Below are 57671 nucleotides of genomic sequence, written 5' to 3'. Positions count from 1 at the left end.
CAAGGCCAGGCGTTCCTGCAGCATGGCCTTGATCGCCGCTTCGATCGCGTCCTCCCTGTAGCCAGCCAGCGCCTCGGCCTCCAGCGCGATATGGAACGGCACGTAGCTTGGGGCCCGCACCTGCAGGCGGCGCCCCAGCGGCAGGCGTGGCGCCAGCGCGCGCTGTACCGCGCGCAGCCAGCGTGCGGTTTCCGGCGCTTCGTCCGGTTCCACGCCGCCTATGCGCAGGCGCATCGCCACCAGATTGTCCATGCCCCTATCCGCAGGCGAGGTCGCCGGCGCGGCAGGAACCAGTGCGCGCGCGAGCTCCAGCGCCGGCAAGGCCAGGGCCGCCGCCTCCAGGTCGGACGCCGTTACCAACGCGTGCTCCTCGCGCACGCGGCGGCGCGCTTCGCGCCGCTGGTCGGCGCGGTCGAAACCATTGCGGCCGCCGAGCATCGGCTCCGGATTGAGGCCGTAGCTGCCGTCAAAGCCCTCTACCTTCCAGCGCTGGTTGGGCATGGCGTTGCCTTCGAGGCCGTCGCAGACGGCATAGCCCAGCAATATCTGCGCGGCAGGCGGCGGCAGGGCGCCGTTGATGCCGTTGCCGAATGTGACGGTGGCCTGCAACGGGTCGAGCAGATATACCCTGTCGCGCGGGCCGCTGTCGTCGAGCCGGCTGCGCTGCGACCAGGTGTGCAGTACACCGTCTTGTTCTATCTGGACCTTGACCGCTTCGACGCCGGCCGCGAATTCAAGGCCATCCTGCTCAAGCTTGAGCACCTGGTCCGGCAGTCCGGTGGCGATGTGCAGTTCCTGCTCGACCAGGCTGCCCTGGCGCACGGGCATGACGTTCAGCGCGATCCGGCTCAGGCGTGGGGCGCGCGGGAAACCGCACGGCGCATGGCACTCCAGCGTGAATGCGGCGGGCGAGCCGACGACGGCGGAGACGTCGAGCACCAGCACGCCGCTGCTGGTGAAACCGGCGCTGGTGTCTTCGACCAGGCGCAGGGTATGGCGCGCGGCGCCGTCCTTGAGCGTGATTTCCAGCGGCACCGGCGCCGCGTTCGCGCCATCCTCGCCCGAGGTGGCGTCGGCGCGCACGCCGACGATCAGGAAGGCGCCCACGGCATCCTTGCGCCGCTCGGGGAACAGTCCACCTCCAGGCGGACAGGCGATGTCGATCGCCAGCACGTCGCGCGGCCCCGCGTTTTCGCCGAATGGGAGGAATACCGTGTTGGCCCGTTCGTTGGTGGCGGTATGGTCGCGCACCTTGCCGTCGGCGCCGATGGTGCGTACCGCGCGGATGGCCGCCGCCAGCCACAGTTGCCTGTGGACGGAGCGAAAGGCTGGATGGGCCGACAGCTGCGGAACAGTCACGGCGCCCGCGTCTATCACCAGGCTGCGCGTGTAGCGCGCGGGACCGGCTTCCGGCCAGATGTCGCCATGCGCCGGCAGCGGCCCGCGCGGCCCGAGGCCCAGCAGCGCCGCGTAAGCCGTGCGTTCATCGCGCCGCATGCGCGACAAAGCGTAGAGCTGCGCCTCCGTGACCCAGGCCGTCAGCTCCAGCAGCGTGATGCCGGGGTCGTGCAGGTTGTAGTCGGTCCAGCCGGGGGCCAGGCCCGGCAGGCGTGAGCGGCCGATCTCCACCAGATCGTCGAAGCGGCGGTCGAAATAGTCGGGTGCCAGCGTGCTCATAGCTCGGTCTCCATGATGATGAAGTCGATCCGAACACCATCTGCGTCCAGCGTCACCAGTTCGTTTCTGCGCACCGTGTGCGGCCAGGCGACGGTGCTGCCGTCGTCCCGCAGTTCCTCGAAGGCGATGCGATCCAAACCTTCCATTCCCGGAGCGTCGAGCAGCGCCAGTGCGATATCGTCTTCGGCCGGATCCGCGCCCAGCGGCCAGCCTTGCCGGACCAGGCCACCGACCGCCGGATCGAAGAACGCCGACAATGCGGCCTTGACGTAGTCGGCCAATTGGCCGCTGCCCGCCAGCGTACCCACCGTCAGCGCGACGGAGATTCTTAACCGCCGCAACACCGGTCCATCGATGCGCAAGGCCTGTCCGACAGCCAGATGGGGCGGCGCCGCCGCGAGCAGTGCGCGCCGCAGCGCGCGTTTCACCGCCTGGCTGGGCAGCACGTCCTTGCCGCGCATGGCAATCACCAACCGCACGCCGCCGCAGGACCAGGCGCGCGCCTGGGCGATGTCCGGGAACGATTGCAGTGCGTAGGCTTCGAAGTCCGGCAGCGTCAGTACGCGTCCCCGGTGGCGCAGCCGCGCCGACGCGAAGCGCCGCACCCGGTCGGTGGACTCGGGCGGCGAACCGCCCGCCGACTGGTCGGCCGCGAACACCGCCTCCACGCCTTCGAGCGGCGTCACCAGATTCAGGCTGGTGCGAGCGGCGATGCCGTTCGCGGGCACGGCGTCCGGCTGCGCGCCGGCTTCGGTGCGCCGATAGGAGAAGGCCACGATGGCGTCGCGGCCGATCGGCGGTATCGCGCCGTGCACGGCGTCGCCGAAGCGCACTTCGCCGCTGTTTTCGTCCAGCGCGTAGACGCGTTCGAGCGGGCCGGCGTCGTCGACATCGGCGACCTGGCGCCAGAGTACCCAATGGCCGGGCAGGTCGGAGGCGACGTCGCTGACCACGCTGGCCTGGTCGGCGCGCAGCAGCGCTTGCCGTTCCTCGACGCTGAGCGGCTCGCGCACGCGCAGTTCCAGCGTCGCCTGCAGCAGCGGCGGACGGGCCAGCAGGAAGGCCTGGCCCGGGGCGCCGGTCGAGCTGCCGAGCCGTTCGCGCGTCATGGTTTCGCTCGCGCGCGCCCAGGCGGCGTTGAGATACAGCCCGCGCAACGCCGGCATCCATCCTTCGGCCGCAGCCTGCTGCGACGGCGACAGTCGCAGCCAGCACAGGGGTTCGCCGAACAGGGCGGCGGAGACGGTTGGCAGCGCGAGGCTGAGCGACAGCAGGCCGCTTTCACCCAGGGCGCGTGTGCTGTCTTCCGCCGCCACCGGGATGAAGTGCTCGCCGCTGAGCGCTTCGATGCGCATCGGCGCGAAGGCGCCCAGCTGTTGCTCGCGTTCGACCAGTGCCAGCAGGTTGACCTGCTGGCCGGACAGTTCACCGCTGAAGCCCAGATATAGCGCCCGCACCGGCTCTGCGCCGGCGTTGGCGCCGGTGGCGGTGGGCAGCGCGTCGGCCAGCGGCGTGAAGATCGTCACCTGCGCGCCCTCGGTGCGATTGGCGTCGCTCTGGTCGCGCAGCGCGCCGCCGTCGGCGGTGAGGACGTAGGTCGGCGCCACCGCCGTATTGACGGCGTACTGCACGCGCAGGCGCAAGACCTGCGGCGCATTGACTTCGTCCGGGAAGCGCTGGACGGTTTGTTCGACCGTGCCGTTCGGGCCTGGGACCGTTTTGACCACCGTGCGCGGCTGGCCATAGTCGCCGCCGATCAGGCGGGCGCGTATCCAGTGGCTGCTCGTGCCTGCCCAGTCGGTCGCCTGCATGTCGGCCGGTATGCTGAAGTGGATCGCGCCGCTGCGCTTCAGGTTTCCGGTGCCGTCGGTCAGGCCCTTGAGCTTCCACCATGCGCTGCCGTTCCAGTATTCCCAGGACAGTTCCGGATTGGTGCCGATGTCTTCCGGTTGGCGGCTCCACTTGTCGATGGAACCGTCGATGATGAACTTGGCCGGCGTCGGCACCGTGATGAATTCCTGCTCCAGCGTCACCAACGTCGGGCGGCCGCCATCCGTGGCAAAGGCGGTGCCGCGTTGTAGCAAGGGATCCGCGTCGGGGAAGGTCAGCAAGGTCCGATTGAGCAGCGAGGCATCCCAGTTGCCGGTGGTGGAGGGATGCAGTTTCATGAGCGGCCGCACCTTGCCGGTGCCGGGTTCGGGGCGCCAGTACTCGACGCCGTCGCCGACCGACGCGCCCAGGTCATGGTCCAGCGTCGCCACGCCCGCAGTGACGTCGGTGACGGTGTACAGCTCGACGCTTACCAGGTCGTCGATCAGCAGGATGTTGCCGGCGACGGTTTGCATATCGGTAGTCGCGAGGTCCATCTTGCGTATCGCCGACATCGTTCCAGTCAGTCCGGTTGTCGATGTGCGAAATGCCAGCAGATCTTCGCCGACCTGCGGTGCGCCGAAGCCGCTGCTCATTTCATACATCATTTCACGGTCGTTGTTCACGCCATCGGCGGCGATTCTGCGCAGCGCAGGCATGGCCGCGCCCAGCGATACCGCGATGCGGTCGTCCTTCGCCAGTCTTTGGTCGGACAGCGGCGTGACAATCGCGCATTCCAGATTCGTGAAGAAGGTGCGCTGGAGGGCCAGGTCGAACTGGGCGACCAGCACCTGGCCGGACCTGCCCGGCACAACGATGTGTTGGGCCAGCAGCGTAGGCGACCCCGCTGCGGCGCCCATGCCGCCGGGGACGGTGGTGACCAGCAGGCCTTCCGCCAGCGGCCCATTGTCCGACGACCACCAGCCGATAGCCGAGGCGCCGTCGGCCAGCTGCAGCGTGGCGGCGAATCCCAGCTGGCCGGAGCTTCGATTGATATCGATCGCGCAGGGCACCACCGTGGCGCCGTCTTCAAGGCTGGCATCGATGACGACGCCCTGCAGCGACGCCCGCAGCAGCTGGTGGCGCGGCGCCGTTTGGCAGGCCGCCACCACCAGCAGCTTGCCGTCGTCCCGGCGCAGGCCCGCTGGCGCCACCGCGGTCAAGGCCTCGCCGAACAGGAGTGTGGCGTGACCGGCCAGGCCGGCCGGGCCGGCAACGAAGGCAATCTTGTAAACATTGCGGTCGACGCCCACGGCCAGCAGGCCTTCCGCCATGGTGCCGACCCCGAGGTCGCCGTCATGGGTGATGACAGGTGCGATCTGCGCCAGATTCACGGGCGTGCCTGCGCTGTCCACCGCTACCCACGCCCATGACGAACCGCTGCCATCGGGGTCGCGCACATACAGCGCGCCGCCCAGCAGCGCAAACAGATTGCCGGCGGCCAGATAGACCAGTCCCTGCATGGCGCCGATACCCGGCGTGGCGTCGACCGTACCCAGCGAAACCCAGCCGCTGAACGCGGGAATGAAGTCGATCTCGCGCCAGGTCCATACCGAGGCGCCGGCGCTGACGGCGATGGTGACGTCCCGCCCGAACGGAGGGTTGGACTGCGACCACAGGGCCGGCCGGAATGTCGCCGGCTTGTCGAGCGCAACCGGCAGGCCTCCGGTGTCCTGTCCAAAGAGTGCGGGCGAGGGCGGGAGCAAGGGCTGGCGGTAAGGCAGCAGCCGGCCGTTCGACGGGGTGAAGCTGAGCAAATGCAGATGGCCGTCCTGTGCCACGCCCGCCAGCAGCTGGTTGGCTTTGTCGCCTGCCCGCAGCGCGGCAAAGCAGGTGAACGAGGCATCGGCCATATCGACGCAGACGCGTATCGACGCGCCGTGCTTGGAGAACGCCTCGTCCGAGCCAAGGTAGAAGGCGTCGAACTGGCGCGGCTCGCGGCCCAGCGGGAAGCTGGTGGTGCTCAGTTCCAGCGGCGTGGTGTTGGCCATGGCGACCACGCCCTCGACATTGATTACGTCCGCGGCCTCCGTGCACAGCCCTTTCAAGTCGGCCGGGTTGACGAGCAGCTCGATGGTTTCGTAGCTCAGCGCGTGGGCCGGCGGCAGCACCTTGGCGATGCTGGCGCGTATCCAGCGTGACGTCAGGGTTCCGATCTGGAGCTCCTCCATCGGCCCCCTGGGCTTGCGCAGTGCGTCCGCGCTGGACCCCGGCGCGAACGGCAGCCACGCCGGCGCCGCGGCGGACGGCGCCATGCCCCAGTAATGCCACTGGACGTCGCTGCCCAGTGCCGCCAGGGCGGCGATCTGGATGACGGCCTCGGAACCGATGTTGAGCAGGTCGGAATGGCCGAGGTAGAGCGCGTGGTTTTGCCGGTTGCGCGTACGCTGGTTGAACGGATCGAAGGCGTCGACCTTGCGCACCCGCGTGGTGGCCGGTTCGAACTGCGCCGATGCCGGGACCGGCGGATCGATGCCGACCAGATCCTCGTTGACGCTGACGATGCGGAACTCCTGGCCGTCCAGTTCCAGCACCATGTCGACCTTCAGTCCCAGCGGCGGATCGAGCTGCAAGGTGGTGCTGCCGGGCGCCGCAAAGCTGCGCAGCTTCCATTCGGTCGGCAGCGGCTCCAGCGGATCGAGGCTGGACAGGCCGGGCGGCGGCAAATAGTATTCGTCCTTCGCGCTGTCGGCGGCCACCACCATTTGCAGGCTGGCCGGCAGCAGCCTGACGTCGCTCTCGGTTTCGAACACCACCTGCGTGCCGTCCGCGTCCACGGTCAGCTGGACCGGCGCAGGCGCGTTGATGGCGGCCGCCTTCTCGGCCAGCTTGAACACCACCGGCATGCGCGCCGGCGCGGCCGCTAGTCCGCGCACGGCCAGCCAGTCCAGGAAACCCAACGCCATCTTGTCGCCGCCCTTGTCGAGCCGCTCGGCGACTTCGCCCTGGAAGCGCGCCGCCACCGCCAGCAGCGCCTGCGCGAAGTCGGGATGGTTGTCGTCGATGGCCCATGCGGGGATCCACTTCCGCGCGCGTTCCAGCAGCTGGCGCCGGAACTCGCTTTCGCGGCGCGAGTCCAGTCCTGGCGGGCGCCGCGCGCTCATGCCCGGCCTCCTTCGCGGAAATAGAAGGGGAACACCAGGTTGCCGCTCTGGTTGGTCTTGCGCACCCGGTATTCGATTTCCACGGTCAGCAGGCCGTCGACGCCGCCGTCGACATCGGCGACGACGGACAGCACGTCGATCCGCGCCTCGAACTGGCGCAGCGCTTCCTCCACCACCGAGCGTACCCGCTGCAACGCCGTGGCATCGACGGAGCTGAACACCAGCTCGTGGATGCCGCAGCCGAAATCGGGATGCATCAGCCGCTCGCCCGGCGCGGTTTCCAGGATGATCAGGATGGACTGGCGGATATCGTCCTCGAACTCCGCCACCGCCAGGCGGCCGGTGTGCGGGTCCAATGCCACCGGCATCGCCCATCCGCGCCCCAGGAAATCCTTGTGTTCGTCCATGGCTGTCTCCTGTCGTCGTCTAGCCGATCAGTACCGTCGGCGCGCCGGCGGCGATCGAATTGGGGGCGCCAACTTCGACGATGGCATCGCCCTTGCGCGCCGCCGGCAGGCCGCCGATCAGCACCGTGACGCTGCCCGCCGCTACCACGCCGCCGACGTGCAGTTTGGGGCCGTCCGACAGCGGGCACACGTGGGTGTCGGAACCGGCCCGCCACGCCGGCAGGCCGCCGATCAGCACTGTCGGGCATCCCGGGCCGGGGCCCAGGGGCGTGCCGTGGCTGGTTTTGTCGCCTACGCGTGCCGCCGCCTGTCCCATCGCCGTCTCCCTAGTTAAGCTTGATGGTCGAGCCGTTCAGGCTCATGATCGCGCCGGCCTTGAGATCGAGACCGCCGCTGGCCTGTATCACCACCGACGCCGCCTTGATCGTCAGCTTGCCGGTCGCCTCGATGGTCAACGCGCCGCCGTTGCTATCCACCGTAAAGCGGTTGCCCTTGCCGTCGTCCACGCGCATGCCGTCGTCGTCCAGGCGCAGCTTCTTGCCGTCGTTGAGCGACAGCTCGACCACGCCCTTGGCGCCGTCGTCGAACAACAGCCGGTGGCCCTTGCGCGACTTGAACAGGCGCTGATCGTTCTTGCCGTCGCCGTTGGCGACCGGTGGCTGGTCCTTGCCGTTCCACAGCCCGCCCAGCACGAAAGGGAAGCGCAGATCGTCGCGTTCGAAGGCCAGCAGCACTTCGTCGCCGATCTCGGGGATCAGCACCAGGCCGCGCTGCTTGCCCGCCATCGGCGAGGACAGTCGCGCCCAGTAGCTTTCGCGCGGCTGCTCGTGCCACGGATAGCTGACTTTCACGCGGCACAGTCCTTCCGGATCGTCGTTCTGCGTGACGATGCCGATCGCCACACCCTTGACGTTGCCGCCGGATTCGCCTTCCGCTTCGCGCGGCACTTCCATGAGGTTCATAAGCCGGTCTCCTTGACCTTGAAGCGCGTGCGATAGCCGCCGGAATCGATTTTGTGCGTGGCCTGCTGGATGTAGTAGGTCTTCGAGAACGGATCGCCCAACCGGTCGAGGAAGACATTGCGGTCGGGGCGCAGTTCCGGCAGGCCGATCGCCTCCGCCTCGCCGGTCAGGAACTCCTTGGCGCGTTCGTCGAGGGTGGCCTTGGCCAGCTGGTTGGCCTCCGCCTGGCTGAACACCGGTTGGCGCATGCGCAGTGCCGGCTGCTTGGCGCCGTCTCGCACGAAGGATTTCAGCTGCTGGCCGCCGCTGCGGCCCTTGGCTTCCAGGCCCGATTCCTGGCCTGCCTGCGCCACGCCGACGATCTTTTCCTTGCGCTTGGGGTCCCAGCCGAAAATCTCGACCTTGGCGACCTGGCGCGCCAGGTTGGCCTCCGGCTTGAAGCTGATCAGCCCTTCGCCCCATGCCAGCCGCACCACGGCGTCGGCCTTGTCGTGCGGCGGATGGAAGTGCAGCACCTTTTGCGCGTCGACGAACAGTTCGTAGTGATTGGCGTCGGCCAGTTTCTTCAGGAACTCGAAATCGCTTTCCTGGTTTTGCTCGATTTGCGGCCGCCGCTCCCTGGTCGGCGCCAGCTCGGTCTTCAGGTTGTGGTAGCTGGCGATATCCAGCACGGCGTCGCTGTCCCGCGCCTTCGACCAGGTGCGCGAGTTCTTGCCGGTGGTGAGCGGGAAGGCGTGGTCGTAGCCCGACACCACCAGCTCCGGCGTGCCGGCGTCCGGGAAGTTGGTGGAGATCTCGGTGATCACGCCGCTCAGCACCAGCGGCGTCGCCCGGGCGTCGCCGTAGCCCATGCAGACATCGACGTCGGCGCCGAAGGTGAGTATCTCGAGCAGCTTGCGGTTGCGGCCCGTGACGAAGGCACGCATCTCGATGCTGTAGGCGTTGACCACGGTGAAACTGAAGTGGGCTGCGCCGCCCAGCATCATGTCCACCTCGACCTGGCTGACGGCGACCAGCGTATCGCGCACCAGGTCGTCGCGCGCCACGCGGACGGCGAACGCCGGCACATAGAAGTCGCCGTAGCGCTTAGACAGTGTTGCGAGATCCATTGGGATTCTCCATCGGTGGCAGTTCCAGCCAGTCGCCTGGGGCGATTTCGCGCGGGTCGTCGAGATCGTTCGCCTGGGCGATCCGCAGCCATTCGTTCGGGTCCTTGTATTCGCGCGCTGCCAGCAGCCACAGGCTGTCGCGCCCGACAACCACGCGCCGCTTGCTCTTGTCGGCCGATTCGCGGCGCGGCGCCTCCACCTGCTGCTTGAGGGTGCGGTATTCCTTGAACGTGACGGACAGCGTTGCGCGGGCCGGTGTGCCGTCCGGCTGGAACATGGTGACTTTGCGGCTCAGTTTTTCGATGATGGCGGTGAATTCCATCGGCCCCCAGTTGAAGCGCACCGGGGGCGGCGCATGGATTTTGCTGTCGACCAGCAGCAGCTTGCCCATGTCGCGCAGGCGCGACATGACCGGATTCTGCTCCTTGCGCTCGCGCGAGGTCGGGCCTTCGGGGTCGGTGTAGTCGTCCAGGAACAGCTCCATCGACAGCTGATCCGCTTCGCCGTTGACGAATTGGAGAATGGGCGAGCTCAAACCGGGCACCGGTGTCGCCTTGTAGCTGTTCGACCGTTCGAAACTGTATTCGGCAGGGTTGAACAGGACGCTGATCACCTTGTCCTTGTCGTCGCCATCGAGCACCGTGATGGTCGCTTTTTTGAGTTGTGCCTGTGCCATGGTGTGGTCCTTCAGTAGCCGCGCCGTTCGCGCGCGATGCGCAAGCTGCGCTCAACCCGGCGTATTACTTCGGTTGCCAGGCGGTCGGTCAGTACGGGGTCCAGCTGGGCGGCGCGCAGTTGCGCCGCGATCGCGCCGGCGGTCGGAGCGACGGGAACGGCTGGCGGCGCGGTCTTCCGCGCCGCTGCGGCCTGGCGCTGGCCGCCGTCGGCGTCCGCCCCGGGTTCGGTCGCCCAGCCGTCGCCGCCACCATCGGACTGCGTGGCCGACTGCCTGCGCCAGACCAGCACGGGCGATGGCTGCTGCCATAGCGCCGCTGCCGACGCCGGCCCGGCCTGTTCGCCCGCATAGGCGGCGCCGCCATGCCGCGTCGCGGTGTCGAGCCGCGCCGCGCCACGCCGCCAGGCCATCGGCGTGGCGCTTGCTGGTTGGACGATGCCGGCCTGCCGTGTGACCCGCAACGCCGGACGCCGCGCGGCAAAGACCGTATGCACGGCGACGGCACGCGGTAGCGCCGTCGCTGCCGATGCGACACCTGCCAGGCCAACGGAGCCACCGGCGCCACTGGGGCGAAGGGCCGACGGCACGGTCGGCGCGACGGCGCCGCCACGCGGAGAGACCGCCGCGGAAAGCGCCGTGATCCGGGCCGCATTGAAGTGTTCCCACGGTTGGGGCGCAAATACATGGCGCGCCGGTAGGTTGTGTGTTGCGCCTGTGCCGGAAATTCGAGCCGCGGCGGAGGTGCAACCAAGCTCTCTACTGCAAGCGGTGTTCAATCGCGCCGCCAAGTGCTGCGTGGCGAAGTGCAGATGAATATGGCTCAGCCAGGGCTGCACGGCGCCGGCATTGGGGGGCAGGGCAGCCGCAGCGGAGGGGGCCAGCGCCATCGGCAACTGCGCGCCGCGCCGCCATTGCAGCCGCAGCGCGCCCCACCTGCCGGCCGCCGGAACGCCACGCCGGCGCTGGAAGCCGCGCACAGGGAAGGGCGCGCGCGCCTTCCTCCAGCCGCAGCGTTTCAAGGCCTGCGCCAGTGTGCGTGCCGAGTCGCGGATACCCAGTTTCATCAGCTTCCCTTCCTCAGCCCATGATGGGCGAACTCCACACTCTCCATCAGCACCTGCGACGAGTTGGCGTCCAGGTCGGCGCTCGACCATTTGACCGGGAAGGCGCTGTCCACATGCCAGGTCCACCCCTTGCCGCCGCGCTCATCGAGCAGGCGCACCGAGATCGTCTTGCGCACGATGCGGCCCTCGGATACTTCGTAGGCCCAGTTCCACAGCTGGTCCAGGGCCAGGCCGCGCTCCAGCACCACCGCCGGATGCGTGACCTGGGTGAACAGCTTGTGTTCATAGTGATTCACGCCGCCCTCGCGCTGCGACTCGTACTTGACCTCGCGCACCAGGCCCTTGGCCCGCAGGAAGCCGCCCACCGCTATGCCGTCGATTTCGACCAGAAAGCGGAAGCCGCGCAGAGGATCGGTTCGGGTAGCCATGTCGCTCAGACGTCAAATGGATTGGCCGGCCGGCCCGACTGGGCGCGGTTGATGGCCGAAATCTGGCGGCACCAGCGGCGCCGCTCCCGGTGCTCAAGCTGCATCAAATCGCTGTGTGACCAATGAAAGTGCATCGCGATGAAGGCCATCTCCTCGTACAGCGATTTGACGGGGTAGGCCTTCATGCTCCCCCCGATGCGCTCATCCCCTGTATGGAACGTCCGGCCGGCGCGGCCTCGTCGTCGTCGAGTTCCGCCGGCGCGTTGAGCCGCTCGTACAGGCGCTGCAGGTAGGCCAGGTCGGAGGCGTACAGCCCTTCGATGGTGCTGGTGTCGATATCGGTCAGGGTGCCGAGCCGCACCAGCACCCGCGCCAGCACGATGACGATCAGGTAGGCCTCGTTCTGCTGCACGCGCGGATCGCGCAGCGGCAGGATCTCGTCTGCCGCCGTGGCCAGGCGCATCACGCCGTGGCGGTGCAGGGTGCCGCCGGCGTCGACATACCCTTTGGGCAGGTGGAATTCCACTTCGGTCGCGAAACCGGGTCGGACATGGTCGTTCATGGCGCTCTCCCTTCGGACTATTTGACGCGCTCGATGCCTTCGTTGCACAGCTCAAGCACTTCGATGAAGACCTCATTGCCCTTGGCGCTGAGGTCGCTCGGGTCGTACTTGACCGGCCACGCTTCGCTAATGACAAAGCGCGCGCGGTCGGCGCCCGATTCGTCCTTGACGACGATGACCACCTTCTTGCGGCGTTCCGCCACCAGGCCGTTGGAAACGTCGTTGTGCCACTTGAACAGGTCGAGCGCGTTGGTGCCGAATGTGACGCCCGACTTGAGCGTGATGTTGCCGAACTTGGTCAGGCCCGACAGCTTGCGCATGTGGGGCGGGTCCGTGCCTTCGCGGTAGTCGACCGCTTCGACCATGGTCTCGGCGATTGCCACTTCGTTGAAGCCCGCCTGGGTGATGTTGTCGATCTCCAGGCGGAAGCGGAAGTTGCGTAGCGGGTCATTACGATCCATGATGGGCTCCTGTTAGCGCTGTGCTTCTGCGGTGTTCTGGAAGATGCGGAACACCACGAACTCCGCCGGCCGCACCGGCGCGATGCCGACTTCGCAGATCAGGCGGCCGTTCAGGATGTCGTCCTGGGTCATGGTGCTTTCATTGCAGGTCACGAAAAATGCCTGCTCCTCGGTCCTGCCGAACAGCGCACCCTGGCGCCACTGGCTGCGCAGGAACAGGCGCAGGGTATCGGTGACGCGGTCCCACAGCTGGATGTCGTTCGGTTCGAACACCACCCACTGCGTGCCTTCGTAGATCGAACGCTCCAGGAAGATGAACAGCCGCCGCACGCTCACATACTTCCACAGAGGGTTGGAGCTCAGGGTGCGCGCGCCCCAGATGCGGATGCCGCGCCCCGGGAACTGGCGCACCACATTGACGCCACGCGGGTTGAGTACTTCCTGGGTCTTGTCGTTGATGTCGAACTCCAGTTCCAGCGCACCGCGCACGGTCTCGTTGGCCGGCGCCTTGAAGACGCCCCGTTCGACGTCGGTGCGGGCGTACACGCCCAGCACATGGCCACCGGGAGGCACGCTTTTGCGCGCCCCGGTCTGCGGATCCGACATGGAAATCCATGGATAGTAGAACGCCGCGTACTGGCTGTCCTTGACGTTGGTGCGCGGGTCCAGGCCGCCGGCGTTGCTGGCGCCCTTGCCGACATCGACCGCGGCGAAGCGGAAACGCATTCTCTCGCAATGGTCGATGACGGCCACCGAGGTGTCGGTATCGGCCGCCGGCGCGTAAACCAGCGACACCTCGCGGAAGGGATCGAGTTCCAGCGCCGCCAGGCCTTGCAGCTCGGCGCGCGGAGCGCCCGGCACCAGCTCGCCCTTGTAGTCGGCGACGTCGAGCGGAGCGGGATCGTCGGCGCCCGCCTGCGACAGCGCCGACGAGCCGTTGGCGGGCCTGGCGTCCGGCGCCGCCGGCGGAATCGGCACCAGCTCGGCCAGCGCCGAACTGTCACGCATGCGTTTCTGCCAGTAGTCGGGCGACGTGGCCTCGGTGGACAGGTCGTTGAAGTCCTCGCTCAGCGTCGGCCGGGGAAGCCGCAAGGGCTCGGCGATCGGGTCGAAGGGCTGGAAACTGGGCGGCGGATTGGCCCAGAAAGCGAAGCGCAGGCGGAATCCCACGGGAACCGGGGTGCCGTTGACGTCGGGGCGCATGGTGGTGCTGTCGTCGACGCGCGCCCATACCCGTTTGCCCCAGGAGCCGGCGCCGGCCGCGCGCACCAGGAACTGGCCGAAGGTCGCTTCCGCCGGCGTGGCGTTCTCGCCGACGATGCGGCACACATACAGGCGCTTGCCGCCGTTCTCGAAGAATCCGCTGACCGTGTAGGGCATGAATTTGCTGTCGCCAAAGGTGCCGCCATACCAGCGCTGGTACTCCTTGTAGCTGGTGACAAGGCGCGGCTTGATGGAGCCTCGTTCGGTCTCGCCGAGGAAGGCGGCGGTGCTGGTCGGTACGCCTTCGATGGGACGCGGGCCGCGTTCGATTTCTTCGATGTAGACGCCGGGAGTCAGGTATTCAGGCATGATCATTCTCCAGTATCGGTGGGCCTGCAGTTGCTGCAGTCGAAGGGTTTGGCCAGTTCCACCCTGGCGGTTTTTTCCAGGCTTTCGATGCGCGACTTGATCTCGTCGCTGACGCGCTTGATGTCGGCCACGGTGCCGGCCAGCAGGCCCTCGGCCTTGGCCAGTTCGTCCTTGGCCGGCAGATAGCGGCTCTTGACCAGGCAGCAGATGATGGTGAAGTACTGCGCCGGCTCCACCAGATAGGCGTGCCGCCCCTGCAGGCGCAGGCGCACCGTCTGTTGGCCGACGTCGGGACCGCAGCAATCGTCGGCTGCGGCTTCGTCGCAGCAGCACAGCTGCGTGTACTTCCTGTCGATGCCGGTGGCGGCGGTTGTCGCCGGCGGCGCGATGGCCAGGTGGTTGGGAATCAGCTTGATGAACAGGTCGTACAGGGCCTGCGCGTTGTCGGCGGACTTGATGGCGGCGATCAGTTTCTCGTTGTCGTTGAGGACCGCCTCGATGTCGGCGACCGGTTTCTCCCACGCCGTCAGCACCGCCTTGACGCGATCGAAGGTGGCCTGCTTCAGCGCCAGGTCGCGTTCCAACCAGTAGCGCTGGTCGTACAGCGAGTAGGCCGTGGTATAGCGGTGTTCGTGCTTGCCGTCGCCATTGAGTTGCAGCTCAAGATCGCGCACCTTGTTGAACAAAGTGCAGACCTGGCACTCCAGCTGGCAGAACCAGCATGGCATGGCGCACACCACGCAGTGGATCCGTTCGACGATGTCGCGGTCCTGTTGCTTCCAGCGCTCCAGCAGCTGCTTGTACTTGTCGTTGGTGTAGTCCGTCTGCGCGGCCTTGGCCTTTTGCAGCAAGGCCTCCAGATCCGCCTTGAAGGTCTTGGCGCGTTCCGCCTCGCTGATCACGCGCGCCTGGTCGTTAATCAGATCGTCGAAGCAGTCCGGCTTTCCCGAGCCCGTCGTCGGGCAATTGCATGCGACCTTGCAGGCGGTGGCGCCTTCGATCGGCGGCAGCGTCGGCTCGTCCGTGGTGCAGGGCGGAGGACAGCTGTCGTGCGGCGGGTTGCCCTCTTGCGGCGGTTTCGGCGGCTTGGGCTGGTCGGCCGGCCCGTCTCCCCCGGGGCAGCAATGGCCGCCTTGCTTGGGCTGTCTGGCCGGGTTGGCGGCCTGCTGGTTGGTGTCGTTGATCATGGCGCTTATCCTCTCGATCGCAACTCACGGTAAGAACTTGTTCAGGGCAAAAGCGGTTGGCTGGTCGGTGACGCGGCCTTCGACCAGGACGAATTCATCGGACATCGTGACGTTGCCCCCGCGCCGCGCGCACAGGCGCACGCGCAAGGCGCCGGCGCTGTCCTTGGCCGGTTCGTCGCTGCGCCGGAAGCGCAGCGCCAGGCTGGCGTCGCCATGCGCATCGGTGCGGGAGCGGATCGGCGAGTCGGTCCACGGCTGGGGCGCGCCGGCGTCGTGCCAGCGCAGGAACACTTCGACCCCGGCCGCCGCAACCGGCGGGCCGATGTCGCTGACGATCAGCGAGAACCGCAGCGCCGTCACGCCGGCCTGGAAGCTGTAGCCCCGGCCCGGCGCCAGTTCGATCTGCACCAGCCGCTGCGGCGGCAACGGCGAGGCCACGCTGGCGCCCAGATACGGCAACTGCCCGGGATCGACGTTGAGCTGCTGCGGCGCCAGCGGCACGCCGTCGTCAAGCCAGACAAACATGCCGCTGGCGTTGACCACCGGCGGGGCAGGGATCGCGCTGGCGCTGACCGTGACGCCGCGCGAGATGCGCGCCAGCGTCACGCCGTCGATCACTTCGGCGGCGAACAGCACTTTGCGCTGGTAGGCGTTTTCGGCGGGGGCGATCAGGCGGCTCATGGCTGCTGCTCCCGTTCCCGCTGGCCGGCGTTCAGGCTGTCGCGCACCACCGGCGCGCCCGCCGCATCCGGCGTGCGCGGATCGATCCACACCGGCGACGCCAGGTAGGCCACCGAGGTGCGATAGTTCACGGTCGGGAACAGCGCCCACAGGCGGCCCATGTCTTCATTGCCCAACGGGTCCAGTGTCAGCTTGACCGCTTCGTGGCTGACGCCTATGCCGGACAGCACCGGCTCGTGGTGCAGCACCTGCATGGCCGAGCCGAGGAACTTGAGCTGCTCCAGGTCCGCGCTTTCGCCGGAGGCGTCGCCCACCGTCAGCAGGTAGTACAGGTCGAGCGGCAGCGAATCGCGATAGATGACCGTGGCCGGCGGAACCACCGGCGAGGGCGCCGTGTGGGCGGCGTTGCGCATGCTGGGATTGGGCGCGATACGGTAAAGGAACAGGATCAGCTTCGCGCCGGCGGCGTCCGGATCGTCGAGCGGGCCGACATAGACGCCGTTGCCGGCGCCGCCGGCCGCCTTGTAGCCTTGTTGCACGCGCTCCCTGAAGGCGGTGCTGACCTTGTAGATGGCTTCGTAGTCCATGGCGTGTCCTCAGGCCGCGAGCCGGTCGCCCGGCAGCGCCAGATCGATGGCGGCCATCCCCAGCTTGGTCAGCTCTGCGCTGGTGGCCTGGGCGATATGCGTCAGGTCGATGGTCGTTCCCGCCGCTGCGGCCAGGAAGGCGGCGCGCAGCGTGATCTGGCGGATGTTGCCGCCGGTGAGATCGACCCTGCGCGCCAGGTGGCGGAACACCGGCTCGCTCAGCTGGTGCGCGCCGGATGGCAGGCAACGGCGCCAGATCTGTTCGCGCGCGTCGGCGTCCGGGCGCGGGAAATCGATGACGAAGCGCAGCCGGCGCAGGAAGGCGGGATCGAGGTTCTGGCGCAGATTGGTGGTGAGGATGGCCAGGCCCTCGTAGGTTTCCATGCGCTGCAGCAGATAGGCCACTTCGATGTTGGCGTAGCGGTCGTGGGCATCCTTGACTTCGCTGCGCTTGCCCAGCAGCGCCTCGGCCTCGTCGATGAGGATCGCCGCGCCGGAGCGGCTGGCGTCGAGGAAGATGCGGTCGATATTCTTTTCGGTTTCGCCGATGTATTTGCTGACCACGCGCGACAGATCGATGCGCAGGATACGGATGTTCAGGCGCTGGGCGATGCCCACCGCCGCCATGGTCTTGCCGGTGCCGCTGGCGCCGTGGAACAGCGCCGTCACGCCGCGGCCGAACGGCAGCTGCTCGCCGAAGCGCCAGCCGTCCAGCACCTGCGCGGCCAGCCGCACGCTGTCGACGATCTCGTCGAGCTGGCGGGCGCGGTCGGGCGGCAGTATCACTTCGCCCAGCCGCTGCGATGGCTCGATGCACTCGGCCATGCGCGACACGCCTTCGGCCGCCACGTGCTGGCAGGCGCTGACGAAGCGCGCCATGCCGGCGTCGGCGGCCTCGCCGGGGACGGCCCGGGCGCGCGCCAGGCGCAGCGCGTGTTCGAAGCCGTCCACTTCCAGCGGGTACTGGCGCGCCAGCATCTGCAGGGCCGCGTCGTCGGCGCTCAAATCCAGCAAACCGACGGCGGCGCGCACGTTGGCCAGCCGGGTCGAGGCGCTGAGCGCGTGCTCGTCGGCCAGCGTGAACGGTTCTGAGCCGATCAGGCGCACGATGCGGGTCGGCTCGGCGCACAGCACGCCGGTGCGGACACCGGCGGCGCCGATCGCGGCCAGCAGCAGGCGCAGGCCGTCGTCGGCCTGCGGCGCGGGTTCGGCCGTGCCGGCATCGAGCAGCAACGGACGGCGCGCCAGGCGCGCAAGACGGCCCAGCCGCGCGCCCGATTCTTCGATGGCCGCCGGATCGAGGCCGACCAGGCGGGCGGCGTCGATGCGCAGCGGCGCGGCGCCCGCCGCATGCGCGCCCACTTCGAGCAGCGCGCACCAGGCGCTGGCGTCGCCGCTGTACAGCACGAAGCGGGCGGCGTCGCCGTCGCCGGGCGGCGACAGCAGGTGGCGGATGCGCGCCAGAGCGAATTCGCGCTCCGGTGCCTGCCGATACAGGCTGGCGCCAGGCCAGTCGGCCAGGCGCAGCGCGCGGCGCACGGCGGGATCGTGATCGAGCGCGCCGGTTTCCCCCAGCAGCCAGGCCAGCAGCGGCGCATCCACCCGCAGCGGGTCGTCGGCGGCGGGCAGCATGCCCTGGCGGCTTTCCAGCACGCGCCAGCGCGCCAGGTTGCCGGACTGCGCCAGTTGGCAGCGCACGCCGGCGGACTCGCCCAGCAGGGCCATGAACAGGGCCAGGCTGCCCACCCGCCGGCCCATGTCGTCGAGCAGCAGGCCGATGCAGCGCTGGTAGCGCAAGTCCAGCTCCGGGGCCATGGCGAGCAGCAGCAGACGGAATTCCAGCGCGCTCAGGCTGAAGGCGGTCGCGGCGGCGGCCAGCGGTTCGGCGCCGATGTCGGCGCGCATCAAGGCGCTGGTCAGCGCCTGGTCGGCCTGCTTGACGTCGGCCGTCTGCGCGGGCGCGGTGTGGCCGGGACGTTCGTCCAGCAGGCTGTTGACGGTGGTTGCCGTCAGTGTCAGGCCGGGGATGTCGCCGTTGCCGCCGCCCTGGCTCAACGCGCCATGGCGCAGCACCGCATGGATCCAGTCGATCGCGCTGTCGAGCAGCGGCCGCGGGCCGGGCGGGTCGGCGTGCACCACGAAGCGCGCGGTGCGCTTGCCGTCCGCGCCGCCGGCATTGGCGACCAGGTCGCATAGCGCGGCCAGCAGCGAGGCCAGGTCCAGCGATTCGCTGCGCGAGGCGTAGCGGGCGATCTGCACCTGGTGGTCGACGATGTCGACCTGCAGCACCACCAGGTCCTTGCGGGCCGCGAGCATGCGCTCGGCCAGCAGCCTGGCCTGGGCATCACCGCCGACCAGGACCAGCGCCGACGGTTGGTCGGCGGGAATCTGCTTGAGGCGGGGCTCGACTTCGTCCAGGGCCAGCGGACGGCCGTCGACCAGGATCATGTTCGGGTAAGCCGCGACCGCAGCCGCGATGCCGGCCGCTAACAGATCCGAAGGCGTTGCTGCCACCAGCACGTGAATTCGCGACATATGCATGCAATCGAGGCGAGAGGAGCAGGCATGGTGACACGGACAACATTGCCGGTACATGCTCCCGCCGGGCGCAAATGGGATGCGGATCGCGAGGTGTAGAAAGGGTGAAGGGGATGTGGACCGCAAGGTTCATGGCGGCGCGACCTGGCCGTCACCCGTGCGCCGCCAGGGCCAGCCGTAGCGCGGCGGGATTTTCGCATTTTTCGCTTGACTATCCATAACCGCATGGCTATGATTTAATCCATAACTTAGTGGCTATGGATTGACATGACAAACTCCCATGACGAGCTGTTTCGCGCGCTGGCCGATCCCACCCGGCGGGCGATCTTCGAAAAGCTGTGCACCGGCGGCGAACAAACCGTAGGGGTGCTGACCACCCATGCGCAGGTGTCGCAACCGGCCGTGTCCAAGCACCTGGCCGTGCTCAAGCAGGCCGGCCTGGTTCTGGACCGGCATGCGGGACGCCAGACCCACTATAGCGCGCAGTTGAAGGCGCTGACCCCGCTGTTGGACTGGACCAACCAGATGAGTCGCTACTGGGACGGCAAGTTCGACGATCTTGATGACCTACTGAAAAGGATGGACCAATAATGAACGATATCGCACACCAACTCCGCACCGTCGTCGTCGAACGGGAGTTCTCGCATCCGCCGGAAAAGCTGTGGCGGGCGCTGACCCAGCCGCACCTGATCGAGGCCTGGCTGATGAAGAACGATTTCCTGGCCGTGTCCGGCCATCACTTTAACTTCCGCGCGGACTGGGGCTCGGTCGACTGCCAGGTGATGGAAGTCGAACCGCAGAAGACGCTGGCCTACACCTGGAACGCGCTGGGACTGGAAAGCGTGGTGACGTGGACGCTGGCCGCCACCGCGACCGGCACCCATTTGCGGATGGAACAAACCGGCTTCCGGCCCGACCAGGATCAGGCCTATCAAGGCGCCCGCTATGGCTGGCAGCATTTCTTCAACTCGCTGGAACAGTTGGTCGAGAAGGACGCCGAGTAATCGGTGCAGTTGCCGCGTCGCAAAAAAGCAACTTTCATTATGTGCGGCGCGCGCGACGCTTTGAGGGGACAGAGCGGTCCCAACCACTTGCGTTGTGTTAATTGGAGAGAATCTCTCAAAATTTCTACGGCACAATAGGTCCTGCTATCCCGCATTGACCTGGTTGTTTGCAAGGAGAGGGATCATGATCCGTTTCTTGAATAATCTGCTGCTGTGGAAGAAGTTCGCCATCCTTGCCGCATTCGGCGTCGCGCTCGTCACCGTGCCATCCTTCCTGTATGTGCGCGACTCGTACAAGACGCTCGATGCCGCGCGCGTGGAAACGCGGGGCACCGGTCCGGCGCGCGCGCTGCTGCGCGTGGTGCAGCTTACCCAGCAGCACCGCGGGCTGGCGGCCCTGGTGCTGGGCGGTCGCGACGACAAGGCGGCCGAGCAGGGCGCCAAGCAGCTGGAGACCGAGCGCGCCTACCAGAACGCCGCCAAGCTGCTCAAGGAAACGGTCCAGGATGTGGCGGTGCAGGCGGCATGGCACGAGGCGCAAACCCACTGGAAAGCGTTGAGCGGCGAGCTCGCGGCCCGCAGCATCAGCGGCAAGAACAGCACCGCCAGCCACACCGCGCTGGTGGGCCAGGTGATGGCGGTGCTCGACTTGACGGCGGACCATTTCGGCTTGACGCTCGATCCCGACGTGGACAGCTATTACCTGATCTTCGGCGCGCTTTACCATCTGCCCGGTCTGGCCGAAGACCTCGGCCGCATGCGGGCCCGCGGCGCCGGCTTCCTGGCGCAGCACGCGATCGAGCCGCAGGAACGCACCGGCATGTCCAATCTGCTGGAGCGCGCCAGCGAACACTATGCCAGCATGGCGGCGGCGTTCTCCAAGGCCGGCGCCGCCAATCCGGCCCTGAGGGAACAGCTGCAAAAGATCGCCGACGACAGCCTGGCCGAGGCGAAGCAGGCCATGCAGCTGGCCGAGGTGCAGGTGATCAAGGCGGACAAACTCAGTTATTCGGGTTCCGACTACGTCAGCGCCTTCACGCGCGCCATCGATATCCAGTTCAAGCTGGTCGATGCCGCGATGGCCGAACTGGATAAATTGCTGGTCGAACGGGCCAACCGGCTGAGCAACGCCATGTACACACTGCTGGCCCTGGTCGCCGCGATGTCGCTGCTGGCCGCCTGGATCGGCTACCTGATCACGGTTTCGATCACGCGGCCACTGAAGCAAACCGCCGGCGCGGCCGATGCGATCGCCCAAGGCAATCTCGACGTGCGGATCACCGCCGACCGCCGCGATGAGATCGGCCAGACGCTGCAGGCGATCGACAATATGACCGACAAGCTCCGCAGCAGCATCGGCGACGTGGTGCGCGTGATGGGCGCGGTGTCCGAGGGTGATCTCACCGAACGCATCGAGCACGCCTACGAGGGCGCGTTCGGCCAGCTCAAGGAATACACCAACAACACCGTGGACAAACTGTCGCAGGTGGTGCTCGACGTCAACGGCGCCGCCGAGGCGCTGGTGCGGGCTTCGGAACAGGTCAGCGCGACGGCGCAGTCGCTGTCGCAGGCGTCGAGCGAGCAGGCCGCCGGCGTCGAGGAAACCAGCGCCTCGATCGAACAGATGACCGCTTCGATCGCGCAGAACACGGAAAACGCCAGGGTCACCGACGGCATGGCCAGCAAGGCGGCGCTCGAGGCGAACGAGGGCGGTGAGGCGGTCAAGGCGACGGTGGCCGCGATGAACCAGATCGCCACCAAGATCGGCATCATCGACGACATCGCCTACCAGACCAATCTGCTGGCGCTGAACGCGGCGATCGAAGCGGCCCGCGCCGGAGAGCACGGCAAGGGCTTCGCGGTGGTGGCGGCCGAGGTGCGCAAGCTGGCCGAGCGCAGCCAGGTGGCGGCACAGGAAATCGGCGACGTGGCCGGCAGCAGCGTGGAGCTGGCGGGAAAAGCCGGCCGCCTGCTCGACCAGATGGTGCCGAACATCCGCAAGACCTCGGACCTGGTGCAGGAGATCACGGCCGCGTCGGAGGAGCAGACTGCCGGCGTGGGACAGATCAATGCGGCGGTCTCCCAGTTGAACCAGACCACCCAGCAAAACGCCGCCAGCTCGGAAGAGCTGGCGGCCACCGCGGAGGAGATGAGCGGCCAGGCGGAACAGCTGCAGGAACTGATGGCCTTCTTCCGCCTCAATCGGGAGCCGGCCAAGCCGGTGGTGAAGGCACGGCCCGCCGCCGTCGTGCGGATGATGGCCAAGTCGCCCGCGCCCGTCAGGCTGCATGGCCTGCGGCCGCAGCACAAGCGCTCGTATGTGGGTCAGGCGGAGCCGGACGAAGCGCAATTCACGGCGTTTTGAGCGCTGGCAGGTCCGAATAGCTGAATCGCTTCAGCTATTCCACTCAACCACGCCTTCGCGCATTTGCAGCGCATCAATTCCCTGGTCGCGCAACAGCTTGACGGCGTCGGTCGACATCAGGCAGAACGGGCCGCGACAATAGGCGATGACAGGCCGGTCCCTGGGCAACTCAGCCAAGCGGTTCTTCAGTTCTGCCAGCGGCATCGAACGAGCAAACGGCAAGTGGCCAGCCTGGTATTCCTCGCCGGGTCGCACGTCGATCACAATCACTTCGCCGGATTTCGCCTTGGTCAACAGTTCTTCGCGGCTGTTGCCGACCCACTCATGGGTGGCCGCAGAGAGCTGGCGCAGAGCGTCCTGCAATTCAAAAAGCCTGTCCTCGGCAAGTACCCGCAACCCTACCCATAACTGAGCTACCTCGGTACTGGCCAAGCGGTAGATGATGTACTTCCCTTGCCGTTCGGCTTCAACGAGACGTGCCGACTTCAATTCTTTCAGGTGAGCACTGACCAACTTGGCACTTATGCCGGCCTCCTGCGCCAGTGCCTCGACCGTCTTCGGGGACTGTCCCAGCAATTCAATCAGCTCCAGCCTTTTCGGACTGGCGGCCGCCTTGGCAATACGGGCTACCTGCTCGTACAGGGCATCCTTGATGGTTCGGTTCGTTGTCATAGGCAAGAGTGTCAGCATTTCATCGTCCGAGGTCAAGCCCCGTGGTGAATTGGTCTTGCCTGGACGGCAAATATCGATTATATTCCAATAATCGTTGGATTGTTGGTATTTAAGGGCCAGAGGGTAAATCCCGATGCCCAGGGCAAAGTCGGCGTAGGCGCTGGCGGCGTGGATGCGCGTGCCCCGCAGGACAGCGAATTGATCGGCGGAGCGCATCGCGGGACGCTCGGGGAGCTGGCGGACTGGTCCGAATCGGCTGACAAGATTTTCGTATTCCAGGAGACTGCAATGTTTTTCAAGCAACGCGCAAATGACGACGCTTCGATTTCGTACTTCTTCGGCTGCGGCGGGCAAGGCAAGGGCGTCGCGCTCGACGTGCTGGCGGGAGACGAGGCCTGGTACATCGACCAGGCGCGCCAGCTCAATGTGGAAATTTCCTATGTGTTCGATTCACACATCCATGCCGACCACCTGTCCGGTGGCCGAACCCTGGCGGCGCTGACCGGCGCGAGCTATGCACTACACGAAAGTAATGTCGGCAAGACCGCGTTTACATTTACGCCGGTGGGCGACAATCACGTCGTCGATGCAGGCAATACCCGCATCCAGGTCTTGCATACGCCTGGCCACACGGAAGACAGCATCTGCCTGCTGGTGTCGGACCGACGCCGCGCGGAAGCGCCATGGTTCGTCCTGACTGGCGACACCATGTTCGTCGGCTCGGTCGGCCGCCCGGATCTCGCTGGGCGCGAGACGGAAATGGCGGCCCAGCTCTGGCACAGCCTTCATGGTCGGCTGCTGAATTTGCCTGATGAGCTTGAGGTTTTTCCGGGTCATCAGGCTGGCAGTGCGTGCGGCGCTGACATTTCGGGCAAGCCGTCATCGACAATCGGCTTCGAGAAGCGCTGGAATCCCTTGCTGACGTTGGGGAAGGACGCATTTACAGCGACCCTCGCCGCAACAGTCTTGCCACGTCCCGCCGAGATGGACTGGCTTGTCGCCACAAATCTCGGCCAAGCCGGGTTTGCGTGACGATGGAATCGGCGATGCTTAAATCACTGTCACCGTCCCTTGCCGCCTCAAACCTGCGGCTCGGACTGCGTGCGAATTGGCAGCAGTTCAGCTTGCTTGTTGTGGTGAATGCCTTTGTCGGCGCCATGGTCGGGATGGAGCGCAGCATCTTGCCCGCTATCGCCGAACAGGAGTTCAAGCTGGTGGCCCACAGTGCGATCCTCGCGTTCATCGTCGTCTTCGGCGTGGCTAAGGCAAGCACAAACTACTTTGCCGGCCGCTTTTCCGACGCCTACGGGCGCAAGGCCGTGCTGGTGGTCGGCTGGCTGATTGCCACGCCCGTCCCATTTCTGTTGATGTGGGCGCCATCCTGGAACTGGATCTTGCTGGCCAACGTTTTTCTTGGGGTTAGCCAGGGGTTGACCTGGTCGACCACAGTCATCATGAAGATCGATCTTGCCGGACCAAAAAATCGCGGCATGGCAATGGGAATCAATGAATTTGCCGGGTATTTTGCAGTCGGCTCGGCCGCGCTCGCGACAGGCTGGATCGCAGCAAATTACGGTTTGCGACCGCAGCCGTTCTACCTCGGTGTCGCGTTTGCCATGTTCGGTCTTCTGCTATCGGTGCTGGTCGTGCGCGAGACACGCGGCCATGCGCGCTTGGAAGCTGCAATGGCGCCGTCGCCCAGTGCAGCCACCGTACCGTCGCAACGTACGCTCTTCTGGCAAACCAGCGTGCGCGATCCCAGCTTGTCGTCGATTAGTCAGGCTGGCCTCGTCAACAACCTCAACGATGGCATGGCATGGGGCCTGTTCCCCTTCGTGTTTGGCGGTGCCGGCATGACCCTTGCTCAGATAGGCATACTCGCCGCGATTTACCCGACTGTATGGGGCGTCTGTCAATTGTTCACCGGCGCGCTATCGGACCGCATCGGCCGCAAAGGCCTGATCGTCGCCGGGATGTGGGTTCAGGCGCTGGGCATTGCCATCATCGCGCTGCGCTCATCGTTCGCGTGGTATGCGACGGGCGCGGTGTTGTTGGGGATAGGCACCGCAATGGTCTACCCGACCTTGCTGGCTGCCATTGGCGACGTGGTCAGCCCGCTCTGGCGTGCTTCGACCGTCGGCGTTTACCGCTTCTGGCGCGACCTCGGCTACGCGATCGGCGCTCTGCTTGCTGGCCTGGTGGCCGACTTGTACGGGGTAATCAGCGCGGTTTGGCTGGTTGCGGCAATCACTTTCCTGTCGGGTGTGATCGTCGCTGTCCGAATGCGCGAATCCAGTTCGCCCTGAACATCTCAAGGGGCGGCGACGCTAACATCGCCGACACCATACCTGACCGCGATGAGCAGCCTTTGCCGGGCGAGCAAAACAACGGATAATGGTGCCCAACTCATTTTGAGCACTACTATTGGAATTCTCTCATGGAAATTAAGGTCAACTTTCTCGATAAGCTACGTCTTGAAGCTAAATTCGATGATTTCACGGTCATCGCCGACCAGCCCATCCGCTACAAGGGCGATGGCTCGGCGCCTGGTCCGTTTGACTATTTTCTGGCCTCGTCGGCCTTGTGCGCCGCCTATTTTGTAAAGTTGTATTGCTCGACGCGCAATATTCCTACCGATAATATCCGCCTGTCGCAGAACAATATTGTCGATCCGGAAAACCGTTACCAGCAGATTTTCAAGATCCAGGTTGAGTTGCCGAGCGATATCTCCGACAAGGACCGCGAAGGCATCTTGCGTTCGATCGACCGTTGTACCGTGAAAAAAGTGGTCCAGGCCGGACCCGAGTTTGTCATTGAAGCGGTGGAGAACCTGGATGCCGACGCCCAGGCCTTGTTGATGCTGAACCCGGCTTCCGAAGCGAGCACCTATATCGCGGGCAAGGATTTGCCGTTGGAGCAAACCATCGCCAACATGTCGGGACTGCTGGCGGGCCTGGGCATCAAGATTGAAATCGCTTCGTGGCGCAATATCGTTCCCAACGTGTGGTCGCTGCATATCCGCGATGCCCACTCGCCGATGTGCTTCACCAACGGCAAGGGCTCGACCAAGGAAAGCGCGCTGGCGTCGGCCCTGGGTGAGTATATCGAACGACTGAGCAACAATCACTTCTACGCCGGCACGTTCTGGGGCGAAGACATCGCCGCGGCGCCGTTTGTGCACTACCCGAACGAGCTCTGGTTCAAGCCTGGCCGCAAAGATGCGCTGCCGGCGGAGATCCTGGATGAGTACTGCCTGGAAATCTACAATCCGGACGGCGAGCTGCGCGGCTTCCATCTGTACGATACCAACTCCGGCAATGTGGAACGCGGTATCTGCTCGCTGCCGTATGTGCGGCAGTCGGACGGCGAGGTGGTGTATTTCCCGTCCAACCTGGTCGAAAACCTGTTCGTCAGCAATGGCATGAGCGCCGGCAATACGCTGGTCGAAGCCCAGGTACAGTGCCTGTCGGAGATATTCGAGCGGGCGGTCAAGCGCGAGATTCTGGAAGGCGAAATCGCACTGCCGGACGTGCCGCAGGAAGTGCTGGCGAAATATCCTGGCATCCTGGCCGGCATCAAAGGGTTGGAAGAGCAGGGCTTCCCGGTGCTGGTGAAGGATGCGTCGCTGGGCGGCGAGTATCCGGTGATGTGCGTGACCTTGATGAATCCGCGCACCGGCGGCGTCTTCGCCTCGTTCGGCGCGCACCCGAGCCTTGAAGTGGCGCTGGAACGCAGTCTGACGGAACTGCTGCAGGGCCGCAGTTTTGAAGGCCTGAACGATTTGCCGCGGCCTACCTTTGTCAGCAACGCCGTCACGGAACCAAACAACTTTGTCGAGCACTTCATCGACTCCAGCGGCATCGTCTCGTGGCGCTTCTTCAGCGCCAAGGCGGATTACGATTTTGTCGAGTGGGATTTCTCCGGCCACGGAGAAAACTCCAATGCGGAAGAAGCCGCGACCCTGTTCGGCATCCTCGAAGGCATGGGCAAGGAAGTGTACGTGGCGGTATACGACCAGTTGGGCGCCGCCGCCTGCCGCATCCTGGTGCCGGGCTATTCGGAAGTCTATCCAGTGGAAGATCTGATCTGGGATAACACCAACAAAGCATTGAAGTTCCGCGCCGATATTTTGAACCTGCATCGCCTGGATGACGACAGCCTGGAAGCGCTGATCGAGCGCTTGGAGAACAGCGAGCTGGATGAGTACTCCGATATCGCCACCCTGATCGGCGTCGAATTTGACGAGAATACGGTCTGGGGCCAATTGACGGTGCTGGAGTTGAAGCTGTTGATACAACTCGCATTGCAGGACTTTGAAGCGGCGCAGGAGCTGGTGGAAGCCTTCCTGCAATACAACGACAACACGCTCGAGCGCGGCCTGTTCTACCAGGCCGTGAATGTGGTGCTGGAGGTGGTGCTGGACGACGACATGGAACTGGACGACTACGTGGTCAACTTCCGCCGCATGTTCGGTGATGCGCGCATGGATGCGGTGATCGGCTCAGTGGATGGCAGCGTGCGCTTCTACGGCTTGACGCCGACCAGCATGAAACTCGAAGGGCTCGACCGCCACCAGCGCCTGATCGACAGCTACAAGAAGCTGCACGTGGCGCGCGCCAAGGGGGCGGCGGCGTCCAACTAGCCATCTCACGGGGACGACGACGGCGGCAACTGAGGCATCACGGTGGAGAGCCAGCAGAGCACCTGCAGGCCCTTCACCTCCAGCGTGTTCTGGTTCAGCGTCGAATCGCGGATATCGAAGAAGCCCAGGGCGGTCGCCTGGCCCAGATTCTGGCGGTCGTCGTTAGACCAGTTGGCGGTGATCTTGAGGTCGCGGATCACGATGAACGAAGTCGGCAGCAGGGGGAACATGCCGGGATTGTCGCTGCCGGAACCGTTCGAATATTCGCCGGCCTTGGTGCCGTACATATACCAGTTCTTCATCTTCAGCAGGGCGAGCTTCAACCAGCTGCGGTCGATGTTCACCCGGCAGTACTTGAACGAGATGCTGAAGTTGTCGCTGGTGCCGGCGGGCTTGGTGGGCAGCTCCTCGTTGATCAGGCTCGTCAGATGAAAACGGTTGGCCAGATCGATACGGCCAAGGTTGAGTTCTTTGCGGGTAAGGTCCAGCGCCTGGATCTGGTTGACGAGCTTGTACCGGCCGTAAGAACTCTCGGGCATCACTTTATGGTCGAACAAGGTCTGCGCTTTCGCGCTGGCCAGCTTGGCGGCGAACACGGGGGTGTTGGTCAGCGTCGGGCTGGCGTGCACGGCGCCCGCGAGGTGAGCCGCCGCCGGCATCGTCCTGAGCGCAGCGGCCGCTTGCAGGTTCAGCGGTTTGTGGACCACGGCGAGCGGCACGACAGCCGGTCTAGGCAAGCTACGCAGCTGTATTTTCGCCACCGTTTGCTTGACGCCCAACTTGATCGAATCGGCCCTGACGGTGTCGGGCGGGCGTAGCTTCCAGATGCCCCGATTCGCCAGCGTCGGGCCGCCGGCCCTGACGAAGCGCGAGTCCGGCGCGGCCGGCTTGACGGCACCGGACTGCATGGTGAAAGTCGGCCAGAACTGCGCTGCGGCTTCGTCGTACCAATTGGCGGGCGTCGCCAGGCAAGGGTAGTAGAACGCGTTGGGATCGCTTGAACTGCCGGTCCTGGCCTGCAGGAATTCGTACTGCGAATCGGCGAACAGTTTGTACATCGGATTGGTGCCGACGTCGTCCGGCGCGGCGCCGTTCGGGATGGCGCCGGTGACGATAATTTCGTACAGATCGTCCACCTCCAACCCGGAGTTCTGGAAGTAGGCCTTGGTGAGCGTCGGCGCGATGTTGGCGAGGTGCGAGAAAGTCTCCTTGGCCACTTGCGGATCGTACGGGCCGTTCGGTGCGCTGGGCGGCTTGAAGTCTTGCGGCGACAGCGAGAAACCCGGCCACGCCATCTGCATGGCGATGGACGGATGGTCGTCGGTGATGTTGAGCAGTTTGGATAGTTCGTCATACACCGATCCAATGAAGTCGACGGTATTGGACATAGGGCCTCCCTTGCTCAAGCATCGTGTCAGTGTGGCGGCTCCCCAATGGAGCCGCCAGCGGTGGTTTCAGGTCGCGTACGTCATCAGGCAGGTGGGGAGTAGGGGACCACTTGACTGATGAAGCCGACGATCTGTACACCCGGTACCGTAATCGTTCCGGCCGCCATGGCCGAGGTGAACTTCTGGTTGGTACTCGAATGGGAGTAGCTGCCGGAGATGGAGAACGGTCCGATACCGAAACCGCCGCCGCCACTGGTCTTGGACGTCATCAGGTCCCAATCCGCCTTGGCCCAGTTGGCGGAAATTTTCAACTTGCGCACCACCACAAAGGAAGTGGGAATCAGCGGCATCAGCTCGCCGTCCTGATGCGCCTTGGTGCCGTTGGACAGCGTGCCTTTCTTGTACAGATTGCCCAGGTCCCAGCCCTTGGTGGACAACAGGCTCGCTTCAAACCATGGGCGCCGGATCGTCACCAAGGTGTACTCGAAGCTGATGCGCAGGCCGTTGGTTTCGGAGCTGGCGTGCTGATGCGAATCGGCGTGCCCGGCCGAGCCGCCGATGCTGAACAAGCCCAGGCTGAAGCCGGCGGAGCCGCCATAAGACGTGTAATCGGATGAGGAACTGTTGGCCACGCTGCTGGAGGCCGAATCGAAGGTGGTCCAGCCACTGGATCTGCTGGAACTGCTGTACCAGTCGGACGGCAGCAGCGAAACGCGGTGGACCTTGGGCGACAGGCCGGTGCCGGTGTCGTTCAGCACCACGCCATAGCCTTCAAACAGATCCTGCGCATGCTTCCATGCCAGTTGCAGCGCGTTCTGGACCGAGGTGGTCTTGATGGCCAGATTCTGCTCGACCTTGCTGGCATCCGCGGCGCGCCAGCGATCATAGGAGGTCTTGACCGGAATTTGCAGCGTGGAGGCGACCATCGGCCAGGTGTTTTTGCCGGTGGCGGTTTTCTGCGCTTCCAGGAACGCGCCGATGTAGGCGATGCGGGCGTTGTTGTAGGCGGCCTGGTTGTCCAGGTAGTCGCGATAGACCTGGGATTCGATCTTCTTCTGGGTCACGTCGCCGGTGTCCGGATCGGTCAAGTTGACCATGCGGAACAGGTAGTTCTCGGCATCGTTCAGCTGCTTTTCCACGGCGGGGTTGGGTGCTTGCGCCGGAATGTGGACGCCATCGAGCATCTGCTTGTACATGCCGCTGATCTTGCGGGTGCTATCCGTGTAGAGCGCGGACATCTTCGGCGCGACGTCCACCAGCTCGGTGGTGTTGATCGCGGCGTCCTGGCTGCCGCCGCTGTTGCCTGGGGTCCAGGGGTTGCGGAAGTCGGCGGAATTGATCGCCAGGCCAGGCTTCATCATCGACAGCACGGTGCTCGACGCTTGCATCACTGGCTTGCCACCAGGCTCGGCCTGCGTAACGGAATTGAAGATGTTATCGAAGATGTTTTGTATGAGTTTTGAAACCTCTGCTTGTGTCATGTTAACGCTCCTTTTAGATGCAACAGCAAGACCAGCCGCGTCTGCGCGCATGCGGTAAGCCGATGGTGTTGAAGCCATGGGCTTGAATTCAATTTGAAAGCAAGCCTGTATACATAAGGGTTACTTTCAAACTATCCGAGACGAAGGATGTGCGAAATGATGAGCTGGTGTGACCAATATAGTCGGCAAAAACAGCCAGACATACGCACTTTGTCACAAGCGCAGGACTATCATTTTAGAGGTCTCGGAGCGGGAAACGTTCGGCGGCAATGATGGATTTTTAGGCCAGCGCGGTCAGGCGTCGACTCATTCAGTCGCCGCGCGGTATGCGGCTTGGACAGCCGGCACCAGGGAGGGATGCAGCGTGCCAAGCTTGGGTGTCTGGCCATGTGGTGCAGCGGGCGGTACCGAGAACCACTCGGTGGTATAGGGCAGGTCGATGGCCTGCTTCAAATCGAACTTGGTGTCGTAGCTCAGTCCCGCCGTGCGGCGCGTCATCGTCGAAAACCGCGAGGATGAGTGCTGGCCGTGGTTTCGGGCGTGGGTTGATGTTGTCCGGAAAGTGACACCAGACAATCTCTCCGGCGGTGGGCTCTGGCCACCATACGGGTGTCATGCGGTCTCAGTGTCAAACAGGCTTGAGCGCACCGAGCGCTTTTTGCCTTGCGGTACGCGTTTTTTGATCTGGCGAACCTGGGTGGCGGTTAACGCGCCATCGTCAGCTTCGTACTGAGGTAGTAGTTTGACTGCGAGATCATGCAGTGCCCGGTGGATTGCCTGGGTCTCATCGACGCCCAAATGCTCGGCTAAGCGCTTGGCTGTTTCGCGCGTGATATCAGTAATTTCGCATAATTTATATTATGTCAAATGACGTTCCGGTTGCAATCCGCTCTGCCTTGTTCGTGCGTGCGTCGATCGGAGGTTTGACATGCATTCGACGTCGCGGGATATAATGCCCAGCTCAACCTCACCCGTCCCGGTGCGCTGGCGACTTCATGAAAAAAGCACTGCTCATTCTGATGATGCTGTTATTGCCGTGGCAGGCCGCAACCGCCATGCAGCGTAACCTCGTCCATTTGCTGGGCGGCGCCGGCGACGCGGCCGTCGTCAGCCAGCACATCGCCGAGCATGAAGCCCATGTACCACATCACCACGATAATGACGACGACGATGCCGATGACGATGACGATGATGGCGCGGGTCCGCATGAAGATCATTCCAGCAAGTCTGTCCAGCACCTGAGCGACTACGAGCACGGCGGCAGCCTGCAGCTGCTGCTTCAGGCGCCCGCGCCCTTGCTGGTGTCGGCGCTGGCCGACCCGCCGCCGGTCTTAGCCGGCCTTGCCTATTCGGATCGAACCACCCTTCCCGCGCTTCGCCCGCCTTGCCTGCCCGCGTAACGCGGGCTGCCTAGTCACGTCCGGCCACTTGGCCGGGGCGCCGCCCGCCGTACTGCATCCATTTCCATTTCGCAGGGGCTTTCATGTCTATCTCACTACCACGCGGCCGCATGCCGCATGGCGCTTTGCTGTCGCTGCTGCTGGGCGCGACGGCGACAGCGCACGCAGAAACACCCTCTTACGCCGAGCTGCTGCAGCAGGCGCAGTCGCGCGCTCCGCAACTGCTGGCGCAGGCCGCCAGCACCCGAGCGGCGGCGGCCGACGCGCTGCAGGCGCGCGCCTGGAGCAATCCTTCGCTCAACGTGACGGCCGAAAACCTCGGCGGGCCGAAGTCGGGCGGCGTCACACAGCGGCAGGACACCTATACGCTCACCCAGGTCTTCGAGGCCGGCGGCAAGCGCAGCGCCCGCGTCGAGGCCGAGGCGCGCAAGGCCGACGCCGCCGGCATCCAGGAGAAGCAGGCCCGCATCCTGTACGCCAACGAACTGGCGCTGGCCTACGCCACCGCCGAGGCGCTGCAATTGCGCCGGGAAGTCGCCGACGGCGATGTCGCCCGCGCCGAGGAGGATTTGCGCGCGGCGCAGGCGCTGGTGAAGGCCGGGCGCGAAGCCGATCTGCGCGTGGCCCAGGCGAGAGCGAGCGCGGCGGCGTCCCAGGCGGCCGCCCAGTCGGCGGCGGCCACTGCCATCGAGGCGCTGGAACGCCTGTCCGCGCTGGCCGGCGCCGCCGAGTCCTACACCCGCATTGACCGTCCCTTCCTGGCCGTCGCCACCGCCCGTCCCGTGGCCCAGAACTGGTCGGCCGAACAGGCGCCCGCGTTCGCCAGCGCCGCCGCCGAGCGCGATGCCGTGCAGGCGCAGCTGCGGGTCGAGGAAAAGCGCTGGATGCCCGATGTGGCCGTTACCATGGGCGTGCGCAAATTCGGCTGGAGCAACGAGAACGCGGCCGTCGTGGGCGTCACGCTCAATGTGCCGCTGTTCGATCGCAACCAGAGCGGCGTCAACGCCGCCATGGAGCGCGCCAACGCCGCCACGCTGCGCCTTGAAGCAGCGCGCCTGGAAACGCTGGCCCGGCACCGCGCCGCCCTGGCGCACATGGCGGCGGCCGAGCGCAGCCTGCAAGCGGCACAACTGTCCGAGTCCGCCGCCACCGAGGCATATCGTCTCGGCCGCATCGGCTACGACGCCGGCAAGACCGCGCTGGTCGAACTGCTGGCGATACGCCGTGCCCTATCCGAGGCAAAAACGCTCGCCATCGAGGCCAGCCTGGCCCGCGTGCGCGCCATTGCCACCCTGTCCCTGGCCGAAGGCCGCATCGCATTTGGAGAAGCACCATGACGGAAGCACATAAACGACCGATGAACTGGCCGCTGGCCGGCGTGCTGGTGGCGCTGGCCGCCGCGCTGGGCTTCGGCGCCGCGCACTGGTTGGGGCGTCGCGACGCGCCGGTGGCCGCCCCGGCGTTGGCCCAGCCGGCAACCGAGCCGGAAATCAACATACCGGCCGAATACCTGGCGATCGCCAAGATCGCCGTCGAGGCCGTCGGTAGCGGCGACGCCGGCGCGCAGATCCTGTCGTCCGGCACCGTCACCGCACCGCCCAACTCCGAGGCCGTGGTCATGGCGCGCGCGGCCGGTAACATTGGGCGTATCAACCGTCAGCTGGGCGACACGGTGAAGGCCGGCGACACGCTGGCCCAGGTGGACAGCATGGTAGCGGCCACCATGGCGGCCGAGCGCAGCGTGGCCAACGCCAGGGCCGAACTGGCCCGCAAGGCCTATGCCCGCGAAGCCTCGTTGTTCGAGCAAGGCGTCTCGCCCCGCCAGGACATGGAGGCGGCCAGGGCCGCCCTGAGCGTGGCCGAGAGCGAGGTGCAGCGGGCCGCGTTCGTGGCGCGCGCGGCGCAGGTCTCGGCCGACGGCAAATCCGTGGCCGTGATCAGCCCGATCGGCGGCACGATCACCGCGCAGGCCGGCACCCTGGGCGCCTTCGTGCAGCCGCAGACGGAACTGTTCCACATCACCGGCAATGGTCCCATGCAGGTGGAGGCGTCGATTGCGGCGGCGGACATCAGCCGGGTCAAGGCGGGCGACAAGGCGACGGTGATCGCGGCCGGCGGCGCGCCGGTCGCCGCGACGGTGCGCAGCGTGACCACGGCCGTCAGCGGCAGCGCCCGCGCCGCCACGGCGGTGCTGACGCCGGACGCCAGGACGGCCGCGCTGGTGGCCGGGGAAGGTGTGCAGGTGCGTTTCCATCTCCAGACCGGCGCCACCGGCCTGATGGTGCCGGAGGATGCGGTGCAAAACATCGAGGGACGTGACGTGCTGTTCGTCCGCACCAGGGATGGCTTCCGCGTCCAGCGGGTGCTGGTGGGCGAGCGCAGCGGCGGCAGCGCCCGGATCGTGTCGGGCGTGCGCGCCGGCGAGCTGGTGGCCACCCGCAACGCCTTTCTGGTCAAGGCCGACATGATCAAGAGCGCCAAGGACGAATGATGATCGATACTCTACTTACCGCTTCGGTACGCTCGCGCTGGCTGGTGCTGTGCATGACGCTGGTGGTCGCGCTGGTCGGCGCGTGGCAGCTCAATCTGCTGCCGATCGACGTCACGCCCGACATTACCAACAAGCAGGTGCAAATCAACACCGTGGCGCCGACGCTGGGCCCGGTGGAAGTCGAGAAGCGCGTGACCTTCCCGATTGAAACCGCGCTGGCCGGCCTGAACGGCGTGGAGAGCGTGCGTTCGTTCTCGCGCAACGGCTTCAGCCAGGTTACCGCCATTTTCAAGGAAAGCGCCGACCTCTACTTCATGCGCCAGCAGGTGTCAGAGCGCCTGTCGCGCGCCCAGGGCGATTTACCGGAGGGCGCCGTTCCGCAGATGGGGCCGGTGTCGACCGGGCTGGGCGAGGTGTTCCACTACAGCGTGGAATTCCTGCACGCCAACGGCACCGGCGCGCCGCGCAACGACGGCCGGCCCGGTTGGCAGAGCGACGGCAGCTTTCTGACCGAACAAGGCGAGCGCCTGCCCGACCGGGTGGCGCAACTGGCCTACCTGCGCACCGTGCAGGACTGGATCGTGCGCCCGCAACTGCGCACCACACCGGGTGTGGCCGATATCGATTCGCTGGGCGGCTATGTCAAGGAGTACGTCGTCGAGCCGGATTCGGCCAGGCTGGCGGCGCTGGGGATTTCTTATGCAGAACTGGCGCGCACCATCGAGGAAGCCAACGTGTCGGTCGGCGCCGACTACATCCGCCGTTCCGGCGAAGCCTATCTGGTGCGCGCCGACGGCCGTCTGCGCAGCCAGGACGAGATCGCCCGCGCGGTGATCGCCACCCGCAACGGCGTGCCGGTCACGGTGGCCCAGGTGGCCAAGGTCAATATCGACGGCGAGCTGCGCCGCGGCGCTGCCAGCCGCGACGGCAACGAAACGGTGATCGGCAGCGCCCTGATGTTGGTGGGCGCCAACAGCCGCACCGTCGCCGGCGCCGTCGGCGACAAGCTCCAGGCGATCAAGACCACGCTGCCGGCCGGCATCACCCTGGTGCCGACGCTCGACCGCTCGCAGCTGGTGATGGCCACCATCGGCACCGTCGCCAAGAACCTGGCCGAAGGCGCGCTGCTGGTGGTCGTCATCCTGTTCGCCCTGCTGGGCAACTGGCGCGCGGCGCTGATCGCCGCGCTGGTGATCCCGCTGTCGCTGCTGATGAGCGCCATCGGCATGAATTCACTGGGCATTTCCGGCAATCTGATGAGCCTCGGCGCGCTGGACTTCGGCCTGATCATCGACGGCGCCGTCATCATCGTCGAGAACACCTTGCGCCGCCTGGCCGAGCGCCAGCGGCACGAGGGCCGCATGCTGGTGCGCGGGGAGCGGCTGGAGGAAGTGGTGGCCTCCTCGCGTGAAATGCTGCGCCCGACCATCTACGGCCAGTTGGTCATCTTCCTGGTGTTCCTGCCCTGCCTGTCCTTCCAGGGCGTGGAAGGCAAGATGTTCTCGCCGATGATCATCACGCTGATGCTGGCCCTGGCGTCGGCGTTTGCGTTGTCGATCACCTTCGTGCCGGCGCTGATCGCGGTGATGATGAAGGGGCCGTTCGCGGAGAAGGAAGTGCGCGCCGTCGACGCCACCAAGCGCCGCTACGCGCCCTGGCTGCGCCGCGCGGTCGCCGCGCCGCTGCCGTTCATCGGCGCCGGCGTGGCCGTGCTGGTCCTGGCGCTGGCGGCGTTCTCGCTGGTCGGCCGCGAGTTCATGCCCACGCTCGACGAGCAGAACCTGAACCTGTCGTCGGTACGCATCCCGTCGACCTCCATCGACCAGTCGGTCGCCATCGACCTGTCGCTGGAGAAGGCGGTGTTGACGCTGCCCGAGGTCAAGCTGGTCTACTCCAAGGCCGGCACCGCCAGCCTGGCGGCCGACCCGATGCCGCCGAACGCCTCCGACAACTACATCATCCTGAAACCTAAAGATGAGTGGCCTGCGGGCGTGACGACCAAGGAGCAGGTGATCGAGCGCATCCGCGAGAAGACCGCGTCCCTGGTCGGCAACAACTACGACGTCACCCAGCCCATCGAAATGCGGTTCAACGAATTGATCGGCGGGGTGCGCAGCGATGTGGCGGTGAAGCTCTACGGCGACGATCTGGACCAGCTGTCCGAAGCCGCCAAGGGCATCGCGGCGGTGCTGCGCAAGACCGCCGGCGCGGCCGACGTGCGCGTGGCGCAGACCGAAGGCTTCCCGACCTTCGACATCGCCTTCGACCGCGCCGCCATCGCCCGCTACGGTCTGACCGTGAAGGAGGTGGCGGACACCATTTCCATCGCGCTGGGCGGACGCGCCGCCGGCCAGGTCTTCGACGGCGACCGCCGGTTCGACGTCGTGGTGCGCCTGCCGCGCGGACTGCGCGACGACCTCGACGCGCTGGGCGCCCTGCCCGTCATGCTGGCCGGCGCCGACGGCGGCCAGCGCGCCTCGGTGCCGCTGCGCCAGCTGGTGCAGTTCCGCTTCACCCAGGGCTTGAACGAGGTGAGCCGCGACAACGGCAAGCGCCGCGTCTACGTCGAGGCCAACGTCGTCGGACGCGACCTGGGCAGCTTCGTCGACGACGCCCAGCGCCGCCTGGCCAGCGAGGTCAGGCTGCCGGCCGGCACCTGGATCGAATGGGGCGGCCAGTTCCAGAACCTGCGCGCGGCCACCCGGCGGCTGGCCGTCATCGTGCCGTTCTGTTTCGTGCTGATCGCCGGCGCGCTGTACCTGGCCATCGGCAACGCCATGCTGACCGCCACCGTGTTGACGGCGGTGCCGCTGGCCTTGGCGGGCGGGGTCTTCGCGCTGGTCTTGCGCGGCATGCCGTTCTCGATTTCGGCGGCGGTCGGTTTCATCGCCGTGTCCGGGGTGGCGGTCCTCAACGGGCTGGTGTTGATCTCCGCCATCAACAAGCGCCTGGCCGACGGCGTGGACGCGGCGACGGCCGTCATCGAGGGGGCGTTGGAGCGCCTGCGCCCGGTTTTGATGACGGCGTTGGTCGCTTCGCTGGGCTTTGTCCCGATGGCGATCGCCACCGGGACCGGCGCCGAGGTGCAAAAGCCGTTGGCGACCGTGGTGATCGGCGGCCTGCTCACCTCCACCGTGCTGACCTTGTTCGTGCTACCGGCGCTGACCGCGATGGTGCTGCGGCGTCGGAACGCGCCACGCCCGGCGCCGCGCCCTGACCTGGCTTAACCTGAGGACTGTGATCTAACTATTTTCAAACCGGCCGGATGGCTGCGGGCGCTGCTCGCCGCGGCCCTGGCGATTCCCGCCTGCGTGGAAATGACGCATTGGAGGTTTTTCGAGGAACCCTCTTGTGCCACCGAAATCAGGGCAGTTCAGACCGTTATGCAGTCGAGGAAAACCTTGGCGCACGAATTTTTCCGAATTCTACGGCGCCTGAGGTTGGCATATTTGGATGCTAAAATAACATCACCTCCATGATCTTGCGCTTTGCGGGCAAGTGTGGGAGGCATGCTGGCGATATCGCAACAATCCCGTATCGCCTTTTGATTCGTTACGCAACCGAGGGAGTCCAGCTTGAACCTAACCATGAAACACCTGCGGCAACTAGGAGCCGCAAGCATGCTCGCGGCCATGTCGCTGCTGCCCGCATATGCGGCCGATTTCACGACTGTGATGAACAATAATCTTTCCACCACCGGCGAAGGGCTAGTCAATCCTTCCTTTGGAAAGCAGATCAAGAACCTGATGATCTATCAGGCTGGAGGCTGGGCTGGCTTTCCCGAGGTGGCGGCCGCTCAACCGCAGAACTATGACCCCACTTGGCCACAGGTAGGCGGGGTTAACAGCTATTTGCTGCGCAATCCGGAAATTTTGCTGCGCCAGATGGGCCAGATTAAATCGCTGAATGCCAATACCGCAATCGCCGTATTGATCATGCCGCCCGAGGAAGCGGATTTCCCCAGTACGCCATTGAATCTCAAGAAAAAATTTGGCGCTTGTCTGAACGGTAGCTGGGCAGGGCAGGATAACTGCTCCGGGGGGGACGGATGGAAACGGACTGATGAAATGTTTGCCCTGGTGAGATGGGCCGCCTGGATGAAAGGGATTGAGGTCGCACCGTTTTTCTCCATCAATAATTACGATCACGAGGATGAAATTGATCGCGGACAATACGTCTTGCCAAAACTTCAGCGTCTGGTCACATGGGTACGCTCCATGACCGATGCCACCAGCCTGAAAACCGTGGACGGCAAAATTGTCATCATGACTGAAGGCCTTCCCGGCAACACAGGGCTATCCGACCAACAACGGCAGGATATCTTGAGTTGGATGGGCCAACAGTTGGACATACTCTGGCTGGACAATCTGGCAATTCCCTTCAATAATCCGCAGTCGCTGATGAACTACCCCAATATATACGTCAGCGGACAAATCGCCCCTCCCCTGAACGTCCCCAATCCCTTGACCAACGACTATGCCACTGACGGGACATGGTGCCCTACACCGGATGCGCAAACCTCATTGAAATCCATGTTCGGCCCTCGTTACCGCTGGAGTTTTACTGATCGATTTGGAAAAACCAAAGCCGACATGTTTAGTTACAACCATAAAGTATGCGAGCCGCTCAGAATGCGCTGGCTGAATATCGCTCCCTATGACTCGACAATGTATCCCGTCATCATTTCGCAATGGAATGAGTATGCGGAATTCCTCTACTTCGAACCCAGTCAATTCGATGGCAATGCTGAGTTTAATTATCTGAGCTGGCGACTTTCCCAGCAGCAGTAGCAGCACCGTCTCGCTGTTTTGAAATAGTACCGGGGAATTCGCGCCCAAAAGCGAGGAATTGCCAAGCCGTGCGCCGATCTTTTTATCGCAGTTTCCGGCGGCATGGCATTCTTGTCGATCGAAATCGGCGATTCCCCATGTGCATAGAATAACGTCGAATCCAGAGCGACTAGTTTTCCGCGTCAACGCGAAGTGCCATCCATTGCATGTCATGTCATCAACATTTCATCATTGTTACGTAAGCTGTTGCCTTGCATGACTTCAGCTTTCATGCCTTCCTGACAATCGACCTGGATCAATCAAATGCATATTTTCAATTTCGCGCTCGCACGCACGCAGGTGCATGCGTGAGCCGTCGTGACTTCCTCCGCAAAATGGGCAAGTCGGCCGGCGCAACCGCCGTGCTGGCGACCTTTCCACCTTCCATCCAAAAGGCGCTGGCCCTTCCCGCCAACCAGCGCACTCGTAGCCTGCAGGATGTCGAGCATATCGTCGTTCTGACGCAGGAGAACCGCAGTTTCGACCACTACTTTGGCACCCTGGAAGGAGTAAGGGGATTCGGTGATCCCTTCCCGATTCCGGTGATGGACCGGCAAAATCTCTTCAATCGCAAATCGGTCTTCGTGCAGCGCTCGGTCGGAGGGGCGCCGGTGCCTGGCCGGCCCAACTGGCCCCAGGGCAGCGCCATCGCGCCGTTCCGGCTCAACACGGTGCAGGACTTTCCAGTCATGCGCGTGGCCGGGACGCCACATGCCTGGCTCGACGCCCAGCTGGCGTGGGACCACGGACGGATGAATGACTGGTGCACGGTCAAGCAGAACCACGCGATGGGCTACTACGCCGACGCCGACATTCCCTTCCAGTTCGCGCTCGCGCGTGCCTTTACCATCTGCGACCACTATCACTGCGCAACCCAGACCGGTACCAATACAAACCGGCTGTTTCTGTTCAGCGGACACAACGATCCCCTGGCGGCTGCAGGCGGCCCGTCGACCGACAACAGCCGCGACGACTTCAATCCGGACATGTCCACCGACTACTTGTGGACCACCTATCCGGAGCGACTCGAAGCGGCGGGTATCCGCTGGCAGGTTTACCAGAACATGGCCGACAACTTCACCGATAACTCGCTGGCGGGATTCCGCTCTTTCCGCAACGCGTGGTATCGCCGGCCGGGCTATTCGCAATCCCTGCGCGATCGCGGCACCACGACGCGCGACATCGACCTGCTCAAGGCCGACGTGCTTGCCAACCGCCTGCCGCAGGTCAGCTGGGTCGTCGCGACCGCCGAAGGCTCCGAACACCCGGGTCCCTCCAGTCCGGCGTCGGGCGCGGACTACATCGCGCGCGTGCTGGACGCCCTGACCGCCAATCCCGAGAGCTGGAGCAAGACGGTCCTGATCATCAACTTCGACGAGAATGACGGCTTCTTCGACCACATGCCACCGCCGGCGGTCCCTGCGTACACGAGTGACGGCGGCAATCCGGCGCAGGCGCAGCTCGCCGGTGCGTCGACCGTCGACACGACCGGCGAGTACCATCACGTGCTCAACGGCGCCGACGCGCGCACGCATCATCGCCCCTACGGTCTCGGGCCGCGTGTGCCGATGTATGTCATCTCGCCGTGGACCAAGGGCGGCTGGGTGAATTCGCAGGTCTTCGACCACACATCGGTGGTGCGTTTCATCGAGGCGCGTTTCGGTGTGCGCGAGCCGCTTATCAGCCCGTGGCGCCGTGCGGTGAGCGGCAACCTGTTGTCCTGTTTCGACTTCGCCAATCCGAACGACAACGGTTTCACGCAACTGCTGCCGGAAACGGCTGCGCGGCGTTCGATGGCGCTGAGCCTGCCAAACACCAAGAAACCCGCAACGCCGACCACCCTGACGGCGCCCGTCCAGGCTGCCGGCGTGCGTCCGGCACGCGCCCTGCCCTACGAACTCCAGGTGCAGGCACAGGTGCCGCCCGGAGGCGGCCAGGTGGAGCTCAGCTTCGATAACCTGGGCGAAGCAGGGGCGGTGTTTCATGTGTACGACCGGCTGGCGTTGGAGCGGGTCCCGCGCCGCTATACGGTCGAACCTGGCAAACAGCTCAAAGGCCGCTGGAACACCGCATCTGCCTACGATCTCTGGGTGCTGGGACCGAACGGCTTCCATCGCCACATCGTCGGGGATGTGCGCGGTGACGGCAACGCCGCATGGCCGGAAATCAGCCTGCGCGCCGAACGCGTCGCCGGCGAGCTGCTCATCGACCTGGTCAACAACGGCGCACAGCCATGCACCTTCCTACTCACCGCCAACAAGTATTACGCGAGCAAGCCGTTGGAAGTGCGCGTGGTCGCACGCTCGAGGAGCGCGGTCCGGCTTCCCCTGGCATCGAGTTCCAACTGGTACGACTACAGCCTGCGTGTGGCTGGCTTGCCGGGCTGGTTGCGCCGCTTCGCCGGCCATCTGGAAAACGGCTTGCCGTCCATCAGCGACCCGGCGATGCGCGGGCCAGCGCAACTTGACCAGTACCGCGTCATTTGACTTTTCTAAGGAGCTTTTTCATGAAGTGCAGATTTTTCGTTGCCGCGGCCTTGTTCGCCGTGGCGTGTAGTGGCAAGGCTGACGTCATCTACGGTCAGAACCTCATTATCAACGGCGATGCCGAAGCCGGCTTGAGCGGCTGGACCGGCTACGCGGGTTACGACATGGTCCAGTCGGTGGACTATGGCAACAACTGGGTGCTTCCCACCCAGCCTGGCCCGGTCGATCGCGGAGCGAAGATGTTCGCCGGCCTCGGGCAGTATGCTGTGGGCTCCCAGACCCTGGACTTCGGCGTGCCGACCGCCCAGAGCAGTTCCTATTCCCTGAGCGGATGGCTCGGCGGCTGGGCCGCCCAGGGCGATAACGCACTGTTCTTTGTGCAGTTTCTCGATGCGTCGAACAATCAGATAGGAAACGCCGCGATCGGCCCCGTCACCCCGCAAGATCGCGGCAACCAGACAGGCCTGTACTACCGGGAGTCCGTGGGAATCATGCCTGCTGGCACCAGCAAGCTGTCGTTCTGGCTGTCGATGGAGCGTCTCGCTTCGAACGACAACGATGGCTACGCGGATAACCTGTCCTTCATCGCGCGGGAGATTACCAGCCCGGTACCGGAACCGGGCATGGCCTCGATGTTGTTGCTGGGCTTGGGCATGTTGGTCGGGGCGCTCCGCCGCAATACGCGCGCGCAGATGGCGTAATTGGGGTCATACGACGTTGACCGGCAGGAGCAGACCTGCTGCTCAACGTCCCCCACTCCACTGCACATGCGCCGCTTCGGCGCCCTCCTCCTTCTCCGGACAGTCGCCCTTGAACAAACAGCACCATTGGGGGCGCGGCAGGCACATTTGGGCCACTCGGTTCCAGGTTTGGGCCGGATCGGGCGACTCCATCCGGAAGTTGCTGTAGTTCTGACTGACGATCGGCGCGTTCGGCGGGTCGCCCGGATCACCGGAGAAGAAGAACGACTGCGGATGCTGGTAGCTGGCGGCCGACTTGTCGTAGCTGTCGGGCCGCGCCGCCTTTTCAAAGGCGTAGCCAAACAAGGGACCGCCCATGAATTTGGCGTAGGCCTGGACGCTGCCGCCCAGATGTGTGCTGCGCGCCGGATCGTACGGCAGGTGTTTGATGAAATCGCGCCTCGGCGCGTGGTTCATCAGCGAGAACTGGCAGCACTCGGGCGTGTCCTTGGGACGGTCGGCGTAACGCAGGAAGTACGCCTTGTTGCCCAACGAAACGAAGGAGCAGCTGAAATTGTTCTTCATCGGGAAGATGGGCAGGCAGCGCTTGTCGTAGTGCTCCATCATCGCGCCGGTGCCGTCGCCATCGGCCGGCCGGTAGTTGTCGTCGTAATAGGTGGCGCCGTACGACACCTCGTAGTCGGCGCTGGTCAGCCCGGCCGGTGGCGAACTATATGGCGGCGGAAATTTGTCGGCGTTGCGAAACACCCGGTACATGGTCCATGCGCTGGTCCACGCCGCCGGATAGATCGGGTCGGACGGCTCGCCCGGCTTGCGCGGCGCGATGCATAGCGCCGGTGGCGTACAATTTTTAGTGTTGTGCACGCCGCCGGTGGGATAGACATGACGCTCGGCCGGGCTCGCCGTGCCGGCCGGCGCGGTTGCCGCGCCGGCCGTCGTCCAACAGACCTGCGCCGCCAGGGCCAACATGACACATAGGGCGAAGCTAGCGTTCATGGCAGAGCTCTTTCCACGTTTGGTGAACCACGTCGGGATTGGGCCGGCCGACTGGGCAATATGGTTTGGCATTGACGCTCCTTGCTGTAGCGAGGTTATGTGGTTCTGGCAATTCCGCGAGGCTGGCAAAGATGCACGGTGCCTTCAGAACGCGGTGAACTGCGCTTCATCGGGTGCCGTAGCGCTCGTATACCACCGCTTGTATTGCGGCCGGAGGCCATGCAGCTAACCAGGTCGATGCGGGATGGCAGATCTTATTGTGACGAAGAAATTCCGCGACATTCTCTTCAATTACCACAATGCACGTGCTTGGGACCGGCCTGCCCTATACAGTCTGTCTTGGCGCCGTGCAATGTGGAAGTTGCCTTTTTACGACGCCCTGGCTCAGGACGGGAACCTTGGCAGAGCCGGCAAGTTCAGCGCGGCCAACAAGCCGTTCAGCAGGGCCTCACGGCTGGCACCACGTCTAAGCGAGTCAGCAAATCGAATCGCTACGGTGTTGGTCGATGGATTGCGCTGCAGATGCACCGCGATCCAGTGGCCAACACCGGCGCGCTCGGCGCCCCGCGCAACGGTGTTCAGCACGATAAATAGATCATGTGTATGGTTCTGGCGAAAGCGCCCCAGCGGCGCTGACGGCCCTATCAGGAAGGGATTCGCTCCACCTGATAACATAAAGGGAATCTCGTTGAAATCCTGGATGACGACCACCTCGTTGTCGATATTGAGCCCGCGCAGTAGAGCGTGCACGTCATCGATATGGATGTTGTGCTCCAGGCGCCCGATTGCCCTGAGTCCAGCGTCGTCGCTCATGGCCTGTATCGCCAAATCGGGCGCATTGGGATGTGCGCGCATGGCCGCTATATTGAACACCGCGCGCTGCCCGCAACTCGGCAAGTCCTGCACCAGGCAAGCTAGACGTGTGCAACCAGTCCCTAGTTGACCACCGTCGGCCAGCCTGCCCGGTCCGCCGTCAGGGGGGGGCAAGACCCAATTGATGCCGGAACTCGAGCTGCTGCCGGTGCTGGACGGCGGCCTGGGCTCCCGTCTATACCAAACCACGAATTCGGTATACGCCATTTCCTTGCGATAGACAATGAAGTCGTTATTCCCAAAACGACTGTCGACCGTCTTCTGCCACCACGTACGGTTCGGCCTCCCTTCGCAAATCGTCGTGGCGGGGTGCTTTTTCTGCGTCGCCAGCAACGAGGCCACGGAACGCAGCCGTCGAGTGAAATTCTTGTTCACGCGTACGCGGTCTTTCCCTGCCTTGTACGCAACACGCGACAAGAGGACCGGCCGCAGCGGCTCGGCAAGTTGCTCATCCCCCGCCTTGCAAGCGCAAGCGCTTTTACCGGTTACCCACGCCCCGCACTGCAGGCAGTGCTTGCACAGGCAGGCGACGCATTCACAGTGTTCGCAGCGGGAGTACGCCGCGCACTTCGCGAAATTATCACTGAGATAAGCGCCTTGCCCGACGCTGCCATATCTTCCCAGTATCTCGCTTCGGCGGCAGCGCTCTGGGGCAAAGCCATTGTCGCATATGCCGTCAACGCCGCCGGGGCCGGTACCATGGAACAGATAATATTCGCCCCTGTCCGGCGAAAGGCAAGGTAATTGCAGTTCTTCACCTTTGGGGCTGCAGAGCCAGGGGAAATCGCGCGTCTTGGACCATTCATCATTATCGGACTTGCGATCGGCCGAGCGAGCCGGTAGTCTCAAGCCATCGCCCTGATCCGCATAAGCACTATATGTTGCCCATTGTTCGGCATTGACGACCACCTCGATTCGATCGACGTAAATACTGTCTTTATTGATTCTTGGAATCAACTTGGCCAGATCAGCTAGCCATGCCTTGCCCGGATCGGCGTCGGTCAAGAATTTTTCCGTCTCCGTCCGACTCATTTCGTAGCTTTGCTTGACTAAACATTCATTGACGTACTGCACAATATCCCGATACACGGCACTGCCAGGGGATAGCGGCACGCGGAAATGGCGTGCACCGGGACTTACCTGGCTGATGCCCCGCAGCTTCGCTTGTTGGATGTTTACGTGACGGCTAAGGTGGACCTTCCATGCGGCCTCCAGTTGTGTCTCCTGCGTTTCAAGTATTTTCTGCTTCAGGCCGTCTAGCGTTGCGGTATCGCCCTTCTTGACCAAATTTCCCGATTTCAGGAAGTTCTCGAACTGAATGCCAGCCCGCCGCGCGGCCTCGCCATCCTTCCAGAGCCGCCTCTGATACTCCAATTGCTCAGCCGGTTGGGTTTTGGATTTCGGCTTTTCCGTGTCTTGCACCTTCACTTTTCCACAGGCAATACCCCAGTACTTGGGGGCGTCCGATGGCAGGCTGTCGCTTGCGCTGTCGAGATCATGATGTATCGACAAACCAGCTATGGGGCCGCTTGGCAGGCTGACGATCGGGTCGTCTGGATCGTGGTAGGTCGGCAATGGGGGGAGGGGATCTTCGCGCAGTTCAATCGGGGTGCTCGGCAGTAATACGGGCTCGGACGCGGTAGCCGTCGCCGATGTCGAATACTCGCTGTGGGAAGTCACCGAGCTTGGAACGTCGCCCTCCAGTACGGCATGGGGCACAGTAGGTTGCGTCGGGGAAGACGCGTCGTCAGCCATCATGGCAGTACTCTCCGGTAAGCTTAGCTCAGGTCGAATAATTGTTCTATTTCGGCGCGGGTCGCTTCGTCCAACTCGCCGCTTGGCTGCAGACCATGATCCTCCTGGAACGCTGCCAGGGCGGCGCCGGTGGCAGCGCCAAACGTGCCGGCTTCATCCTCCGAGCAGTCATAGCCCAAACAATTCAGGCGCTGCTGGACGCCGCCTGGGGTGCCGACCGGGTCCACGTGGCCGATCCAAATCTCGTGGGCTTCCATGCTCGCACCTTGTCCGAGGAAGATCTCCGCCCGCACCGCGCTGGCCGGTATTCTTTCGCTCAACGCTCCGTTCTCGTCGGTCGTTCCGGTGCGGTCGGCAAATACGCCGCCATCGGAAAGTTGCAAGCTGAGCAGATAAGGAACTCCGCCCCTGGGCTGCTCGCTGTCGTCGAGAAAGCGCAGGTTGAAATTCGCCCATTCCTGCCGGCACAGCACGCCGTAACGCATACCAGCTTGTACCGCCGCCGCACCCTGAGTCAGCGCCGGGATATGCACTAGATCGCCGGGCTGTAATATCCCGTCCTTGCGGTAGCCGTCCCCGAGCGCTGCGTTCTCTGGTAGATCGCTCAGCGTCCGCAGCGCCAGGCCATAGCGATTCGCCAGCTTGATCATGCAGTCGCCCTGCTCTACCCGGTGCACAGCGGCCCGGCCGGTGCGCGCCGCCGGCGCGGACCACTGCGCCGGCCCGCCGCCGGGTTGCGGCGTGTCGAGCTTCATACTGGACGTTATCGACCACAGCGGCGCATCCAGTTCATACAAATCCAGCTGATAGGCGGCCTCCTTCAGCCCCACAAAGCGTACCACGCCGTCGCGGCCCGCTTTCCCCAGCAGAGCCTGGCCCAATTCATTGCGCAATTCGGCCAGCGCTCCCGGCAGCGGGAGCTCATCCTCATTTACCACCAGCACTTCCAGCGTAAGCAGCTGAAGCGGACATGGCAGCACAACATCTGCGGGCCCCTGCCCGGCGCCTTCACGTGCGGCGGCCTCGTCGGCAGCTCTCAATGCTTCGGCGCTCATGCTTGGCTATCCCCCGCCAGCAGGCCGAAGGCGTCCTGCAGCCGCCGGTTATGCGACGCCACTTCGCGGCGATGGGCACACTGGTCCACCAGCAGACGCAGGCGCTCGCTCGGGCTGCTGACAGTCTCGTCGATCAAGTAGTCGCGCATCCATTGTTGGCTTGGGGACTGGTCGAACTGCCAGCCATACAGTACAGCGAGATTCAGGAAACGGCAGCAGTCCTGGCGTGTAGTCAATCCATAGCCAGCGCAGTGCTGCAAGGTCTGACGGATGCGGGGTTTGAGCGCATCGTCGCTGGCCTCGCGCAACTGCTCAGGAAAGTGCTGCCGCAGGTGCTGGCACATCTGCGCGACGAAGGATTCCTGGCCCGCCTCGCCCAGGACGCGGAGTTGCTCGGCTCTGATGACTAACATTGTTTCTGCCTCCCCGTTTGTGCTCTCCGCGCCATTCTGCGCTGGACGTCGAAGTCTTCTTAAAGCGGATGCACCTGCAATCGCATGGCGTCCCGGTGTAGATCGAACTCCTGGACCTGGCATCCGTCGTCGCTCTCGGCCAGCAGCCGAGTGATGGGACCGAGGAAAGCCAGAAACTCTTCGTCCGTGCAAGTGGGCAGATAGACCTTGAGCACGCGCGGATCATAGTAGCGAAACGCCAGAATCTTTCCCTGTTCGGTTGTGACGCGCAGGAATTTCTTGAGATGCAGGCGCTGCTGGCTTAGTGTTAAGCCAGCCTCTGCGACGGTCAACACGCCCCATGCATTGCCCCAGCCACGCCGCAGCAGTTGCTGGGCCGCAGGCGAAGCCTGGGGTAAATGCACCAGATAAGGAGCGGCCGCCTCCAGTCGCGGATGCAGCTGTCCCGAAAAGAGAGAGACATACTCCAGCCCGCTGGAACGGACCAGGCTTGCGATGTCGGGATCGCGCGCACCGTCGAGCAGCCAATGCACTTGCCGATCCGGCGGCTGCTGGTCTTCAGGCCACAAAATATCGTTCAAGGACCGCAGCGCGGTGTCATTCATAGGGCGACTCCCGAGTGGCGATCTGCGTCGCTGCGCAGATTTCGCAGAACGGTGCTCCCTGCCGGGCGGCCTGCTCCAACGTCGCCGCTTGCGCCAGCTGGCCGTCGTTGGACTCGGGCCGATCCGGCGCCGCCGAAATTGGCGTAGCGGGGGCTTCGATGGCCGGCGGCGCGGTCTGGGCAGCAATGGCGGCGGCGCATATTTCGCAGAACGGTACGCCAAGCTGGGCCGCCGCTTCAAGGCTAGCGGCCTGCGCAATCTGGTCGGTGGCGGACTCCGACCACTCCGGCTCGGTGACGATGGGCGTAGCGGCGCCTTGTTGTGTCGGCGCGCTCACCGGCGCCGCCGGGCTCTCAAATGCCAGCGACACGTCGCTTAACGCGGGCAGGTCGGCGCTGGCGGCGCTGGCGGCGGTAGCGGACGGCGCGACGACGCGCCCGGGAGTACCGCCCCGCCTGCCATCTTCCACCACCACCACGGCGCCAACCACCATGCGCCCTGCCAGCACACGCAACCAACCGTCGGTGCCAGTCTGCGCGCTGACCAGTGACGGACCGGAACGTTGCAAGATCCATTTGAGCTGGGCGCGGGCGTCTGGCTCGCCCAGCCAGTAGCGCAAATAATTGAAGGCGTCGTCCTGCGAGGAGAAGCGTCGCCGCGCGCCCATCGTGGATGCCGGTGCCACACGCCCCGCCTGAAAGCGGCCTTGTCCAGCCAGCCCTTCGGACTCGTAGAACGAGACCCGGGCCGGATGGCGCCAAAGGCTGGCCAGCGGATGTAGCATAGAGGGAATTCCAGGATGAGTAGCGGTTCGAGAATTATATGATTTTGCCTATTTTAAACATAAAACAAGCATAGTCTGTACAAAGATTTTTTGCCCGAACCGCCCGGTTTCCTGCCGCGTCAGCCCGGTGTGGCGTACACCGGATCGCGCAAGCCCTGCACGCTTGGCGCTTCCGCCGCGCCGTCCATGTCGAGAATGACGACTTCGTTGTCGCCCTTGCGCAGCCACGGCGCCGGCAGGAACAGGCTTTGCTGCGGACCTATGCGCCAGTAACGCCCGAGGTGGTGGCCGTTGACCCACACATGTCCCTTGCCGAGGGTGCGCGTGTCCAGGAAGGTGCTGCCGCTCGCGCTGGTGCTGAAATGACCGCGCCAGAACGTGGGACCGCGCTTGGCCGGCGCGCCGCGCACAAAACGCAGGGCCGACACATCGGCCAGCGGCATCGGGAACACTTCCCAGTCAAGCAGCGGCTTGTCGCCCAGCGACACGGAGCGCGTCAGGCCCTTGCGCTCGTCCGCCAACATCGGACCGAAATTGACTCGCCCCATGTTCTCGACCACCACGTCCAGCGTGCCGCCCGCCGCCAGCTCCAGCGCCGTCACATGCTCGTCGCGCCGCCGGTCCAGCGTGGCGAAGGTGGCGCCGTCAGCGAGCACATGGGCGTAGTCGCGGACGGCCCCCAGATCCAGCTTGCCGGATGCGCCTTCGGCAAAACGCTTGCGGTAGACGATCAAGCCGTAGCCCTGTCCGTACGCTTCCATATTGCGGGCCAGGCGGGACGCGATCGGCTTGGGCAGCGCATCGACCAGCGCCACCGATTCGTCCAGCGTAAAGCGCGGCAGCGCGATGGTGGCGGTCGGCGTCGGCAGGTCCGGCAGCCGTTCGCCCGGCGCCAGATGGCGTTCTATCGCGGCGCGGATGGCGTGGAACTTGGGCGTGGGCCGACCCGCTTCGTCGATGGCGGCGTCATAGTCGTAGCTGGTGGTATCGGGCTGATAGCTCGTGCCGTGGCTGTTGGCGCCGGGCTGCCAGCCGAAGCTGGTGCCGCCGTGCGCCATGTACAGATTGAAGGAGATGCCCTGCCCCAGCATCCAGTCCACCGCGTCGGCCGCCAGCTTGGGGCTGACCTGGTGACGGCGCTCGCCCCAATGGTCGAACCAGCCGGCCCAGTATTCCCCCGACATGCGCGGCGTGTTCGGGCGGAAGGCGGCCAGCTGCGCGAAGGCGTCCTTCACCTCGTCCACGGTGCCGTTGAAGTTGACCACCGGCGTCAGGCCGGGCAAGGTGCCGCGGTCGAGCAGGGTCGGGTCGGGGCCATCGGACGTGAACAGCGGCAGGTCGAAACCGGCGTCGATCAGCTGTTTCTGGATGGTGGCCATGTAGGCGTGGTCCTCGCCGTAGGAGCCGTACTCGTTCTCCACCTGTGTCATCAGGATCGGGCCGCCGCGCGTGGACAGCAGCGGCGCCACTTCCTGCGCCACCCGCTTGAAGTAGCGCGCCGTCGCTTCCAGGAAGCGCGGATCCATGCTGCGCACCCGCAAGCCGGGCGTGCGCAGCAGCCAGGCCGGAAAACCGCCGAAGTCGAGCTCGGCGCAGACATAAGGGCCGGGTCGCAGCACCACATTCAGGCCGACGTCCCGGGCGGTGCGAATGAAGCCGGCCAGGTCCAGGTTTTCGCTGAAGTCAAAACGGCCAGGCTCGGGTTCATGCAGGTTCCAGAACACGTAGGTGGTGACGGTATTGAGGCCCATGGCCCGCACCTGCTGCAGGCGCTCGCGCCAGAATGCGCGGGGAATGCGGGCATAGTGCATTTCGCCGGCGCGGATGACGTAGGGTTTGCCGTCGAGCTCGAAGTGATCGCCCGCCACGGCAAAATGCGGCGCCGCCGCCTGCGCGCCGAACGCCGCCATCAGCATGCCCAATGCCGCGAGTCGCTTCATGTTCTTGTTTTGCAATGCCGTCTCCTCAAGTTGTCTGTGCGTCCACTTTCCGAAATATGCTAAACATAAGACCATAACGAAAGTAGTGGTGTCAACAACGAAATATCGAAATCTTCCGAATTTGCAAAACGAAACTTAAGCCATAATTTATCTTGCGATTTGCGGACGCGATGAACGTGAGGGTATCAGGTGTTGCTAAGCCGCATCGTTCGCTCGCCGGGCCCGCTACTTGAGCCTATACTTGGAATCAGCCCCCGTCCGCCACCTGCCGGAGAGAGAACGTGAAAACATTGCGAATGATGCTGTTTCCGCTGGTTTGCCTGGCGCAGCAAGCGGCGGCACAGGGCGGCGTCACCCTGTACGGCGTGCTCGACCTGGCCGTCGTCGCCGACCACGACTCCGGCAAGTCGACCACCGCCGTCAACAGCGGCCAGCAGACCGCGTCCCGCTTCGGCGTCAAAGGCAACGAGGACCTCGGCGGCGGCATGACGGCCAGCTTCGTGGTCGAATCCCAGATCGAGGCCGACACCGGAAATCCCTCCTTCGCCGGGCGCGTTTTCGGCAGCCAGAGCTGGGTGGGATTGTCCGGCGCTTTCGGCAGCATCAAACTGGGGCGGATGTTCACGCCCTACTTCGGCGCCATCGCCACCAACGATCCGTTCGATGCCAAGGGGCCGGGCGAATCGACGCGGGTGTTCCAGGATTCCGGTGTACGCATGGACAACACGGTAAAATACTCGCTGCCGGATCTGCATGGCTTTTATGCCGACCTGGCCTATGGCGCCGGCGAGGTGGCCGGCAATGCCTCCGCCAATCGCCAGATCAGCGCCGACGCCGGTTATGCGGCGGGACCGTTGAATGTCCAAGTGGCGTATCACGACACCAATGATGCGCTCGGCGTGCGCGCCGCGCGCAGCACGCTGGTGGCGGGGAATTACGATTTCGGGCCGCTGCGGGGCTGGATGGTGCTGGCGCGCAGCCGCAGTGGCGCCACCCTCGATAGCCGCGATACGCTGGTCGGCGTCAGCATCCCGTTTGGCCGCAGTCTGCTCGCGGCCGATGTCGTCCACAAGACCGACCGCATCGTCCGCAACGCCAATGCTACCCAGCTGGCGCTGGGTTATTACTACACAATTTCAAAACGGACCAATTTGTATGTCGTCAGTTCGAATTTACGCAATGGCAGCGCCGCACGCTACCAGGCCGCGCTGCCAGGCGGCACCCGCCGCTTGCTCGCAGCCGGCATGCGGCATCAATTCTAAGCGGGGAACGTCATGAGCGCACACCATCGCCTTGCCCCGGTGCTGCTCGGCGCCCTGCTGGCCTGCTTGTCGAGCCCGTTGGCCGCCGCGGACACGGTCCGCATGGCCTTCGGCGAAAAGATACCGCCGTTTTGTTTTCCCGAAACCGATTCCGGCATTGAAGTGGAAATACTGCGCGAAGCGCTGGCCTATCGCGGCCACGTCATGAAGCCGCATTACTATCCGTTCGCCCGCATCCCGGTCGCGTTCAAGGCCGGCGACGTCGACGCCGCGATGACCGATCTGGGCGAAGACATGGAGAAATGGGGCGCCTTTTACGGCGAACCGGCGGTGTTCTACGACAACGTCTTCATCAGCCTGAAAGAACGCAAACTGGACATCAAGACGCCCGACGACCTGCGCGGCCTGACCGTCATTTCGTTTGCCGGCGCCGCCAAGCGCTATCCGGAATGGCTGGACGAGGTTAAGCGGGCGGGCCATTATTTCGAGCAGAACGACCAGGCGCTGCAAGTGCTGACGCTCGATCGCGGACGCTATGACGTCGTGCTCAGCGACCGCAACATCTTCAAGTATTTCACGCTGCAACTCAAGCTGAACAAGTCCTTCCATCCCAAGCCCGTGGTGGAGCAAAGCTTCGTCAAGTTCAACGCGATGGACTACCGCGCCGTGTTCCGCGACAAAAAAGTACGCGACGACTTCAACGCCGGCCTCAAGCATCTGAAAGACAGCGGGCGCTTCAACGCCATCTATCAAAAATACCTGGGCGACGGCAAGGGTGGCTAGCGCCACGTCGTCGGGTGGCGACGATCATTCGGGTCACGGGCATGGCGGCCCGCTCGGTGAAAAAACGGAACTGATGTTTGCCGTACTGGCCGGCGCCTGCACGCTGGCAGGCTGGCTATGCGCATGGTCGCGGTTCGGCCCGGACGGGCTCGCCACCACGCTGTTCTGCACCGCGTATCTGTTCGGCGGCTATTTCACCACCAAAGAAGCACTCGACAACATACGCGCCGGCCGCTTTGAGATCGACACACTGATGCTCGTGGCCGCTGCGGGCGCCGCCGCGCTGGGCCAGTGGGGCGAAGGCGCCCTGCTGTTGTTCCTGTTTAGCCTGGGACACTCGCTCGAACATTTCGCCATGGGCCGGGCGCGGCGGGCGATCGAAGCGCTGGCCAGGCTGGCGCCCGAAACGGCCCTGGTCAAACGCGGAGACCGGCTCGAGGAAGTGGCGGTCGCGGGGTTGACGCCAGGCGACCTGGTGCTGGTCAAGCCCAACGAGCGCTTGCCTGCCGATGGGGTCGTCGTCAAGGGGACCGGCAGCGTCAATCAGGCGCCGGTCACCGGTGAGAGCGTCCCGGTCGACAAACAGCCCGTCGCCGACGGGCATGCCGCGATTGCAGCCTTCGACCGGGTCGCGGCCAAGCACCGGGTGTACGCCGGCACCATCAACGGCGCCGGCGCGATCGAGGTGATGGTGGCCCGGCCGGCCGCCCAGTCGAGCATGGCGCGGGTGGTGCGGATGGTGGCCGAGGCGCAGGCCCAGCGTTCCCCTGCACAGCAGTTCACCGACAGGTTCGTACGCATATTCGTGCCGGCGGTGCTGGCCCTGGTGGTTCTGCTGATGTTTGCGTTCATGCTGGTCGACGAGCCGTTCGCCGCCAGCTTCTATCGGGCGATGGCGGTGCTGGTTGCCGCCAGCCCGTGCGCGCTGGCCATTTCGGTTCCCAGCGCGGTGCTGTCCGGCGTGGCCCGCGCGGCCCGCGGCGGCGTGCTGGTCAAGGGCGGCGGCCCGCTTGAAAACCTGGGTAGCCTGAGCTCCATAGCCTTCGACAAGACCGGTACGCTCACCGAAGGCAAGCCGCAACTCACCGACGTCGTCGCGGCCGATGGCGTCGACGTGGTGGAGCTGCTGTCGGTGATGCTTGCCGTGGAGGCCCATAGCGACCATCCGCTGGCCGCAGCCCTGGTCAACGGCGCGCGCGCACGGCTGCCGGACGGCGCGCCGGCACCGACTGCGGACAACGTCGGCAGCATCACCGGGCGCGGCATCCAGGCCGTCGTCGACGGCGAAACCGTCTACATCGCCAAGCCAGCGCTGTTCTCGGAGATCAGGGTGGCATCCGTGCCCGCCGCGCTGCTGCGGGCGAATCAAGAACTGGTGGCAGCCGGACGCACCACGATGCTGGTATTGAAAGGCAGGCGCTTCCTGGGGCTGGTGGGCGCCATGGATACGCCGAGGGCTGCGGCCGCGCCGGTGATGGCCGGCTTGCGGGCGCTGGGCATCGAACGCTTGATCATGATCTCCGGCGACAACCAGCAGGTTGCCGATGCCGTTGCCCGCATGGTCGGCCTGACAGAGGCGCGCGGCGACCTGATGCCGGAGCAAAAAGTCGAGGCCATCAGGCAGTTGCGCCAGCAGCACGGCAAGGTGGCCATGGTGGGCGACGGCGTCAACGACGCCCCGGCGATGGCCAACGCCACCGTTGGCATCGCGATGGGGGCCGCCGGATCGGATGTCGCGCTCGAGGTGGCCGACGTCGCCTTGATGGGCGACGACCTCGGGCAGTTGCCGTTCGTGGTCGGCTTGTCGCGCCAGACCAGCCGGATCATCAAACAGAACCTTTGGGTCAGCCTGGGCATGGTGGCCGTGCTGGTTCCCGCGACGATGTTCGGTTTGAACATCGGCACGGCGGTCCTGTTCCATGAGGGCTCGACCATCCTGGTGGTGATCAACGCCCTGCGTCTGCTGGCTTTCCAGGCGCCGCCGCCAGCAGGCGCGCCACCGCCGCCGCCAACGGCGCGCTCATGCTGATTTCGTTGCTGACGTGGGGCACGGTGTCGCAGCTGACGATACGTCCGGCGCCGGCCGCCTTCAGGTCGGCATAGGCGGTGCCGGCGAACAGCGCGTGGACGCCGATGCACACCGGCGGCGCGCAGCCGGCCGCCTTCAACTGCTGCGTGGCGGCGATCATGGTGCGGGCGGTCGAGATGATATCGTCCACCAGCACCGGCGTACTGCCGGCCAGTACCGCCGCCGGCGGCAGCGAGACGCTGACCTCGCGGTCGCCGCTGCGCACCTTGCGCAGCACCGTGTAGGGACAGCCGACGGCGGCCGCCACCTGTGCCACCCATTGTTCGCTTTCCTGGTCCGGCCCGACCAGCACCGGACGCTCCACATGGGCGGCGATCCAGCCGGCGATTTTCGGCGCGGCCGGCACCACCTCGGTGGCGATCTGGTACAGCTCCGACAGTCGGTGAAACCGGTGCAGGTGCGGGTCGACCGTCACCAGCCAGTCGCAGCAGCCAGACAGCAGCCGCGCGACATGCCGCGCCGTGACGCCCTGCCCCGGCGCGAAGCTGGCGTCCTGGCGCATATACGGCAGATACGGCGCCACCAGGCCGACGCTGCGCGCGCCCAGTTCGCGCGCCACGCAGGCGCACAGGTAGACGGCCGTGATCTGGTGGTCCGGCTGGTTCATCGCGGCCACCAGGATGACGTCGCGGCCGGCCACGGCGGGCGTCAGCTGCGGACAGATTTCGCCGTCCGGGAACTGGTGCACCAGCAGTTCGCCGGCGTCGCAGCCGAGGCGCCCGCGCAGGTGGCCGGCGAATGGTTCGGCGCCAGGCAGCGCCATCAGCAGCGCAGTCATCACGCCTCCTGTATCGAAAAGATATTGTCCTGCGCCTCGGCGTAGGCCAGCGCCACCGCCAGCTCGGCCGGCGATTCGGCGTGCAAGGTCAGCAAGGGCTGGCCCGCGCTCAGCATGGTGCCCAGCGGCGCGTGCAGCGCCAGCCCGGCGGCCGGCGATTTCGGCGCGCCGGCCAGCTTGGCCAGCCGCGCCAGGCGGCGGTTGTCGATGGCGACCAGGCGTCCCTGGTGCAGTGCCGTCAGCACCTGGGTGTAGGCCGCGCGCGGCGGCGTGCGCATGCCGCCCTGCGCCGCGCAGATCGCCTGCAGCTTGTTCCAGGCCGCGCCGCTATCGAGCACGCTGCGCGCCAGCGCCAGGCCGTCGCCGGGCGCGGCCTTGCGGCCCAGTTCAAGCACGAGTCCGGCCAGCTGCAAGGCGCGTTGCCGCAAATCGTCCGGCGCGCCGAGCTGGTTTTGCAGCACCGCCAGCACATCCCACGCCTCCAGCGCCGGGCCGACGCCGTGGCCGACCGGCTGGCTGCCGTCGCTCAGCATCACGTTGACCTTGATGCCGAGCGCCGCGCCGACCGCGTCCAGCCGCTGCGCCAGCGCGTGCGCGGCCTGCTGCGAACGCACCTTGGCGGTACGCCCGACCGGAATGTCGATCACCACGTGGGTGGAGCCGGCCGCGATCTTCTTCGACAGCACCGAGGCCACCATCAGGCCGTCGCTGTCCAGGTCCAGCGGCCGCTCGACCCGGATCAACACATCGTCCGCCGGACTGAGCGAGACCGCCCCGCCCCAGGCGATGCAGCCGCCCTCGCGCTCCACCACGCGCCGCATGGCCGGCAAGTCCAGCGTCACCGGGGCCAGCGTCTCCATGGTGTCGGCGGTGCCGGCCGGCGACGTGATCGCGCGCGACGAGGTCTTGGGGATGGTCAGGCCGCAGGCGGCGACGATCGGCACCACCAGCAAGGTGGTGCGGTTGCCGGGCAAGCCGCCGACGCAATGCTTGTCGACCACCAGCTCGCTGTTCCAGTGCAGCCGCTGGCCCACCGCCACCATGGCGCGGGTCAGCGCGATGGTCTCGGCCAGGTCCATCCGGTTGCCGGAACAGGCGGTGATCAGGGCCGCCAGTTCGATGTCGGCATAGCGGCCGTCGACCACGTCGCGCACGATGGCCTGGGCGGCCTCGCTGCCGATCGGCCGGCCGTAGATCTTGGCGCGCACCGCCGACATCGAGGCCGCCGGCTCGTGGTAAGCGTCGATCATGCCAGCTCCTGCTGTTCCAGGTAGTCGGCCACGCGGCAGTCCCAGTGCAGCGTCTGCTCGATGCGATGCCGCAGCGCGTCGGCCGCGGCCGGCTCGCCGTGGGTGATGAAGGTGCGCCTGGGCGGCTGTTCAAAATGGCCCAGCCAGCTCATGATCTCGCCGGCGTCGGCATGCGCGGACAGATTGTCGATTTGCCGCACGCTGGCGCGCAGCGGCACATACTCGCCGAAGATCTTGATCTCGGGCGCGCCGTCGAGCATGGCCGCGCCGCGCGTGCCGCCGGCCTGGAAGCCGGCGAACAGGATGGTGTTGCGCGAATCGCCGCCGAAGGCCCTCAGGTGGTGCAGCACGCGGCCGCCGGTGGCCATGCCGCTGGCGGCGATGATCACCATCGGCAACTGCTTCTGGTTGAGCGCGATCGATTCCGCGACGCTGTTGACGATGTGGGCCGCATGGCACATGGCTTCGCACTGCTCGCGGTCGAGGCGGTGCAGCCGGCGGTGCTTCTGGTACAGCGCGGTGGCGTCGGTCGCCATCGGGCTGTTCAGGTAGACCGGCAGCCCCGACGGCAGCTGGCCCTTCTGCTTGAGCTGGTGGATCGCGTACAGGATAGCTTGCGCCCGCCCGACCGCGAACGCCGGAATGAGGGTGACGCCGCCGCGCGCGGCGGTCTCGCGGATGGTTTGTCCGAGCAGGATGGCGGGATCGGCCGGATTGTGCAGGCGGTCGCCGTAGGTCGATTCCA

The 57671-nt window shown here is 65.1% G+C and carries 46 protein-coding genes and 1 pseudogene (2 of these 47 cut by a window edge); 16 read left to right on the top strand and 31 right to left on the bottom strand.

From position 1 onward, the window contains the following. The 17 genes from AC1RMD_RS07185 to AC1RMD_RS07105 all read right to left on the bottom strand — a co-directional run. Positions 1-1677: the 5' portion of a putative baseplate assembly protein gene (locus AC1RMD_RS07185; protein WP_492925076.1), read on the bottom strand. The gene continues 237 nt to the left of window position 1, outside the view; the window shows 1677 of its 1914 coding nt (coding positions 1-1677); the start codon lies at positions 1675-1677; the stop codon falls past the left edge of the window. Continuing rightward, a complete protein-coding gene (locus AC1RMD_RS07180; protein WP_492925074.1) occupies positions 1674-6650 on the bottom strand; it encodes a baseplate J/gp47 family protein in 4977 nt (1658 codons plus the stop codon). The genes AC1RMD_RS07185 and AC1RMD_RS07180 overlap by 4 nt, the downstream gene beginning before the upstream one ends. Beyond that, positions 6647-7057, bottom strand: a complete 411-nt coding sequence (locus AC1RMD_RS07175; protein WP_492925072.1) for a GPW/gp25 family protein — start codon at positions 7055-7057, stop codon at positions 6647-6649. Before AC1RMD_RS07175 ends, AC1RMD_RS07180 begins: the two co-directional genes overlap by 4 nt. A gap of 19 nt (positions 7058-7076) precedes the next feature. Continuing rightward, entirely contained in the window at positions 7077-7373 is a 297-nt protein-coding gene (locus AC1RMD_RS07170) for a PAAR domain-containing protein (protein ID WP_492925070.1), read from the bottom strand. Positions 7374-7383: 10 nt separating this feature from the next. Next, on the bottom strand, positions 7384-8019 hold the full coding sequence (locus tag AC1RMD_RS07165; RefSeq protein WP_492925068.1) for a phage baseplate assembly protein V: 636 nt from the start codon (positions 8017-8019) through the stop codon (positions 7384-7386). Further along, a complete protein-coding gene (locus AC1RMD_RS07160; RefSeq protein WP_492925066.1) occupies positions 8016-9128 on the bottom strand; it encodes a phage late control D family protein in 1113 nt (370 codons plus the stop codon). The genes AC1RMD_RS07165 and AC1RMD_RS07160 overlap by 4 nt, the downstream gene beginning before the upstream one ends. Further along, positions 9106-9804 (bottom strand): CIS tube protein, encoded by a 699-nt coding sequence (locus AC1RMD_RS07155; RefSeq protein WP_492925064.1) that lies wholly within the window; start codon positions 9802-9804, stop codon positions 9106-9108. The genes AC1RMD_RS07160 and AC1RMD_RS07155 overlap by 23 nt, the downstream gene beginning before the upstream one ends. A gap of 11 nt (positions 9805-9815) precedes the next feature. Next, positions 9816-10298: a hypothetical protein gene (locus AC1RMD_RS07150; protein WP_492925062.1), complete on the bottom strand. Its 483-nt coding sequence runs from the start codon at positions 10296-10298 to the stop codon at positions 9816-9818. A 569-nt stretch (positions 10299-10867) separates the two neighbouring features. After that, positions 10868-11296, bottom strand: coding sequence for a phage tail protein (locus AC1RMD_RS07145; RefSeq protein WP_492925060.1), 429 nt, complete (start codon positions 11294-11296; stop codon positions 10868-10870). A 5-nt stretch (positions 11297-11301) separates the two neighbouring features. Further along, positions 11302-11481, bottom strand: coding sequence for a DUF6760 family protein (locus AC1RMD_RS07140; protein ID WP_492925058.1), 180 nt, complete (start codon positions 11479-11481; stop codon positions 11302-11304). Beyond that, complete coding sequence (locus AC1RMD_RS07135) at positions 11478-11858, bottom strand: hypothetical protein (protein WP_492925056.1); 381 nt, start codon at positions 11856-11858, stop codon at positions 11478-11480. Before AC1RMD_RS07135 ends, AC1RMD_RS07140 begins: the two co-directional genes overlap by 4 nt. 17 nt (positions 11859-11875) lie before the next feature. After that, a complete protein-coding gene (locus AC1RMD_RS07130) occupies positions 11876-12319 on the bottom strand; it encodes a phage tail protein (protein WP_492925054.1) in 444 nt (147 codons plus the stop codon). A 12-nt stretch (positions 12320-12331) separates the two neighbouring features. After that, positions 12332-13891 (bottom strand): phage tail sheath family protein, encoded by a 1560-nt coding sequence (locus tag AC1RMD_RS07125; protein ID WP_492925052.1) that lies wholly within the window; start codon positions 13889-13891, stop codon positions 12332-12334. Positions 13892-13893: 2 nt separating this feature from the next. After that, positions 13894-15078, bottom strand: coding sequence for a hypothetical protein (locus AC1RMD_RS07120; protein ID WP_492925050.1), 1185 nt, complete (start codon positions 15076-15078; stop codon positions 13894-13896). A gap of 24 nt (positions 15079-15102) precedes the next feature. Beyond that, positions 15103-15759, bottom strand: a complete 657-nt coding sequence (locus tag AC1RMD_RS07115) for a hypothetical protein (RefSeq protein ID WP_492925048.1) — start codon at positions 15757-15759, stop codon at positions 15103-15105. Continuing rightward, a complete protein-coding gene (locus AC1RMD_RS07110; RefSeq protein WP_492925046.1) occupies positions 15756-16346 on the bottom strand; it encodes a Pvc16 family protein in 591 nt (196 codons plus the stop codon). Before AC1RMD_RS07110 ends, AC1RMD_RS07115 begins: the two co-directional genes overlap by 4 nt. Positions 16347-16355: 9 nt before the next feature. After that, positions 16356-18881, bottom strand: coding sequence for an ATP-binding protein (locus tag AC1RMD_RS07105; RefSeq protein ID WP_492925044.1), 2526 nt, complete (start codon positions 18879-18881; stop codon positions 16356-16358). A gap of 270 nt (positions 18882-19151) precedes the next feature. On the opposite strand from AC1RMD_RS07105, the gene AC1RMD_RS07100 reads away from it, so the two are divergent. The 3 genes from AC1RMD_RS07100 to AC1RMD_RS07090 all read left to right on the top strand — a co-directional run bounded on the left by AC1RMD_RS07100 (position 19152) and on the right by AC1RMD_RS07090 (position 22253). After that, on the top strand, positions 19152-19475 hold the full coding sequence (locus AC1RMD_RS07100) for an ArsR/SmtB family transcription factor (protein WP_492925042.1): 324 nt from the start codon (positions 19152-19154) through the stop codon (positions 19473-19475). Beyond that, positions 19475-19888, top strand: a complete 414-nt coding sequence (locus AC1RMD_RS07095) for an SRPBCC family protein (protein WP_492925040.1) — start codon at positions 19475-19477, stop codon at positions 19886-19888. The genes AC1RMD_RS07100 and AC1RMD_RS07095 overlap by 1 nt, the downstream gene beginning before the upstream one ends. 184 nt (positions 19889-20072) lie before the next feature. Next, positions 20073-22253 carry a methyl-accepting chemotaxis protein gene (locus tag AC1RMD_RS07090; protein ID WP_492925038.1) on the top strand — a complete coding sequence of 727 codons (2181 nt, stop codon included), beginning with the start codon at positions 20073-20075 and terminating at the stop codon, positions 22251-22253. A 30-nt stretch (positions 22254-22283) separates the two neighbouring features. Here the strand turns inward: AC1RMD_RS07090 and AC1RMD_RS07085 are convergent, their stop codons facing one another. Next, a complete protein-coding gene (locus AC1RMD_RS07085; RefSeq protein ID WP_492925036.1) occupies positions 22284-23141 on the bottom strand; it encodes an ArsR/SmtB family transcription factor in 858 nt (285 codons plus the stop codon). A 72-nt stretch (positions 23142-23213) separates the two neighbouring features. Here AC1RMD_RS07085 and AC1RMD_RS07080 point away from each other — a divergent pair, with 72 nt between their 5' ends. The 3 genes from AC1RMD_RS07080 to AC1RMD_RS07070 all read left to right on the top strand — a co-directional run bounded on the left by AC1RMD_RS07080 (position 23214) and on the right by AC1RMD_RS07070 (position 27567). Further along, positions 23214-23957 (top strand): MBL fold metallo-hydrolase, encoded by a 744-nt coding sequence (locus AC1RMD_RS07080; protein ID WP_492925034.1) that lies wholly within the window; start codon positions 23214-23216, stop codon positions 23955-23957. A gap of 14 nt (positions 23958-23971) precedes the next feature. Then, entirely contained in the window at positions 23972-25231 is a 1260-nt protein-coding gene (locus tag AC1RMD_RS07075) for an MFS transporter (RefSeq protein WP_492925032.1), read from the top strand. A 131-nt stretch (positions 25232-25362) separates the two neighbouring features. Then, positions 25363-27567 (top strand): OsmC domain/YcaO domain-containing protein, encoded by a 2205-nt coding sequence (locus AC1RMD_RS07070; RefSeq protein ID WP_492925030.1) that lies wholly within the window; start codon positions 25363-25365, stop codon positions 27565-27567. Positions 27568-27572: 5 nt separating this feature from the next. Here the strand turns inward: AC1RMD_RS07070 and AC1RMD_RS07065 are convergent, their stop codons facing one another. The 3 genes from AC1RMD_RS07065 to AC1RMD_RS07055 form a co-directional block, all read right to left on the bottom strand. Next, positions 27573-28955, bottom strand: a complete 1383-nt coding sequence (locus tag AC1RMD_RS07065) for a hypothetical protein (protein WP_492925028.1) — start codon at positions 28953-28955, stop codon at positions 27573-27575. An 83-nt stretch (positions 28956-29038) separates the two neighbouring features. Continuing rightward, the gene (locus AC1RMD_RS07060) at positions 29039-30436 is read right to left on the bottom strand and encodes a hypothetical protein (RefSeq protein WP_492925026.1); all 1398 of its coding nucleotides are present in this window, start codon (positions 30434-30436) and stop codon (positions 29039-29041) included. Positions 30437-30742: 306 nt separating this feature from the next. Continuing rightward, positions 30743-30934, bottom strand: coding sequence for a hypothetical protein (locus AC1RMD_RS07055; protein WP_492925024.1), 192 nt, complete (start codon positions 30932-30934; stop codon positions 30743-30745). Between the two features lie 497 nt (positions 30935-31431). On the opposite strand from AC1RMD_RS07055, the gene AC1RMD_RS07050 reads away from it, so the two are divergent. The 7 genes from AC1RMD_RS07050 (at position 31432) to AC1RMD_RS07020 (ending at position 42343) form a co-directional block, all read left to right on the top strand. Further along, positions 31432-31836: a hypothetical protein gene (locus AC1RMD_RS07050; RefSeq protein WP_492925022.1), complete on the top strand. Its 405-nt coding sequence runs from the start codon at positions 31432-31434 to the stop codon at positions 31834-31836. 83 nt (positions 31837-31919) lie between these two features. Continuing rightward, positions 31920-33173, top strand: a complete 1254-nt coding sequence (locus AC1RMD_RS07045; protein ID WP_492925020.1) for a TolC family protein — start codon at positions 31920-31922, stop codon at positions 33171-33173. Continuing rightward, the gene (locus AC1RMD_RS07040; RefSeq protein ID WP_492925018.1) at positions 33170-34327 is read left to right on the top strand and encodes an efflux RND transporter periplasmic adaptor subunit; all 1158 of its coding nucleotides are present in this window, start codon (positions 33170-33172) and stop codon (positions 34325-34327) included. Before AC1RMD_RS07045 ends, AC1RMD_RS07040 begins: the two co-directional genes overlap by 4 nt. Next, positions 34327-37554 (top strand): CusA/CzcA family heavy metal efflux RND transporter, encoded by a 3228-nt coding sequence (locus AC1RMD_RS07035; RefSeq protein WP_492925016.1) that lies wholly within the window; start codon positions 34327-34329, stop codon positions 37552-37554. The genes AC1RMD_RS07040 and AC1RMD_RS07035 overlap by 1 nt, the downstream gene beginning before the upstream one ends. 393 nt (positions 37555-37947) lie before the next feature. Beyond that, positions 37948-39117 carry a hypothetical protein gene (locus AC1RMD_RS07030; RefSeq protein ID WP_492925014.1) on the top strand — a complete coding sequence of 390 codons (1170 nt, stop codon included), beginning with the start codon at positions 37948-37950 and terminating at the stop codon, positions 39115-39117. Between the two features lie 347 nt (positions 39118-39464). Next, positions 39465-41642: a phosphocholine-specific phospholipase C gene (locus tag AC1RMD_RS07025; RefSeq protein ID WP_492925012.1), complete on the top strand. Its 2178-nt coding sequence runs from the start codon at positions 39465-39467 to the stop codon at positions 41640-41642. A gap of 20 nt (positions 41643-41662) precedes the next feature. Further along, entirely contained in the window at positions 41663-42343 is a 681-nt protein-coding gene (locus AC1RMD_RS07020) for a PEP-CTERM sorting domain-containing protein (RefSeq protein WP_492925010.1), read from the top strand. A gap of 42 nt (positions 42344-42385) precedes the next feature. Here AC1RMD_RS07020 and AC1RMD_RS07015 read toward each other — a convergent pair whose 3' ends face one another. The 7 genes from AC1RMD_RS07015 to AC1RMD_RS06985 all read right to left on the bottom strand — a co-directional run bounded on the left by AC1RMD_RS07015 (position 42386) and on the right by AC1RMD_RS06985 (position 50779). Then, entirely contained in the window at positions 42386-43339 is a 954-nt protein-coding gene (locus AC1RMD_RS07015) for a hypothetical protein (protein WP_492925008.1), read from the bottom strand. A gap of 384 nt (positions 43340-43723) precedes the next feature. Continuing rightward, positions 43724-45970 carry a poly(ADP-ribose) polymerase family protein gene (locus tag AC1RMD_RS07010; protein WP_492925006.1) on the bottom strand — a complete coding sequence of 749 codons (2247 nt, stop codon included), beginning with the start codon at positions 45968-45970 and terminating at the stop codon, positions 43724-43726. Positions 45971-45990: 20 nt separating this feature from the next. Continuing rightward, a complete protein-coding gene (locus AC1RMD_RS07005; RefSeq protein ID WP_492925004.1) occupies positions 45991-47022 on the bottom strand; it encodes a peptidoglycan-binding domain-containing protein in 1032 nt (343 codons plus the stop codon). Further along, positions 47019-47435 (bottom strand): hypothetical protein, encoded by a 417-nt coding sequence (locus AC1RMD_RS07000; RefSeq protein ID WP_492925002.1) that lies wholly within the window; start codon positions 47433-47435, stop codon positions 47019-47021. The genes AC1RMD_RS07005 and AC1RMD_RS07000 overlap by 4 nt, the downstream gene beginning before the upstream one ends. 59 nt (positions 47436-47494) lie before the next feature. Continuing rightward, positions 47495-48040, bottom strand: a complete 546-nt coding sequence (locus AC1RMD_RS06995; RefSeq protein WP_492925000.1) for a DUF4123 domain-containing protein — start codon at positions 48038-48040, stop codon at positions 47495-47497. Beyond that, positions 48033-48725 (bottom strand): hypothetical protein, encoded by a 693-nt coding sequence (locus AC1RMD_RS06990; RefSeq protein ID WP_492924998.1) that lies wholly within the window; start codon positions 48723-48725, stop codon positions 48033-48035. Before AC1RMD_RS06990 ends, AC1RMD_RS06995 begins: the two co-directional genes overlap by 8 nt. Before the next feature lie 218 nt (positions 48726-48943). Then, positions 48944-50779, bottom strand: coding sequence for a glycoside hydrolase family 35 protein (locus AC1RMD_RS06985; protein WP_492924996.1), 1836 nt, complete (start codon positions 50777-50779; stop codon positions 48944-48946). Between the two features lie 266 nt (positions 50780-51045). On the opposite strand from AC1RMD_RS06985, the gene AC1RMD_RS06980 reads away from it, so the two are divergent. The 3 genes from AC1RMD_RS06980 (at position 51046) to AC1RMD_RS06970 (ending at position 54838) form a co-directional block, all read left to right on the top strand. Then, on the top strand, positions 51046-52026 hold the full coding sequence (locus AC1RMD_RS06980; RefSeq protein WP_492924994.1) for a porin: 981 nt from the start codon (positions 51046-51048) through the stop codon (positions 52024-52026). A 12-nt stretch (positions 52027-52038) separates the two neighbouring features. Continuing rightward, positions 52039-52809, top strand: a complete 771-nt coding sequence (locus AC1RMD_RS06975) for a substrate-binding periplasmic protein (RefSeq protein ID WP_492924992.1) — start codon at positions 52039-52041, stop codon at positions 52807-52809. A gap of 73 nt (positions 52810-52882) precedes the next feature. Then, positions 52883-54838 carry a heavy metal translocating P-type ATPase gene (locus AC1RMD_RS06970; protein ID WP_492924990.1) on the top strand — a complete coding sequence of 652 codons (1956 nt, stop codon included), beginning with the start codon at positions 52883-52885 and terminating at the stop codon, positions 54836-54838. Here AC1RMD_RS06970 and AC1RMD_RS06965 read toward each other — a convergent pair. The 3 genes and pseudogenes from AC1RMD_RS06965 to AC1RMD_RS06955 all read right to left on the bottom strand — a co-directional run. Beyond that, the gene (locus tag AC1RMD_RS06965; RefSeq protein ID WP_492924988.1) at positions 54756-55676 is read right to left on the bottom strand and encodes a ribose-phosphate pyrophosphokinase; all 921 of its coding nucleotides are present in this window, start codon (positions 55674-55676) and stop codon (positions 54756-54758) included. The genes AC1RMD_RS06970 and AC1RMD_RS06965 overlap by 83 nt on opposite strands. After that, positions 55676-56926 (bottom strand): annotated as a pseudogene (locus AC1RMD_RS06960) (thymidine phosphorylase family protein); the annotation flags it as partial. The pseudogene AC1RMD_RS06960 and the gene AC1RMD_RS06965, both read right to left, overlap by 1 nt. Continuing rightward, positions 56923-57671, bottom strand: the 3' portion of a protein-coding gene (locus tag AC1RMD_RS06955; RefSeq protein ID WP_492924986.1) for an MBL fold metallo-hydrolase RNA specificity domain-containing protein. Its footprint extends 613 nt past the window's final position; 749 of the gene's 1362 nt are visible here — the last part of the coding sequence; its start codon lies off the right edge, out of view; its stop codon occupies positions 56923-56925. The pseudogene AC1RMD_RS06960 and the gene AC1RMD_RS06955, both read right to left, overlap by 4 nt.

This window comes from Duganella sp. GW822-FHT06D06 (assembly GCF_058799615.1).
This window is presented reverse-complemented; position numbering and strand designations above follow the sequence as displayed.

Bases quoted from the DNA above. Each gene is read 5' to 3' on its own strand.
- AC1RMD_RS07180 (WP_492925074.1), bottom strand. From the start codon at position 6,650: ATGAGCGCGCGGCGCCCGCCAGGACTGGACTCGCGCCGCGAAAGCGAG.
- AC1RMD_RS07175 (WP_492925072.1), bottom strand. From the start codon at position 7,057: ATGGACGAACACAAGGATTTCCTGGGGCGCGGATGGGCGATGCCGGTG.
- AC1RMD_RS07170 (WP_492925070.1), bottom strand. From the start codon at position 7,373: ATGGGACAGGCGGCGGCACGCGTAGGCGACAAAACCAGCCACGGCACG.
- AC1RMD_RS07165 (WP_492925068.1), bottom strand. From the start codon at position 8,019: ATGAACCTCATGGAAGTGCCGCGCGAAGCGGAAGGCGAATCCGGCGGC.
- AC1RMD_RS07160 (WP_492925066.1), bottom strand. From the start codon at position 9,128: ATGGATCTCGCAACACTGTCTAAGCGCTACGGCGACTTCTATGTGCCG.
- AC1RMD_RS07155 (WP_492925064.1), bottom strand. From the start codon at position 9,804: ATGGCACAGGCACAACTCAAAAAAGCGACCATCACGGTGCTCGATGGC.
- AC1RMD_RS07145 (WP_492925060.1), bottom strand. From the start codon at position 11,296: ATGGCTACCCGAACCGATCCTCTGCGCGGCTTCCGCTTTCTGGTCGAA.
- AC1RMD_RS07140 (WP_492925058.1), bottom strand. From the start codon at position 11,481: ATGAAGGCCTACCCCGTCAAATCGCTGTACGAGGAGATGGCCTTCATC.
- AC1RMD_RS07135 (WP_492925056.1), bottom strand. From the start codon at position 11,858: ATGAACGACCATGTCCGACCCGGTTTCGCGACCGAAGTGGAATTCCAC.
- AC1RMD_RS07130 (WP_492925054.1), bottom strand. From the start codon at position 12,319: ATGGATCGTAATGACCCGCTACGCAACTTCCGCTTCCGCCTGGAGATC.
- AC1RMD_RS07125 (WP_492925052.1), bottom strand. From the start codon at position 13,891: ATGCCTGAATACCTGACTCCCGGCGTCTACATCGAAGAAATCGAACGC.
- AC1RMD_RS07120 (WP_492925050.1), bottom strand. From the start codon at position 15,078: ATGATCAACGACACCAACCAGCAGGCCGCCAACCCGGCCAGACAGCCC.
- AC1RMD_RS07115 (WP_492925048.1), bottom strand. From the start codon at position 15,759: ATGAGCCGCCTGATCGCCCCCGCCGAAAACGCCTACCAGCGCAAAGTG.
- AC1RMD_RS07110 (WP_492925046.1), bottom strand. From the start codon at position 16,346: ATGGACTACGAAGCCATCTACAAGGTCAGCACCGCCTTCAGGGAGCGC.
- AC1RMD_RS07105 (WP_492925044.1), bottom strand. From the start codon at position 18,881: ATGTCGCGAATTCACGTGCTGGTGGCAGCAACGCCTTCGGATCTGTTA.
- AC1RMD_RS07100 (WP_492925042.1), top strand. From the start codon at position 19,152: ATGACAAACTCCCATGACGAGCTGTTTCGCGCGCTGGCCGATCCCACC.
- AC1RMD_RS07095 (WP_492925040.1), top strand. From the start codon at position 19,475: ATGAACGATATCGCACACCAACTCCGCACCGTCGTCGTCGAACGGGAG.
- AC1RMD_RS07090 (WP_492925038.1), top strand. From the start codon at position 20,073: ATGATCCGTTTCTTGAATAATCTGCTGCTGTGGAAGAAGTTCGCCATC.
- AC1RMD_RS07085 (WP_492925036.1), bottom strand. From the start codon at position 23,141: ATGCGCTCCGCCGATCAATTCGCTGTCCTGCGGGGCACGCGCATCCAC.
- AC1RMD_RS07080 (WP_492925034.1), top strand. From the start codon at position 23,214: ATGTTTTTCAAGCAACGCGCAAATGACGACGCTTCGATTTCGTACTTC.
- AC1RMD_RS07075 (WP_492925032.1), top strand. From the start codon at position 23,972: ATGCTTAAATCACTGTCACCGTCCCTTGCCGCCTCAAACCTGCGGCTC.
- AC1RMD_RS07070 (WP_492925030.1), top strand. From the start codon at position 25,363: ATGGAAATTAAGGTCAACTTTCTCGATAAGCTACGTCTTGAAGCTAAA.
- AC1RMD_RS07065 (WP_492925028.1), bottom strand. From the start codon at position 28,955: ATGTCCAATACCGTCGACTTCATTGGATCGGTGTATGACGAACTATCC.
- AC1RMD_RS07060 (WP_492925026.1), bottom strand. From the start codon at position 30,436: ATGACACAAGCAGAGGTTTCAAAACTCATACAAAACATCTTCGATAAC.
- AC1RMD_RS07055 (WP_492925024.1), bottom strand. From the start codon at position 30,934: ATGACGCGCCGCACGGCGGGACTGAGCTACGACACCAAGTTCGATTTG.
- AC1RMD_RS07050 (WP_492925022.1), top strand. From the start codon at position 31,432: ATGAAAAAAGCACTGCTCATTCTGATGATGCTGTTATTGCCGTGGCAG.
- AC1RMD_RS07045 (WP_492925020.1), top strand. From the start codon at position 31,920: ATGTCTATCTCACTACCACGCGGCCGCATGCCGCATGGCGCTTTGCTG.
- AC1RMD_RS07040 (WP_492925018.1), top strand. From the start codon at position 33,170: ATGACGGAAGCACATAAACGACCGATGAACTGGCCGCTGGCCGGCGTG.
- AC1RMD_RS07035 (WP_492925016.1), top strand. From the start codon at position 34,327: ATGATCGATACTCTACTTACCGCTTCGGTACGCTCGCGCTGGCTGGTG.
- AC1RMD_RS07030 (WP_492925014.1), top strand. From the start codon at position 37,948: ATGCTCGCGGCCATGTCGCTGCTGCCCGCATATGCGGCCGATTTCACG.
- AC1RMD_RS07020 (WP_492925010.1), top strand. From the start codon at position 41,663: ATGAAGTGCAGATTTTTCGTTGCCGCGGCCTTGTTCGCCGTGGCGTGT.
- AC1RMD_RS07015 (WP_492925008.1), bottom strand. From the start codon at position 43,339: ATGAACGCTAGCTTCGCCCTATGTGTCATGTTGGCCCTGGCGGCGCAG.
- AC1RMD_RS07010 (WP_492925006.1), bottom strand. From the start codon at position 45,970: ATGATGGCTGACGACGCGTCTTCCCCGACGCAACCTACTGTGCCCCAT.
- AC1RMD_RS07005 (WP_492925004.1), bottom strand. From the start codon at position 47,022: ATGAGCGCCGAAGCATTGAGAGCTGCCGACGAGGCCGCCGCACGTGAA.
- AC1RMD_RS07000 (WP_492925002.1), bottom strand. From the start codon at position 47,435: ATGTTAGTCATCAGAGCCGAGCAACTCCGCGTCCTGGGCGAGGCGGGC.
- AC1RMD_RS06995 (WP_492925000.1), bottom strand. From the start codon at position 48,040: ATGAATGACACCGCGCTGCGGTCCTTGAACGATATTTTGTGGCCTGAA.
- AC1RMD_RS06975 (WP_492924992.1), top strand. From the start codon at position 52,039: ATGAGCGCACACCATCGCCTTGCCCCGGTGCTGCTCGGCGCCCTGCTG.
- AC1RMD_RS06970 (WP_492924990.1), top strand. From the start codon at position 52,883: ATGTTTGCCGTACTGGCCGGCGCCTGCACGCTGGCAGGCTGGCTATGC.
- AC1RMD_RS06965 (WP_492924988.1), bottom strand. From the start codon at position 55,676: ATGACTGCGCTGCTGATGGCGCTGCCTGGCGCCGAACCATTCGCCGGC.